The organism is Veillonella parvula (assembly GCF_040094895.1).
GTDB lineage: Bacteria > Bacillota > Negativicutes > Veillonellales > Veillonellaceae > Veillonella > Veillonella parvula_L.
In genome coordinates this window covers 1-56,089 of the sequence record NZ_JBBNGV010000005.1, presented here as the reverse complement: position 1 = coordinate 56,089, position 56,089 = coordinate 1, and the positions used below count along the sequence as shown (strand labels likewise).

Genomic DNA, 56,089 nt, shown 5'->3' with positions numbered 1-56,089 from the left:
TGTCAGTAAAGAAGATGGTGAACATAGAGCCTACTCGTTGCACAACAACAGGCACATTGTATTGTGCCGCCAATCTTTCAAGGCCTTCGCAAAGGGCAATCGTCGTATCTTCTACTTGTTTAAACACCGTTGGATCCCGTTGCAGAATGGAAAGTGTTGCCAAACCAGAAGTAACAGCAATAGGGTTACCACTCAATGTACCAGCTTGGTAAATAGGACCAGCTGGAGCAATTTGGTTCATAATCTCACGAGAGCCACCGAATACAGCAAGTGGCATGCCGCCACCAACGATTTTACCAAGGCATGTAAGGTCCGGTTTGATATTGTAACGTTTTTGAGCCCCACCGCTGCTAGCACGGAAGCCACACATGACTTCGTCAAAAATCAGTATAGCACCGTGAGCCTTAGTTACTTCACGCAAGGTTTCGAGGAAACCTGGTTCTGGAGGCACACAACCCATGTTACCAGCTACAGGTTCAACGATGATTGCCGCAATAGTATCGCCCATATCGTCGAATAATTTACGAACCGCATCAGAGTCATTGTATGGCAATGTTATGGTATTTTCTGCTACGCCTTGTGGAACCCCAGGGCTATCTGGTACACCAAAGGTAGCAAGGCCAGAGCCAGCTTTTACCAAGAGAGCATCGCTATGACCATGGTAACAGCCTACAAATTTCACGATGCGATCACGACCAGTATAGCCACGAGCAACGCGCAAGGCACTCATGGTAGCCTCTGTACCAGAGTTTACGAGGCGGATAACCTCCATGGATGGCATGAAGGCTTGTATCTTTTTAGCCAATTCTGTTTCTAGTAATGTAGGCGCACCATAGCTAGTACCGCGAGGAATAGCCTCTTGTAGGCTCGCGATAACCTCTGGGTTCGCATGGCCCAAGATCATAGGGCCCCAGCTCAATACATAGTCGATGTATTCGTTATTATCGATGTCATAAATACGGCTACCACTGGCACTGCTAATAAACGGAGGGTTGGATCCTACGCTGCGATAGGAACGAACAGGACTATTTACGCCGCCAGGCATATAACGTTTAGCCTCGTTAAAGGCCTTTTCAGATTTACCGAGTTGGAACATAGTTCCTCCTTATTGTTGTAACCATTTAGCAATATCTAAGGCATGGTACGTAATGATGATTTTAGCACCAGCGCGCTTCATGGAAAGCATTGTTTCCATAACGAGGCGTTCTTCGTCGATAAGACCAGCCGCTGCAGCGGATTTAACCATCGCATATTCGCCAGATACATTGTATACCGCAACCGGCAATTCATAGCGGTCACGCGTTTCACGAACGATGTCCAAGTAGGACAAGGCCGGTTTAATCATGATAATATCCGCACCTTCAGCGATATCAAGTTCGATTTCTCTGAAAGCTTCCAATCGATTGGCTGGATCCATTTGATAAGATTTACGGTCACCAAATTTTGGCGCAGAATTAACAGCACCGCGGAACGGACCATAGTAAGCAGATGCGTATTTTGCCGCATAGCTCATGATGGATACATTGGTATAGCCTGCCGCATCAAGGGCTTCACGAATGGCACCTACACGGCCGTCCATCATGTCGGATGGAGCCACCATATGTGCACCTGCTTCCGCTTGGCTTACCGCAACTTTACAAAGTAATGGTAATGTTTCGTCGTTCAAGATTTCATGGTCATCAATCATGCCACAATGCCCTGTTGTAGTATATTGACACAAGCATACATCAGCTACAACCAATAGGTTTGGTACAGCTGTACGGATGGCTTTGATGGCTTGTTGTACTGGTTGGGACATATCCCACGCAGAGGAACCTTGCTCATCCTTGTATGTAGGAATACCGAAGATTTCTACGCCAAGAATACCAAGATTATATACCTCTTGGGCTACTTTCACAGCCTCATCAACAGACAAGTGATATTGACCTGGCAATGTGTCGATTTCCTTTTTGATACCTTCACCAGGCACGATAAATAATGGATAAATCAAATCAGTTACGTCGAGTGTCGTTTCGCGTACCAAATCTCGCATTTCTGGATTGATACGCAAGCGGCGAGGACGGTATGTTAAATCGTACATGTAATCCTCCTAAATGTCTTTTACAATAGCGTTTACTAAGCCATCAGTTGTATATACATCACTAATGATAGCCGGTTTAAGACCTGCACTCATAGCCGTAGCAGCCGTAATTGGACCGATGCAAGCCACTTTAGTATTGCCTAATAGCTCTAGTGCATTGTCGCCCAATAATTGGATTGTATTTGTTACAGTGGAAGAACTTGTAAAGGTAATATAATCTACTGTGCCTTCTGTTAACGCTGTTACTAATGCTTCTTGTTGAGATGTATCTTGTGTTGTTTCGTATAAACGCAAAATATCTACATCCATATTGCGATGACGCAAGCAGCGTGGAATCACATCGCGTGCTACCTTTGGTTGAATCAATAATACGGAATCCCCTGCATTGAGTTCTTCTTCAAGAGCCTCTACAGCAGATTCTGCCTTGTAATCTACAGGAATGATATCTGGTACGATGCCATATTTATGGAGTTCACGAGCCGTAGCACAGCCGATAGCCGCTACTTTAGAATTGCCTAAAGCACGTGTATCTTTGCCTTCTTTATATAGAGCATCGAAGAAGTAGCGAACCCCTTCACCAGATGTGAATACGATGCATTGGTATTGTTTTGTATTATTGATGATACGTTTATCTTCCTCAAACAATTCCAATGGAGATGTTTTAATTGCTGCTGCTTCCACTACATTAGCGCCTTGAGCCGCTAATTTTTCGCGGAATGCACTTGCTTGGGAGCGAGCGCGTGTGACCACAACAGTTTTGCCAAATAAAGGTTTATTATCGAACCATTGTAATTTTTCACGAAGGTTGACTACATCACCTACTACGATGATAGCTGGTGCTTTCAATTTAGCCTTTGCTACATCTTCAACGACATGTTCAAGGGTGGAAACCAATACCTCTTGTACTGTTTTTGTTCCCCACCGAACAAGTGCTACAGGTGTAGAGGCTGCTCGCCCATGAGCCATCAACTTTTCTGCAATGACAGGCAAGTTGCCAACGCCCATTACAAAGCAAAGTGTATCTACCGCCGTAGCAAGGCCTTCCCAATGAATGCCAGATACTGCTTTTGTAGGATCCTCATGACCTGTTACAACCGCAAAGGATGTAGCCATAGCGCGTTGTGTTACAGGAATACCCGCATAAGCAGGCGCTGCGATAGGAGATGTTACGCCTGGCACGAATTCAAATGGTACACCGGCTTCACCAAGAGCCATCGCTTCTTCACCGCCACGACCAAATACGAGCGGATCCCCGCCTTTTAAACGCGCTACAATTTTGCCTTCTTTACCCTTTTGTACTAAAAGCTCATTGATTTCCCATTGATGCATTGTGTGATCTTTACATTGCTTACCAGCATAAATCAATTCAGCATCTGGACGTGCCCATTCTAACAGATGAGCATCTGCTAAATAATCATATACAATTACATCTGCCTTTTCGATGCATTCACGACCTTTTACAGTGATAAGTTTAACATCGCCAGGGCCCGCACCAATTAGATATACCATACCTGTCATTTTATAATTCCTTCCTCTATGAGAGCATCCACAATGCGTTTGCCCCCTTCTTCGTATAAAGCTTTTGCAAGGTTTTTTCCAAGGATTTCTCCCTTTTTAGCAGGGCCAGAGATTTCCCCTTCGTACACAGTTTTTCCATCGAGGGATGCAATCATGGCTTTCAAGGTTAATTGCCCTTTATTGATAGTACCATGCACGCCCATTGGCACTTGGCAACCACCGTTTAGTTGACGCAAGAAACTGCGTTCCCCTTCAACGGCATAGCGCGTTGCTTCATCGTTGATAGGAGCCAACATATCAAGCATCTCCGCATCGTCGGCGCGACACTCAATAGCGAGCGCCCCTTGTCCAACGGCAGGAATCATTTCATCAGCCTTGAAGACTTGTGTAATTTGGTCTTCTAAACCCAATCGTTTAAGCCCTGCTTGAGCCAAGATAACACCATCTAGCTTTTCCGTTTCAATCTTGCTCAAACGAGTCTGTACATTACCGCGAATAACCTCTACCTTAAGATCAGGACGAGCATGCAATAACTGCGCTTGACGGCGCAAGCTACTGGTACCAACGCGAGCCCCTTGTGGCAATTTGTCTAATGTTTTATACACGGGACTCACCAGTGCATCATAAGGTACTTCACGAGCGGAAATAGCACCAAGAGTAAGTCCTTCTGGCAACTCTGTAGGCATGTCCTTTAAGCTATGTACGGCGATATCGATATTGCCTTTATGCATAGCCTCTTCTAATTCAGCGGTAAATAAACCTTTACCACCAACTTGAGCTAGTGGTTTCTCTAGGATACGGTCACCCTTTGTATTAAAGTGAACTAGCTCTACCGTAATATTTGGGTACAGACGTTGTAATTCTGCACTAATATGTTCAGCCTGCCATAGGGCAAGGGCACTTTTTCGCGTGCCGATTCGAATATGATCTCTCATGGCATTAGCCTTCTTTCTCAAGATTAAACATATCTTTGAATAAGTCCCAGTACAAGCCTTCTTCCTCTGTACCAGCAATTTCGTTGAAGTGAATCATCGGTTCACGCAACATTTTGCGAATAATCATGCGACTCATCGAGTCCATAACACGGCGCTCTTTATCGGAAATATCTGGCAATTTAGCTAATGCGCGATGTAACTCACGACGGCGAATCCGCTCTGCCTTTTCTGTGAGCAATGCCATCATAGGACGCACTGTTAAATAGCTCAATTTATCCAACAACTCTTCAATAGCATCATGAATAATAGGTTCTGCCCGACGAGCTTCCTCTTCGCGCTGCGCCTTATTTTCTTCTACTACACTTTCAAGAGAATCAATATTAAATAGGTAAATACCGTCCAAGTCTGCCACCGCAGGATCGATATCGCGAGGCACCGCTATATCGATCATAACGATAGGTTCACCTTTACGAAGAGTCGTAATTTTCTTGGCTTCTCGTTCCGTAATAATATAATGTGGCGCCCCTGTAGATGTGATAAGAATATCCGCATCTTTAGCATAGTCTACAAAGTTATCGAGCTTAACAGCTTTACCATTAAAGCGTTCCGCTAACATTTCAGCCTTAGCAAAGGTTCTATTAGATACGAAAATCGTTTTTACACCCTTCGCTTGTAAATGTGTAGCCGTTAGCTCACTCATGGTGCCAGCGCCTAAAATAAGAACAGTCGCTTCAGATAATGGCTTATCTAAGCTATCCTCTGCAAGATTGACCGCCGTATAACTAACAGATACAGGCGTATTAGCAATGCCCGTATTGGTGCGCACCTTTTTACCAACGCTAATAGCACGTTGGAATAAAATATTAAATATTGTGCCCGTACAGCCTGCGCTATAAGCCTGAATATAGGCTCCTTTTAATTGGCTCAAGATTTGACCTTCCCCCAACACAAGGGAATCAAGGCTAGCAGACACACGGAATAGATGTTCAATACAATCTCGCTCTTCGTAGAAGAAGAATGCATCTGCATCGATATGATCTGCTCCTTTTAAATCTTTTAACACTGCCAACATGTAATCCTTCGGGAATTCTACACCTTCTAAAGCAGCATAAATTTCCGTTCTATTACAGGTGGATAATATAACGCATTCTGAGATACAGTCAAATTCATAGAGGCGGTTTAGTGCGGCAACTACCTCGTCTTTATCAAACGAGAAACGTTCACGCACCTCTACAGCGGCACTTCTATGATTTAGACCTAATACCACTAATTGCATGGTTAAGTTTCTCCTCTATAATCATCCACTCTCCCTTGAGAATGGCTTCAAATGTTTCTACCGTCAGATTGTCTCGCCAAAATTTCTGTCGAGCCTCTGGCGTAGGAAGCAGTAACTTTACTTCTTCTCTAAATATTTTAAGTCTAGGCATAGCCTTTTGCAACTGACCATAACGATTCATCATATCTTGTCGTACGAGACGATTAATACGAGGGCCTACATTGTTAGCGCTAATAGCAATATGAAGATCGCCAAGCTCAAGGGATGACGGCACAGTAAAGATGCACGCGCTCGGGTCATCACTGCGGTTGGTCCACACGCGATGCTTTTTACCAAGTGCATACAACGAATCGTTCAATTTATGATTATCTGTGCAGATAAAGAGCAAACTGCTCGTTATGATGAATTGTTCATCATCACTGGTGAAAGCACGGTCCCACCATGTGATGCGCTTGTCCTTTGCCCATTGACTAATCATATCTGTTACAACAGGAGCGATAACGACAATGTTACAAGGCTCATCAATAAAGAGCCGCATCCGTCGTTCTGCTACTTCTCCGCCGCCTACGAATAGGATTATATCTTCAGTTGTAGGTTGAAATGTTATGGATACCATGGCTGTCCTACTATATATAAAAAAATCGGCTTGATGGTCAAGCCGATTTTCAACTGCCTACATAAATCGTTTCAGGTATACGCCGATACGCCCTTTACGAGAGGTACCTGTAATAGCTTCTACCTTCATTCGGCCACGACCACGCATGGATATGACATCCCCTTCTTTAACTTCTTGGGATGCCCCCTTAGCTGGTTGCCAGTTTACTTGTAATAAGCCCGCATTGATAGCACTCACTAGTTTAGTACGCGATACACTAAATCCAGAGCTCGCTACCGCATCTAAGCGCAAAGAAGCAACTGTAGTGCGGACTTCTTTAATTTTTTCTTCTTTTGGTGCAATATCCGATAACTCAATAGCCTCTACAGATACGGAAACCATAGCAATTTTCGTAAAGTTTTGAATTACGAAATCAGCCACGCTTTCATCCACCATAATCTGAGCGCCCCCTTGTTGGACGATAACGTCCCCAAATTTGGAGCGATCAATGCCTAGGCCCATTAAGGAGCCAAGCACATCGCGATGAGTGAGCAATCGGAACCGAGGGTCCCAATTCACCTTAAGGGCGCGAATGCCCATGTCCACAGTACCGTTAAAGTCGCTGTCTACGAAAGCGATACGAATGCGTTCCGCCCCTTCATAGCCACCATCAGTTTTAACTGTTAACTGTGGGTAATTAGCCTTGATAGCATCTGCAATAACAAGGCCTGCAGGGCTCGTAAAGTCCGCCACACGATAGGGACGACCTTTTACAACCTGCTCAGCCAAATCTAGCATGCGACGAGCTTCCTCGCCACTGCCACTGGCCTCGAAATATCGTATTAATTTACTAGTATCTGCCAAAATTATTTCCCCAACTCATTCGACCGAGCAAGACATGCTACTACGCCATCTTGGAGAGCACTGCGAAGTCCACCTTTTTCCATAGCACCAATACCCGCAATGGTAGTGCCACCAGGGCTTGTCACTTGATCTCGTAGTACCGCTGGATGATTGCCACTTTCAAGAGCCATCTTACCAGCGCCGTACATTGTTTGAGCCGCCGCCTTTATCGCCAATTGACGTGGTAAACCAATGCGAACGCCCGCATCAGCTAAAGCATCAAGGATGACAAACATATAGCCAGGGCCCGCACCGGATAACGCCCCTAAGCGATCTAAATCGGCTTCACTCACTACTGCTACCTCGCCTACAGCCGCAAACAAGGCTTGTACAGCACGACCTAGGTCCGTATTCACATCATCCCCGGCGAGTGCCGTCATGCCAGCACCGATAGAAGCCGGTGTATTTGGCATAGCTCTAAACCAGTTAGCTTGTGGAATCGCCGCGTCAAGAGTATCTAAGGTTATACCAGCGGCAACGGAAATCATAACAGTCCCATAAGGCACTTCTTTCAACGACTCTAATACAGATGGTAACACTTGTGGTTTTACAGCCAATAGAATAGTGTTGTACTCGTTTACATTAGGCAATGTAGTAAAACCTACTACACCAAGCTCCTCTGTAAGAGCCTTACATTGTTCTTCGCGACGCACTAGAATGTGTGTATCACATGCTTTCAAAATACCATGCTGTAATGCACCGCGCAATAGAGCGCCCCCCATTGAGCCAACGCCTATACATAGGGTTTTACCTAACATAGTTATCACCACCATTTATAGAGAGATTATTTATTTTCCCAAGAGTATTCGTTTTGCTCAGTTGTGTTGCTTTCATTGTCATTATAATCAATGGAAATATTTACAGGTACACACATGAAAATGTCTTTACCTACTTTTTCCAATTTGCCATCCAATGCATAGGTCGCACCAGATACGAAATCTACAATACGAGCTGCTTCATGAGGGTCTGTATTTTCAAAATTAATCAATACAGGACGCATGTCGCGCAATTGATGTGTAATATTTTCAGAGTCTTCAAATACTTTTGGTTCAATTACAACTACTTTCATAGCTGTTGGACGTTGTGTCATCGTAGATTGGCCTCCTACCTTGCGTGGATGAAATTCAGATGCGCCGGACACGGGAGCCGCTGTTGCTACTGGGGTAGGTTCAGCTTCGTATTCCTCTTCATCTTCGTATTCGTAATCATCATATTCATAGTCATCATCAGTTCTGCCTAAGAATAAGTTTTTTGCTTTGTCTAAATAATCTCCCAATGCCATTTGGATTTCCTCCTAATACAATTAACGCTTCCGATTATCAGGTAACCCGAACCTTAATAATATACATGTTCCCCAAAAATTGCTGTGCCTACACGAACGATGTTAGCCCCTTCTTCCAAAGCGACCTCAAAGTCATGAGTCATCCCCATAGATAAATATTGAATCTGCCCTTCTTCAAAGTAGCGTTTCATATCCTCAAACAAGGCATTCGCTACGCGAAAGATTGGACGAGCTTCCTGTGGATCATCGAAAAATGGCGCCATACACATCAAGCCCCTTACGCGTACATGAGGCAATGTTTTTGCATAATCTCGTATTTCTGGAAACTCTTCGATGGTCATTCCCGTTTTAGAAGCTTCGCGGGCCACATTGACTTGCAGTAATACATCTTGTATTTTATCGTGCTTTGCAGCAACCTTTTCGATTTCATCTAATAATTTACGGCTATCCACAGAATGAATTAAATCAAACATAGGAACCGCTTGGCGCACCTTATTGACCTGTAAATGACCAATCAAATGCCATGTTAATTGTGGCCCCTTATAGGTTAGCTGTTTTTCTTTGGCCTCTTGTACTCGATTTTCTCCTACATGAGTGACACCGAGCCGTGCGACCTCTTCCACAGCCGACACAGGGTGGTTCTTTGTAACCGCCACTAATAATGCTGTATCTACGCGACCAACACGCGCCATAGCATCGGCCATGCGCTGCTGTATAGCGTGTAGGGATTCTTCAATCACGTGAATGCCCCCTTCAATCTATATATCATAATCATCAAATATATTTGTATAGACTATTTTATTATATAGTATTTAAGGTCAAATGTACATGATTTAAGGCTTATCCCTTCCACAAATCCAAGCATGTATATATATATAAAATATCATACTTTATTATGATTCCTGTGAAAGCCGAATTTTATCGGTCTTGTAACATCGCAAATAAGGCCATGCGACCTGTTAGGCCTGCCTCTCGACGATAGGAATAACAGTCTACTTCACTTACACTATCGGTACCACCAATCGTGATATGCTCTGAAGGAACTCCATTTACAACGAGATCCTCACCAATAAAGTTCCATAAATTGATATAAGCCTTATCTAATTTATCACCAGGATAATTGACAACATCAGATGCATCTCTGTCTGTCATATCTCTCCATGCTAATTCAAAGCGTTTACCTAGTTCTATATCTACTTCAAAGGACTCTGGGCCAATACTAGGCCCAAGATATATATAGCAATCTTTGAACTCGGTCCCATAAGCCTCTTTCATGGCCTCAATAGTAAGTACTGGTAAGCGGCCAATGGCACCACGCCAACCTGCATGCGCCGTAGCAATCGCATGATGTTTAGCATCGTAAATACCTACGCCAACGCAGTCTGCTGTGAACAGAAATAATGGCACATGCGGTAGATTTGTAAATACCGCATCACAATCATCGATGGCCGTATCTTCTCCAAAAGCACCTGCCCCAACAAGGTCTTCTGTGATTTCTACAGCCTTTAAACCATGGACTTGATTGCCACAAGAAATACGATTTGGTTCAACACCTAAATATTTCGCAACAATAGCTCGATTTTCTCGTACGCTTTGAGCTTCATCCCCTACATGAAACGCTAGGTTTAATGATTCATAAGGAACTTTAGATACACCACCATGACGATAGGTATCGCCCATAACAATGGGAAATCGATCAACCCAGCTTGGCGCCTCATAAGACCATGTTCCATGAGGGCCTTTCACATCTATACGTTTTACAGATTGATTCATCTGTTCCTCCTATTTACAAACGCCACAGCGTTTACAACCTGCTGCACATGGAGGGGTATATGCTTCATCGATAGATCGTTTCCATTCCATTTCAAGATAGCCCTCCTGCATGCCCATATCTAAATGGCTCCATGGCAAGAATTCATCAAAACTGCGTTCACGATAATTCATATTATCCATATCCAGGCCAGCAGCCTTCATTTCGGACTTAAAAGATTTACTGCCCTGATCGGCTGCACATGCTGCAATGACAGCGCCTAAGCGACGATCTCCACGAGCGAGAACTCCTTGAATGTACGCCTCTTTAGGAGACTCTACGAGAACCTCAATACGGCGATTCTTTTGCAATGCTTTCTTTATATATTGTAACTTTTTCTCCACCGCTTTTTGATTATCCATGGCCATCCATTGGAACGGTGTAAAAGGCTTCGGAATAAAGGGATTGATACTGAGCGTCAAACGACCTTTACAGCCAACTTTATCCATATGAGCCTGCGTCCTTTCCGCAAGACCTACAATAGCCTCAATATCTTCATCGGTTTCCGTTGGCAGCCCAATCATTATATATAAGCGCATGTGCTGAATACCTGACTTTGCAGATAAGGTAGCTGCATTTTGTAAATGCTCTTCACTGATACCCTTGTTAATGACGCGACGCAACCGTTCACTACCCGTTTCTGGGGCAATGGTAATCGTCTTTTGTCCACTATCCGCTAGTCCATCCACCACGGCTTGTGTTAACGAGTCAGCACGCAAGGATGCACAAGAGTAACGCATATCTTTAGAGCGAATATAATTAACTAGCTCATCTACCTCGGGATAATCCGAAATAGCAGCACCCATGAGTCCCACCTTTTTGCCTAGCTTTTCTGCGCGCTCTACGCCTTCTTTCAAAATGTCCAAAGGACGTACACGCGGTACGCGGAAGCAATATCCAGCCATACAGAAGCGACAGTGCCGACCACAACCACGGGCTACTTCGATGATATACATAGCACCAAATTCAGTATAGTTCGTAGCTACTACCGTTTCACCACCGCTAGTGAGCATTTCAAAGTGACGTTTGATCGTTTTAGGCACGCCCTCAGCAATATCATAGCCTTTAAATTCACCATCTTCATTGTAAATCGGCACATACAGGGATGGTACGTAAACACCCGATACATCCGCTAATTGACGTAAAATAGCGTGACGATCCAAGCCTTCCATTTTTCCATCTCGAATGATATCTAGTACGCGACTGACGATACCTTCCCCTTCACCGATGATAAAAGCATCGATAAAGTCGGCAAAAGGCTCAGGGTTAAAGGTCGCACAAGGGCCCCCTGCAATAACGATAGGGTCAAATTCGGTACGGTCTTTTCCCATGATAGGTACACGGCCATGGCGCAACATCAAAGGAATATGGAAATAATCCATTTCGAAGGTGACATCAAAAGCAACTACATCAAATTGATGCATAGGCCGTTGTGTTTCAACGCTCATAAGCGGAGTCTTAGTCTTATCGTAAGCTTCTAATTCCTTTTTCTCAGGCAAGAAGATTCGTTCGCAGACGCTATCATTTCGTAAATTGATTTCCTCATAAATGATATGAAGTCCAAGATTACTCATGCCCACAAAGTATGTATTCGGATAAACGATAGCTACTTTTTGCCCTGCATGAGGATTTACTGTTACCCGACTGTCTTCATCTTTATATAATTCTTGTAATCGATCAATTAAATCTTTACGATTCACTAATTTCCTTTCTATATAAGCCCACTACGAATAGTGGGCTTAATAACACTTTACATATCATTTGTACATCTATAAAATTACATAATACTAATTTCGCCTATAATAAAAAACCAATAGATATTACAATTTAGATTTCAATTTATCCTTAGTATGAGCGGTCTTACTTTTAAGAGTGCTTACAATTTGTGGGCGATGTTTTCTTTCATAAGGATATACAACAACTTTTTCATCTTTATATTCTGCAATATATATGTCCTTAACAGAGTATCCTTGAGCTTGGATTTCTTGTTCAAGCCAATCTCTATCTTTTTCAATTACATCGAGGGTAAACTGATTAATTTGACCATCATCGATAAGGTCAAATCGAATATTATCTTCACCGAATTGAACCACGTTGAGCTGACCGTTTTGCTCCAATACGGCACGCTTAACATCCGTAACATATTGAACACCGGCAGCACGAAGTTTTAATTTAAGTTCAGCCGCTTGTATACCATAACGCATACATTCTTCTGTTAGAATATGACCTTTTTCGATTACTATAACTGGATGACCATCAAGAATTGCTTTAAAAATACGAAGATTCCCTTTTAAAAACTTAAGAGTCATTACGAGGATAGTCCATAAAATAAGAACTAACATAAACTGTAAAATGCCAATTTGATCATTGTAAATAATGGCACCGATAATACCACCAAGTACGTAGTTTTGCAATTGGTCTAAAGCAGAGGTTGGGGCTAAATTGCCCTTACCCATTAAATTGATTTGTAGAATAATCGCCAAGAGACCGATGGCGAGTTTTGCAAAGACCATCCCATAGACGGCCATAGCTTCTGTCATATGTGGTCCTCCTTATTGTAATGCATCCTCTTTATCGTGAATTCGATCTATAGGGCTTACCTTATAAACACGTGTAATCGTATAGGTTGAAAATTCTGGATTAAATTGAACCTCATAGTAAGCGTCACTTACTTTTAAAATCATACCATTACGAATCTTTAAGGAGTTAACCGCCAATTGGTCACTCGGTACGGAACGATCTGAACTAAAAGAATGTAAAAATTGAGCCATACGAGAGGAGTCCTCAGAATAGGTTTTCATTCGATTATACTCTTGGTATTCAAGCCCTAAGAAGAACACTACGATTAAAGACAATATAATCATCAAGTCACGATAGCGACTAGTAAAACCATTTCGCAATACTTGTACTCCCAAAATGAGCAATGCTAATAGAACAGCTACAATTATAATAAAGCCCCAAGTTTGACCTATTACAGCCTGACTTTCAACATAGGCTAATGTGTAAAAATCCATGCCACACTCCTTTCAAATATTACTTTTTATTATACCATATTTGATTCCAATATTTTCGATGTAATCGTCAAGATGGCCCAAAATAATGTAAGAAAAGATAAAAAATAGCGACCCCTTACGGGGTCGCTTTTAATAAGCATATAATCTCACAAAAGATTACCTAAGTAATACTCTTATTTTAACCAGCTCATCAAGTTGCGAAGTTCTGCGCCAACTGGTTCAATTGGATGATTAGCAGCTGCTTCGCGATGTTCTTTAAGGAATTTTTGACCATTTTTGGAATCTGCTAAGAATTCATCAGCAAATTTACCAGATTGAATATCCGCCAAGATTTGTTCCATAGCTTTTTTAGTATCTGCAGTGATTACGCGAGGACCTGCATGGTAATCGCCGTATTCAGCAGTGTTGGAAATGGAGTCGCGCATTTTTTGGAAGCCACCTTCGTAGATAAGGTCTACGATCAATTTCATTTCATGCAAGCATTCAAAGTAAGCGTTTACAGGTTCATAACCAGCTTCTGTTAATACTTCGAAACCAGTTTTGATCAATTCAGTAACACCGCCGCACAATACAGCTTGTTCACCGAAGAGGTCAGTTTCAGTTTCAGATTTGAAGTTAGTTTCCAAGATACCGGAACGGCCACCACCGATACCAGAAGCCCATGCTAATGCAACTTCTTCAGTATCACCAGATGGATCTTTTTCTACAGCGTATAAGCAAGGAACGCCAGAACCTTCTTGGTATGTACGACGTACTAAATGACCAGGGCCTTTAGGAGCTACCATGAATACGTTGATGTCTTCACGAGGTACGATTTTACCAAAGTGAATGTTGAAGCCGTGAGCAAATGCCAAGTATGCACCTTGTTTTAAGTTAGGAGCGATATCTTGTGCATATACGTCTGCTTGTAATTCGTCTGGAATCAATACCATAACGATATCAGCGCCTTTAACTGCTTCTGCAGTTTCTTTAACTGTAAGGCCTGCTTCTTCAGCAGCTTTCCAGCTAGAAGAACCACCACGAAGACCAATTGTTACATCCATACCATTTTCTTTCAAGTTCAATGCATGCGCATGACCTTGGGAGCCGTAACCTAAAACTGTAATTTTTTTGCCTTCCAATTTGCTCAAATTACAATCTGCATCATAATAAACTGTAGTACCTAAAATTTTACCTGCCATATTAGACAACCTCCAAACATATTCAATAGAATATAGATTATATATACTGTACACAATCTAACAAATTTTTGCAAGATGTGGCGTACATTAATTTAGTATCAGCAAGCCAAGTTTTAAGCCTCTGATAAAAAAAATTGATAACTACCGAACCATCACCCATGGACGATCATCTTTCCATACAACTTGTACGGAAAGTCCAAAGACATCAGATAAAATATCATCAGTTAGTACCTTGTGTTTAGGACCTGCATGAATCATCTTGCCCTCTCGCAAGATAGCTACATGAGTAATAAACGGTAGTATCTCTTCAATTTGATGTGACACATAGATAATCGGTGTCTGCTGCTCAGCTACCAAAGTAGATACGATGCGTAAAAACTGCTCCCTCGCTGGTAAGTCCAAACCAGAGCAAGGCTCATCCAAAATCAATAATTCTGGATTTGCCATAATAGACCTCGCTAACAATACCCGGCGCTGTTCGCCAGCAGATAAGGTTCGAAAACGATGACCTTCCAAATAGTCTAGTCCAAATTCAGATAATAATTGCATACCTCGTTGACGCACCTCAGGTGCTACCTCTTGGTATATACCAATGCTACTAAATGCACCAGAAATAACAATATCTTCAACGACTTGTTTATCCAAGGTTGACTGAAATTGTCCAAGCACAGAGCTAACAAATCCTAGTCTAGCCTTGATTTTGGGCCACGCATATTTACCAAATTCCTTACCAAACACACGCAAAGTACCCGTTGTGGGAATTTGATAAGCAGGTATCATGCTGAGTAGCGTTGATTTACCAGCCCCATTAAGCCCTAATAAGGCCCAATGTTCACCGTCCTCTATATGCCAATTTACATTATCTAAAATAGATCTACCATCACGGCGAAAGCAGACATTTTCATAATGGAGTAATTCACGCCCCACGTTATCAACTCCTACATTTTTTCTCCGCGGCTCATAGCGGTGATACCTGTTTTAGCAATTTCAAGAATACCATAAGTTTCCATAATTTGAATGAAGCCACGTAATTTTTCTACACTACCAATGACTTCAATGATCATAGATGTAGGAGAAATATCTAACACATTACCACGATATACATCGGCAATCTGTACTATTTGTGATCTTGTGGAAGCAGATGCTTTTACCTTGATAAGCATTAACTCACGGCATACCACATCATGATCTTCAAACACTTTAACCTTAACAACATCGATAAGCTTGTAGATTTGTTTTTGCACTTGATCGAGAATTCGGTCATCGGCCTCTACAGTAATAGTAATACGTGCATAACCTGGCTGATTTGTAATGCCAGATGTCATTTTTGTAACGTTAAAGCCACGACGGTTAAAGAGTGCCAAAATACGTGTACCAATACCTGGTGCATTTTTTGCAATGATTAAGACTTGATGTTCTTTCGCCATTATAGCACCCCTTTCTTACCCATCATACCGCTTATCGTGCCGCCTGCTGGAATCATTGGTAATACATTATCCTCTCGTTCAACGCGACAATCCAAGACAATGCTTTCATCCGATGTAATGTATGATTTAAATTCTTTGTTGAAAGTTTCAACATTATCTAGACGCGCTGCTTTCAAGTCAAATGCATCTGCGAGTTTCACGAAGTTCGGACTCACTTCCAAATCTACATAGGAGTAGCGTCTATCATTGAAGATTTCTTGCCATTGACGAACCATACCAAGATAGCCGTTGTTAATAATAATAATCTTGATTGGCAAATTATATTGGCGAACCATCATGAGCTCTTCACAAGTCATTTGGAACCCACCATCACCGACAACAAGGATAACTTGCTTCTTAGGCGCCCCTACTTGAGCCCCAATAGCCGCCGGCAAACCATACCCCATGGTACCCGCACCGCCAGAGGTAACGATAGTATGAGGTTTTTTATGAGTTAAGAATTGAGCCGCCCACATTTGATGTTGACCGACGTCACTTACGATTATGGCATCTTCCTTGGCAATCTTATTAAGCTCAGATAACACATATTGTGCATGCAATACATCATTTTTAGACTCAGGGATTACCATAGGGTATTCCGCTTGCCATTCTCGGATTTGCTCAAGCCACGCTTCATGAGTTGTAGGTTCTACAAGAGCATTAAGCTCCGTTAATACCTGTTTTAAATCCCCTACGATAGGCACATTGATTGTAACATTCTTATCAATTTCAGCTGGGTCGATATCAATATGGATGATTTTAGCTTTTTTACAGAAGAAATCTGGATGGCCTGTGATGCGGTCATGGAAACGAATCCCTGCAGCAATCACGAGATCTGCCTCATCTGTACTATTATTAGCTGCAACAGAACCGTGCATACCAACCATACCAAGAGCCAATTCGTGATCTCCTGGGAAACCACCAAGACCAACTAATGTATTCGTCACCGGAATTTGAGCCTTTTCAGCTAATTCTTTAAGCTCATCCATAGCACCAGACTTTAATACGCCTGCCCCAGCAATGATAAGTGGACGCTTTGCATTTTTGATGAGAGTAGCTGCTTTTTTGATTTGACCTTGATGACCTTTATAGGTTGGATCATAGCCTTCAAGATGAATAGGTACTTCGTACAATTTGTTGTATTCCGCCATGGATATTTTCTCGGTTTGAATATCCTTCGGAATATCGATAAGTACAGGGCCTGGGCGACCTGTGCCAGCAATAAAGTACGCCTCTTTAATGATGCGAGGCAAATCATGAATATCTTGAACAAGATAGTTATGCTTGGTTATAGGCATCGTAATACCTTGGATATCCGCCTCTTGAAAAGAGTCCTTACCGATAAAGGGCCGGCCAACCTGACCTGTAATGGCCACCATAGGTACGGAATCCATGTACGCAGTCATAATACCTGTTACAAGATTCGTTGCACCAGGACCAGACGTAGCAAGACATACACCTACGCGACCAGATACGCGAGCATAACCATCTGCTGCATGTGCAGCACCTTGTTCATGACGAACAAAGTAATGTTTAATTTCAGGGAAGCTATATATTTCATCATAAATTGGAATTACCGCGCCACCTGGATAGCCGAACATATCGGTTACACCAAGGCGATGCAATGTTTCAAGGACAATGCGTGCCCCATTGATTGTTTCTGCGCTCATAGGAACCCTTTCACCCAGCTATTCAGACAATATCTCGCTGGAATTTAAACGTTTAATAATGTAGCCATTATGTTTGAAAGTATCAATAATGTGTTGGATGTGCTCTTCACCATTTGTTTCTACCGTTACTTGCAATTCCACTTCATGGAAACGGTCAAGGTTTTTGAACTGATTATGGTCAAGTTTAATAACATTTGCATCTGCATCGGCTAACATTTGAGATACAGCCACTAACTGGCCTGGTTTATCAGGAAGGTTAACGGAGAAAGTAAAGATACGACCACGTACGACAAGACCTTTATTAATCATAGAGGAAATGGTAAGTACGTCGATATTACCTCCACTGACAATGGCTACAACCTTTTTACCTGTGCAGTTCAATTTTCTAAGACCTGCCAATGGTAAAATACCGGAATTTTCTGCTACTAATTTATGTTTTTCAACAAGCAACAGGAATGCTTCCATCAATTCGTAGTCTGAAACAGTAATAATGTCATCTACATATTGCTTGATATATTCTAATGTAGTTTCCCCAATTTGGCGTACTGCCGTACCATCTGCAATCGTCGCTACTTCATCGAGTGGTACCGGATGATCAGCCTTTAATGCAGCGATTGCACTTGCGGCACCTTCAGGCTCTACACCGATAATCTTAACGCGCGGATTTTTTAACTTTGCCGCTGCCGCAATACCAGATACGATACCACCGCCCCCAACAGGAACAAGCAATACATCTGCATCAGGAAGTTCATCGAGAACCTCGAGAGCAATTGTCCCTTGCCCTTCGATGACATCTTCATCATCGAAGGGATGGACGAACACATAACCATGTTCTTGTTGGAGTTCCATCGCTTTTTGGCAAGCTTCATCATAGATTTCACCATGTAATACGACATCTGCGCCGTACTGTTTTGTTGCATTAACCTTTATAAGAGGCGTGTGTTTCGGCATAACAATAGTCGCTTTAATGCCAAGGCGTTTCGCAGCAAGGGCCACGCCTTGTGCATGATTACCAGCAGACGCAGCGATAACACCGCGCGCCTTTTCCTCTTCTGTCAGCTTTGCAATTTTATTATAAGCTCCACGAACCTTAAAAGAGCCTGTTATTTGCAAGTTTTCTGGCTTGATATATACATCATTTTCGCACTCGTCAGAAAACACATCGCTGTGAAGCAATTTCGTTTTCACCGTGATTGTGCTTAATCGCTCTCGAGCCTCCATAAAATCATATAATTTGTGCATGTACACTATCTCCTCTAGTTAGTATTAAATGAAAGTCTAGTATTAGTCTTCAAATACTTCGATAGCACCTTGTGCAGCAGAGGATACGTGAAGAGCGTATTTTTTAAGATATCCAGTTACATTGGATTTGAACGGTTTCAATGCAGCTTTACGACGAGTGATTTCATCATCAGATACAGCTAGTTCCAATTTACCGTTTGGAATATCGATGTTGATAATATCACCATTTTCAACGATAGCAATGGTACCGCCGGCAGCTGCTTCTGGAGATACATGTCCGATGGATGCACCACGAGTAGCACCGGAGAAGCGTCCATCTGTCAACAATGCTACATCTTTATCTAGACCCATACCGGCAATCATAGATGTTGGAGTCAACATTTCACGCATACCAGGACCGCCTTTAGGGCCTTCGTAACGGATAACTACAACATCACCTTTCACGATTTTACCGCCTGTAATAGCTTCAACCGCTTCTTCTTCACTGTTGAATACCTTTGCTGGACCAGAGTGAACAAGCATATCTGCATCTACGGCACCGGCTTTTACAACGGAACCATCTACAGCAAGGTTACCTTTAAGAACCGCGATACCACCAGTTTCATGTACTGGATTATCCCATGGGTGAATAACATCTTCATCCACAACATGAGCTGCCGCTGCAATTTCACCTTGTGTTTTAAGAGCAACAGTTTTGCAATCTGTATGAAGGCGACCATTTTCTGCTAAACGTTTCAACACGGCAGATACACCACCTGCAGCGTACAAGTCTTCAATGAAGTATACGCCAGATGGAGATAATTTAGATAATTGAGGTGTATTTTGAGCGATGCGATCAAAATCGTCTAAGGATAATGGTACACCTGCTTCGTGAGCAATAGCCGGTAAATGAAGCGCCGTATTAGAGGAACCGCCCAAAGCCATATCAAGAGCTACCGCATTTTCAAAGGCTTCACGAGTCATAATATCTTTAGGGCGAAGGTTTGCTTTTAATATCTCTACCGCTTGCATACCAGCTAACTTAGCTAAACGCAAACGTTCAGAATATACCGCTGGGATTGTACCATTGCCAGGAAGGCCCATACCGAGAGCTTCTGTTAAGCAGTTCATTGTATTTGCCGTATACATACCAGAGCAAGAACCACATGTAGGACATGCCGTATTTTCGATATCAGCTAACTCAGCATCATCCATTTCACCAGTTTGATGTTTGCCTACGGCTTCGAATACGTCGGACAAACCAATTTTTTTACCTTTATGTACACCAGCGAGCATGGCCCCACCAGATACGAATACAGATGGGATATTAAGGCGAGCAGCTGCAATCAACATGCCTGGCACTACCTTATCGCAATTTGGAATGAATACCATCGCATCGAATGGTGTAGCCATAGCAGTAGCTTCGATAGAATCTGCAATGATATTACGTGTAACTAAGGAGTATTTCATGCCGATATGGTTCATTGCCAAACCATCGCAAATACCGATAGTATTGAACTCGATTGGCACACCACCTGCGTTGCGAATACCGTCTTTTACGGCTTGTACAATATTTTTCAGGCCTACGTGACCAGGGATGATTTCATTGAAAGAGTTGGCAATACCGATGACTGGTCTACCCATTTCTTCATCAACAAAACCCAGAGCTTTTAATAAAGATCTGTGTGGTGCACGTGCTACGCCTGTTTTCAAATTGTCACTTCTACAACTCATGTTAATCTCCTCACTTTTGAAAGCATCCACTTGGACAGCTTTCACGACGCATAAAAAAAGACGATTCCAATGAATCGTCTTAAAAGTTTACAAATGATATTCCTTTTGTTTACAGAATTCCTATATACATAAATAATCCTATGTACCCCTTGGAAAATATACACATAAGAAACAAACCATATAGTCAAATCTTATTGATTGTATATTAAACCATTCGCGGAACTTCTAAGACAAAAACGTGTTAAGTTGTTGTTCATAATTCGAATGTCATTAATAATCACGACTAGCGCAATAATCAATAAGCTAATGACTAAACCTAACATGTTTCCTCCTAAAATATTCTGTAATAATAATCACGGAATAATAATAACACGTTATATTATCCCGCGCAAGATAATTCACAATAAATTCTATAGATTCATCATAGTTTTTTTATGAAGTTCACCATACCCAAAAACTATAGCAAACCTAGTAAGGTATAAAAAATATAGATATAACAAGAAAAATCCCTCACCGTAGTGAGGGATTGAATATATTATAAAATACCAAAGAGCCATATGCCAAAAGTGCCGCCCCAGAAATGAATGAGGAAGCTCACCACGGAAATGGCAAGACCTACGCGCCACCATGTACCTTGTGGCACATAGCCAGCACCGAAGAAGATTGGTGTTACACCTGAACTATAATGAGTCAATGTACAGCCAGGACTGTTCATCAAACCAAAGAGCAATATCGTAAACGGAATAGGAGCCCCCATCGCCACTAAAATGGCTGCAAAGGCGGAGAATAAAGCTGTAATACGCGCCGTACCACTGGCAAAGAAATACTGAGAGTACACAAAGGTAGCGGAAATGATAAAGGATGCCCAGAACCAGTCAAAGCCAGCTAAATGTTGACTTACAAAGTCTGCAAACACAGCTACTACACCGAGTTTACCAAGCAGCCCAGCCATGCCCACAAGCGTACCCATCCAGATAAGGATATCCCAACCGGTACGTTCACCCAAAATATCCTCCCAAGTAAGAGAGCCAGTCACAACACACGCCAGAACCCCCATCATCGCTACTACTGTAGGATGAAGCTTAGTCCAAATTGCTGTAGCCCAAAGCAAGATGCAAAGTACAAAGATAATAGCAACAGAAATTTCAGCCTTCGTAATAGGTCCAAGAGCATCTAGTTCTTTTTGAGCCATTACAGCAGCCTCTGGTGTTTCCTTGATTTCTGGTGGATAGATTTTATAGATAAACCAAGGCATCAAAATCATACAAATCACACCAGGAATGACACCTGCTTGGAACCATTCCCACCAAGATATATCATAGCCAAACAGTTTAGCACCTAAAGACGTAATAAGCAAATTACCGCTACATGCGGTCAAGAAGATCGTCACAGTAATAGTGTTAATAGTATGTGCCGTCGTCATCAAGTACGCCCCAATGCGGCGGGCCGTATTACCATAAGGTTCAGAACCAAAAGCTAAGGAAATATTTTGTACAATGGGGAATACAATACCACCTCCACGCGCCGTATTAGATGGTGTAGCTGGAGAAATAATCAAGTCCGTACAAGCCAACGCATAGGCAAGCTTTAATGAGCTTGTGCCAAAAGAGCGAATCAAGGTGTACGCAATACGCTTACCAAGGCCAGAATTAATAATACCTCGTGAAAAGAATACGGCCGCTACGATAAGCCACACATTCGCCTCTGCATAGCCACCTAGAGCCTGTACCATAGTGATGGAATTAGTGGCTACGGCTACAACAATACCAAAGAGGGCCATAATACCCGTTGGCCAGGGACGTAAGATAAAGCCCACAATAGTAGCCGTAAAGATAGCTAATAAATGCCAACCTTCAGGCTTGATTGCCTCTGTATGAGGTAAAAACCAAATAACGAGGCCCACTAAAACGGTAAGGGCCGCTCGTGTAAAAGTATTCATAGAACCTCCATCAGGCTTAACAACTTTCCAAGAATTCTTTGATTTTAGGATTTGCTCGTAACATTTCCATCTCTTCAGGGGATAATAATTTTACCTTATCTCGATCTTGATTTACCAAGCAAAGAAAACCAATATAATCGCCCTTATTAGCACGGAACTGATGAATTGTTTTGCCTGGAATTTCGATAAAATCACCAGTTTCTACATCGTGGATTTCATCGCCCAATAAGACTTGCCCCTTGCCGCGAAATATCATAACCATATGCGTATGATCGTGATACTCCAAGGTAGAATATCCCCCTGGCAAACATTCAAAATAGCGGAATTGACACGGAATATCATAAGCACCATCATATAATACTTGACGTGTTACATCTTTAAAAGGACTACCATCTTGTTTATATACCAAGGTTTCAATACCATCCCACTTAAAATTTTTAGCATCAAACTTACGTATCATCGTATTACCTCTTTAAACAAAAAAGGGCTGCATCGAAACAAGGTTTCAATACAGCTCCATCGGTTCGATTATTTGAAGAGACGTTTCAAAGTGCCTAGTAATCCATGACTATGTTTTTGTACACCGTCTGCAACGCCTGTCACTTCAAAGCCAGTTCGTTCAATGGCTTTTGTAATAACTTCTACAGATGCTTTTGTTGGATCAAAAGAAACGGTAGCTGTCTTTTCTGGCAAATCTACTTCTGCACTTAATACGCCAGGCAAACCTAGAGATGCACCTTCAACTGTTTCTTTACAGTTGTTGCACATCATCCCCGGTACAGTAAATACCTTTGTTACAACGCCATTATCTTCGCCACAACCACAATCTTTGCACATAGTGTTACCTCCTATTAATCCTTAGCTTCTTTATGTTTATCGTCGTTCTTAGCCCCTGCTGTCACATCGATAGTAGTCGCTTTCTTAACGGCTTCTTTCGTTTCATCAACAGCCTTTTTAGGCCCCGAAATAGCATCTTTAAACTCATTGATGCCTTTACCAATAGCTTTACCGACTTCAGGCAATTTACCAGGTCCGAAGATAACTAGAGCAATCACTAATATAACTATTAATTCAGGTGTTCCTATAGACCCCATATGTATCTCCTTTATTTTTACTACTACTTATACTCTTTAGTGTACATCATCATAGGCTGCCTTGTCCACATACCAGGTCATAGCTTCTTGTGAAAGCACTGCTCCAGGCAATACACGACCAATGCGTTTTTCCCAAGGTAAATCCTCGTAATCTTCGCGTTGATACAATACCTTTGTCAAAGCAGTTCGCTTACTTTCACCAGTTACGGTAAACCAAACCGCATCAGATTTTGCTAGGAACGAAAAGGTCATAGAAATACGTTCCCATACCTTTCCATCCTCAACGGCTACCACGTCTTGATCTGTGACACGCAATGCATGAGAACCTGCAAATAGGCCGGCTGTATGACCATCTTCACCAAGATCGAGCAATGCCAAATCTAGTCCACTTTTTTTACAAGCCTTGAGAACATTCTTAACCTCTTTCTCGTATTCCGCTGCCGCTTCTATTACAGTTTTAGAATCTGTATTGATTGGCAAGAAATGAGCCGCCCCTTTCGCCTTACACAACAAGTAAGGTTTCACGCGATTGAAGTAATTATCCTCATGAGATTGCGGCAAGAATCGCTCATCAGTCCATACAAAGAATATGCGTTCCCAATTAAGGCGTTCAATATATTCTGGGGAATTAAGCAATTCTAATAAACCATTAATAACAGTCCCGCCTGTAATACCAACAACACACGTTTCAGTGCGATTGATTTCCTCGTTAGTGAAAGCAATAAAATCCTCTGCTAATGCTTTAACTACATCGCTAGGGCTGTCATAACATTTAATTGTATCTTGAGCCATGTAATAATGACCTCCTAAAACTATTTCAATAGTTCTATTATATACACTTTTTCTGTGTAATGAAAGCAAAACCGATGCAACTCAATAGTTGGAGCCACATCGGTTCTAATTATATTTGTATTTTCTTATGAATTACAGGAAATTCCATTCCATATATCCATAAATCAATATTATTGTTGACCAAATTTAGGACGGCGACGCTCTGTGAAAGCACGTACACCTTCTTTGAAGTCCTCGGAAAGGCCTAATTTACATTGGTTTTCTACTTCAAACTTCTTGTACTCTTCCCAACCTGCTAAGAAGCTATTCCACATCATTTCCTTCATAACGCGGTAAGATTGTGCAGGCCCTTTTGCCAACTTCTCAACAAGGCGTCTTGTAGCAGTCTCTAAATCTTCTAATTCACAAACCTTATACACAAAGCCAAGGTCCTTACCCTTTTCAGCAGATACGGCTTCACCGGTCATAACAATATGCATAGCACGGTTCATACCAATAGAGCGAGCCAATAAGAATAAACCACCAGCATCAGGAGCAAGACCTACATTTACGAAGGCTTGAATAAAGCGTACATTATTAGCCGCCACAACAAAATCTGCCGCTAAAGCCATATTGAAGGCAGCACCTGCCGCAGCCCCTTGAAGGCTCATGATAACAGGTTTTGGTAACTTCTTCATAGCCATAGAAATCTCAGCTACTAGCTCAACGATTTCAAATAAAGACTCAGTATCCCCTTCGTTTACAGCGCGCTCCATCTCTGTTAAATCGCCACCCGCAGAGAACACCTTCCCCTCTGCATTGATAAGCAACGCACGAACACTTTCATCATTATGAGCTTTATCTAAGACCTCAAGGATCTCCTTGCACATCTCGATATTAAAACCATTGGCTACGGTTGGACGATTAAAGGTCAACGTACCAATACCGTTGTCCACTACGTACTGAATTGTATTATAAATCATATGATTTCTCCTATATAAAAATCTATTTTCGAAAAAATTCGATTATTATATATCTATTATAGGAGAATTAAATATAGATGTAAATGAAAGAATGAAAATTAAGCTGACTTGAGTATTAAAAATTATCTAATAATGCAAAAACACCTGCAGACATTGTCTGCAGGTGTAATATCCTGTATTCCAAATATTAACGTTTGGAGAATTGGCTTGCTTTGCGGGCTTTTTTAAGACCGTATTTTTTACGTTCTTTCATACGTGGGTCACGAGTCAAGAAGCCAGCTTTTTTCAAAGATTGACGAAGTTCGCCATCTACGTCCAATAACGCACGGGAGATACCGTGACGAATTGCACCAGCTTGACCAGAAGGACCACCACCAGCTACAGTTGCGATAACATCGTATTGTTCAACTGTGTTAGTCAAGTTCAAAGGTTGTTTTACGATCAATTCCAAAGTTTGGCGACCGAAATAATCATTAAGTTCACGTTTGTTAACAGTGATTTTACCTGTGCCCGGTACCAGACGAACTCTAGCAACGGAAGATTTTCTACGACCAGTGCCGTAATATTGTGCTACTGCCATTATATATTCCTCCCTCTAGATTATCGTACGGAAATTTCTAACACTTCTGGTTTTTGAGCTGCATGTGGATGCTCAGGACCAGCGTATACATTTAATTTACGGTATTGTTGTGCACCCAATTTATTTTTTGGAAGCATACCACGAACTGCCATCTCAACAACACGTTCAGGTTGTTTTTCAAGCATCATGGACAATTTAGTGAAACGGGAACCACCTGGGTAACCAGAGTGACGGAAGTATTCCTTTTGTTCCAATTTTTTACCAGTTACGCGAATTTTTTCTGCGTTTACAACAATCACATGGTCACCAGTATCTACGTGTGGTGTGAAAGTTGGTTTATTTTTGCCCCGAAGAACTTTTGCAACTTCGGCAGCAAGGCGTCCTAAAGTTTTACCTTCAGCGTCAACAACATACCATTTCCGTTCGATTGTGTTCGGATTGGCCATATATGTAGTTTTCATGCTGCATATCCTCCTAATAACGTCATAATTCTACCAAAATCAGCTTGTCCTTTGCTTCCGGGGCTAATGGAAACACGACTAAAGCTTACTCAAAATAGTATACAGATTTTGGTTGTCTATGTCAATTGTTTTTTGCACTGTCATAGCCCTTTGACACTAATATTCATAAAGAAAAAACCACCCAATTCTGAGTGGTTTTCCCAAAAGCGCCAAATTATTTGGAGTACAATTCGACGATAAGTGTTTCGTTAACTTCGATAGGAAGTTCTTCACGTTGAGGAAGACGAGTGAAAGTAGCTTTGAAGCCGTCCAAGTCTTTTTCAATGTAAGGAAGTTCGAAAGAACGAAGTTCTTGGAAATTAGTTTTGAACATTTCGTTGTCACGAGATGCTTCGCGTAATTCGATTACATCGCCTGGTTTGCAGGAGAAGGAAGGAATGTCTACACGACGACCGTTTACCAAGATGTGGCCATGGTTTACCATTTGACGAGCTTGACGAATGGAGTTACCGAAGCCGATGCGATATACAAGGTTATCAAGGCGTTGTTCCAAAAGGATCAACATGTTTTGACCTGTAACACCTTGCATTTTTTTCGCTTTATCATAATAGCGTACGAACTGGCGTTCTAGCAAGTTGTAGTAAGCTTTAACTTTTTGTTTTTCTAATAATTGTGTGCCATACTCAGACATTTTCTTCTGACGTTGGTCTTTTTTGACGCGATTCAAGGCTTTTGCGTGACCGAATACGTTCACACCAAAGCGACGACAAAGTTTGAATCGAGCCTCTCTTCTCGTTGCCATGTGATTATCACCTCATAAGATTAAAATAAACTTGTACCTACACATAATGGTACCCAAGTATAATATCATTTTCATCTACTTATGTCAATTATCGATACTTGTGAAAGTTATTGAAATAAGTGCATAATCACATTTTTTGATTACACTTTTTTACGATAATACTACTCTCTATATCGATTGTGCATGTTTCATCATATTTTATAGATTTAGATGAAAAATCAATTATAGTATGCTACAATATGAATAAGTAAGGTAATAGGTATCATTGGATTCTTATAACTAAATTGGGGGAATAGCATGAAAGAGTTACCTACAATGCAAGAGCTACAAAGTTTTATTACCTATAATAAAACAGGAAGCTTTACATTAGCAGCACAATCTATGAATATTACACAATCAGCTTTCAGCGCTCAAATGAAAAAATTAGAGCGTTTAGTTGGTGTAAAATTAATCTCCCGTTCTACAAGAGGTAGCCGTTTAACACCAGAAGGTGAGTTATTTCTACCAGAAGCAGAACAAGTTCTCGACACATTGGAACGAGCGATCCAATCCATTCGTTTGGCCAGCAAGGTTGAACGACCAATTCTAAACATTGGCGTATTACGTAGTCTCGGGGATATCCGTCTAAATGGTTACGTATCCCACTTCTTCCAAAACCATCCTGAATTCTCTGTCAGTATTTACGACATGGAGGAAGAAGAATTGATGCTCGACTTGCGCGAAAATCGCATCGACATTGCATTACTCTATTTGCCAAACAATAAGGATATGTCTGCATACGAATCCACTGCACTTAGAGAAGATGAGTTTGTATACTATGCGCCAAACTTAGTGAACGGTATGGAAACGGCTAGTTTGAAAGCTATCCAGCAGCAACCATTGCTCATGTATCCTCCTAAATACTTTATGTACCGCACATTAAAAAACTATGTTGGAAACGGTCAGCAAAACCTACATATCCGCGGTAGTCGCCTATCCAATCCATATACAATGATTGACTATTGTCAAAAGAATAAATCTGGCTGCATTGTAGCACGTCAAATTTTAAGTTCCTTAAATATCAATGATGGCTTTGTACCTTTAGAAAAACCATTCAAACTTCAAGTGTGTTTCGCATTTAAGAAGAACAATTCTAAAACAGAAACCATGCATACCTTCATGGATTATGTACAAAGCGAATCACCACCACGTTTATAAAAAATAACAAAACCCCGTATACTTTTTTAGGTGTACGGGGTTTTGTTATATTTACAACACGACTCAATTCCATCACTGCTAAAATCTATATTTAAGTAAATTTTCTCTTTCATTCTAAACAGTTAATAGTCTAAGGGTATAAAATAATTGCTCTCTTCTAACTCAGGTTGTAAAATAGAGAATAGATTTCAATTAATACTGCAAGAATACAGTGAGGTTACTATGCTCTTATCTATTCTCTTCTTTATATTGGCAGGACTTGCGGAAATCGGTGGTGGCTATCTCGTATGGCTTTATATGCGCGATGACAAAGGACCGATTTACCTGATCGCAGGTGCATTTATATTATTTTTATACGGTATTATCCCTACCTTTCAACCAGAAGCTAGTTTTGGTAAAGTTTACGCCGCCTATGGCGGTGTATTCATTGCCCTCTCTATTCTCTGGGGATGGCTTGTGGACGGCTTGCGACCAGACATGTATGATATCATCGGTGGTATCGTATGTCTTGTAGGTGTATATATCATCATGTACGCACCGCGATAATTTTACATACTAAAAAACGGCTATCCGAAGATAACCGTTTGCTTTGGTGGACGATGACAGGATCGAACTGCCGACATCCTGCTTGTAAGGCAGGCGCTCTCCCAGCTGAGCTAATCGTCCATGTGGTGACCCGTCCGGGAATCGAACCCGGGATACCGCCGTGAAAGGGCGGTGTCTTAACCGCTTGACCAACGGGCCAATAAAAATGGCTCCTCGAGTAGGACTCGAACCTACGACCGATCGGTTAACAGCCGATTGCTCTACCGACTGAGCTATCGAGGAATGTTTATGGAGCGGGAAACGAGATTCGAACTCGCGACCCCCGCCTTGGCAAGGCGGTGCTCTACCGCTGAGCTATTCCCGCAAATGGTGGACGATGACAGGATCGAACTGCCGACATCCTGCTTGTAAGGCAGGCGCTCTCCCAGCTGAGCTAATCGTCCATATATGGTGACCCGTCCGGGAATCGAACCCGGGATACCGCCGTGAAAGGGCGGTGTCTTAACCGCTTGACCAACGGGCCAGAAATGGTGACTCACCCGCGACTCGAACGCGGGACACCCTGATTAAAAGTCAGGTGCTCTGCCAACTGAGCTAGTGAGTCAAATGGCTCCTCGAGTAGGACTCGAACCTACGACCGATCGGTTAACAGCCGATTGCTCTACCGACTGAGCTATCGAGGAATGTATGGAGCGGGAAACGAGATTCGAACTCGCGACCCCCGCCTTGGCAAGGCGGTGCTCTACCGCTGAGCTATTCCCGCATACAGAACCGATAATTACTATAACATAATTATCAATCTGTCGTCAAGGATGAATTAAGTCCGTCCTGACTGCCATATAATAATATCAATTTACACATATAGTGTCAATGGTTTTTCCATAAAATGCTAGTAAATATTGGTTTAAAGACCATCGCCCACATAAGAAAAAGGGAGATGGTACAATCCCCTTTAAAACGGGTTATTCTTTATTCTTTTGTCTACCTTTACCAGCCCCATCTTCGGCTGCACTCACCTCCGCTTCAACGAAGGTTTTCATGTCATTTAGCATATACATAGATGCATTGATAACAGATAGGCCCATGGTAGAGCCTACGGCTTCATCGATTAGCAGTTTATAGTCTAAATAAGGCTTTACCCCTAAGAAGCGACATTGTTCCTTATGTATAGGTTCATCATAGGCAGCCGACGGGAACACATAGTCCTTAACTAGCGGTTCAATGGTAACCGCCGCTAAAACAGCTGCACCAGTTACTATATTATCAAAGACTACAGCCATGCGATGGCTAGCAGCTCCTAAGATAAAGGCCGTTAAAAATGCAATATCTAAACCACCCGCTACGTGAAGCAAGTGCAATACCGCATCACGGCGCTCACTTTCACTAATAGCAGACCAATCATCAACAGCAATCTTGAATGGATCTACAAAGAAATGAATATGAGCAGCACGTTCATCCACTGTAGGCCCCCATTCATTGTGTACGAGAATATCATTGTAGGCACAGCCTGTAATAGTAGCTGTCGTTACGAGAGAATCTAAAAAGGCTCTCTCCCCTATGTTACCAATCGCCACCACTTGTAGTCCATCTGCATGTAATTTATCTGCATAGGTAAAACCTAGCTCAAGAGCACGGTCTAATTCATCTCGAGAAATAACAGGTTCTACACCAAAGAAATGGGACCCCTTCCGAATCACCTGTTGCTCAATATTTGCTAAATCAGAAGTGTCTTGTTCTAGACCTACATTCACCACATGTACAACAGCATTTAATTTAGCTGCAGCCCCTTGTGTAGCTGTTGTTCCCTCATTAAAGCGTTTTATGGCAGCATAACTTTCACTACCATGTTGATCATTTTGCGGTCCATCTACCAAGTGATCAGCTGCCACAACGAGCACACCTTGACGCAAATGATTTGGTTTAGGGTCTCTTAAAATTCCTGCAAAACGCTCCGCTATAGTTTCTAACGTAGCCAGGCTATAGATAGGCTTTGTCAAATTATCAATACGGAATCGACATGTTTCCATTGCTTGTGTATCTAACGGCTCAACTTTGAAAGTTCTCATTTATTACCTCCTGTAATGGCCATATACATATGCACCGCAAGATCTAGCATCCCCATTTGTATGGATCCACCAGAAGCCTCACCTAAACAAAGGCCTAAATCTACATAGGCTTCAAGGCCTAAATTTTCTAAGGAAGATTTGGCCGCTTTTTCAGCAGATAAATGTGAAGCCATCACATAATCCATCGCTTTTGGAGCCAATGTTTTAGCCACCAATGCACAAGCCGATGTATTAAATCCATCGATAATAACTAACCCATGATTTGCTGCAGCGCCTAAAATAACACCAACAATACAAGCAAATTCAAAACCGCCTACAGACGATAAAATACCAAGAGCATCATCCTTACTAATATCCTTATATTTTTCTAGCACATCATGAACGATCCGCTGTTTTAGTTTGAGGCGTTCATCGGAAATATTCGTTCCTCGTCCCGTCGCCTCTTCCGCTGTAAGTCCTGCAAACTTAGCGGTCATAAGGGCACTAGCTGTCGTATTCGATATGCCCATTTCACCTACCAAAAATACGTTGAAGCCTTCATCGATTTTTTCTTTTGCTAGACGAATCCCTGTTTCGATGCCCTCCACGGCTTGTTCGCGCGTCATAGCCGGCTCTTCTACAAAGTTTTTTGTACCCATCCCCAGTTTATGACTTCGAAGACCTGGAACCCAACTCATATCCGCATCAATCCCCATGTCGATAACTTCCATTTGGGCCCCACAATAATTAGCTAGGGAGTTAGCACCCGCCCCTTTGGGGATTAGATAATTTTGTGTCATCCCAACAGTTGTTTCCTTGGGATACGCACTGACACCCATATCAGCTACGCCATGATCCGCAGAAGCAATAATCATGCATGGTTTTGGCACGGTTACCTGCTCTTGATTCGTAGCCGCCCCGTATTGAGCCACAACATCTACAAGACGACCATATAGTTCCACCGGCGATTCTGCATTCCAGCTATTAAATATATGTTGTTCAATCTTTAAGCTGCGACCTGTAATAGCGCCACAAGTTTCTTGTAACAAACTCATAAAAGCTCCCTTAACATAATATATTTACATACTCATATCGATATATAGTATACACGATTCTAGCTATATGTCATGTTTTTTCAGTTACATTACTCTCTTATAGGATACAAAACTACGCAAATTTAATTATCCTTGATTTGACCAGTTAAATACGGTAACTTTCCTCGAATCTCGCGACTTCGTTCAAGATAGATTTCTAATTCTTGACCGTCATCCTCTTGTAAAAGTATCTCTTTTACACGTTGAATTTCTGCTTCAACTTGTGTAAGACCTTCGATGACATTACGACGATTTCCATAGATAATTTCACGCCACATAGATGGTAACCCACCTGCAATACGGGTACAATCACGGAACCCACCAGCAGATAATTTCATGCGTAATTCGCCCAATTCACCACCGCCAGAAACTTGTGTCACAATGGACGCCAACAAATGAGGCATATGACTAACCATCGCAAGATATGCATCATGGGCATAGATATCGACAAATTCAATACGAGACCCTAAGGCACGACCCATGTCAGCTAATTCTTGAGCTACTTCTTCACTATATACATCAGATGCCTTATCTTCTAACACGATCCAGCCCATACCTTTGAATAGGTTTTTATGAGATACTTCATACCCACCCTTTTCGGATCCTGCCATAGGATGGACAGATACGAAAACGGTCCCCTTAGGAATCGATTCATAAACGGCTCGTACAAAATTTTCCTTCGCACTAGATACATCGGTTACGACTTGTCCCGGTCTAAATAGATGAGCCGTTTCAGTAAAAAGTCGTGCATTTGTATCAGGCGGCAAGGAGAATACAACGATATCAGAATGTTTAATCAATGGTTCAACTTCTGTCCATGCAGCTTTTACTACTCCATCTTGAATAGACGCATCACAGACCTCTTGGCGACGTGCATAACCTACTACCTCATAATCGGTATATGCCTTTAAGGCCTTTGCCAAGGATCCACCTAATAGGCCTAAGCCAATAATGCCTACTGTCTTGCTCATATAAACCTACTTTCAAGTAAAACTAGCAATGTCTATTCTCCAATATAATGCTAGTTATATTACATTATTATTTAGCTAATTGTAAATCAAAATTAGGGAGAATGAAATTAAGCTTCGATAAGATGCTTGTTTCTCCATTTGCCGCTATACCAACGATATACAAACAATACACCTCGCAAGATTTCATCAGCGGCCATGGCAATCCATATACCAACAAGGCCCCAGCCCCAGTAAATACCAAATAGATACGATAATGGCACGGCGCATAACCACATGCCAAAGATTCCCACTAGCATAGGCGTACGAATATCACCAGCAGCCTGTAAACAACCAACCATAACGATATTTACTGCACGTCCTAACTCAAGGAAGATCTCAACCAGTAATACATTATGTGCTAACTCTAAGATTTCCGGATCTGAAGTAAACACAGATACAACAAAATCACTAGTCACATAGAAGAATGTAGCAAGACCTACGCTAATAGCAATCGCTAAATACATGGACCTCCATACACGACTAGTAACCTCCTCTTGGCGTTTAGCGCCCATTAGGAAGCCTACAATAACTTGTGAAGCATTGGATAGCGCTATGGTGTATACATAACAAAGCATGGCGATAACAGATACATACACCTTTGTATTGATTACCGCGAGTCCCAAAATATTGACCATTTTCATAATCGTCGTTTGAGATAATTGATAGCTCAATGTTTCTCCACCAGAAGGAACACTAATATGCAATAAAGATTTAACCGTATGCCACGGAAATGGTTTTAAGAATGAAAAGCTAATTTTTAAGTCCAATAATTTCTTAAAAGTATAACCAATAATCACGAGGCCTACTACCTTAGATAGCCACGTAGAAATAGAAACACCTAATACCCCAAGACTTGGTATTGGTCCATGTCCAAAGATTAATACATAGTTTGTTAGAATATGAATGATATTCATCACAAGAGCAATGTACATGGTAACGCGTGTTAATGAGTGACCTCTAAATACGGCTACTAACGCATAATACATCGCTTGTATCGGTAGCCCTGCAGCAACGATAGTAGTATATATCGACGTATCACTCATCGTTTCTGGTGGTATACCTAGCCATGTAAAGATCCATTCATGGCAAGTAATAAAGAATACTGCCGCTATAGATGAAAAGAGAAAATTCATCACTAAGCTGACCGTACATACCTCTGATAGCTTGGACTGGTTTCTCGCTCCTAAATATTGGGCAATCAAAATCGTCGTAGCTGTACTCATGACGATGATGAGCATAATAAAGATATTTAAAATCTGATTGGCATTAGCTACCGCTGCTACCGCTTGAGGCGAGTAGTGACTCATCATCAATTGGTCTATATTACCTACTAGCATCTGTAGGAACACTTCAATAAATATAGGCCAACTCAAAGTCCAGATAGATAGACTAATCCCCTTTTCGTATGCTTTCATAAAAACCTCTGCAATGAATACGATACGATTGCAATGAATATCATACAATGTCCTTATTATATCACGTTATATAACCACATGGGACAAATCGCAGAAAGCAATATACTAAATAGTTTTTCATAAAATAGTACATACAAAAAACGTGCCACCCAAAGGTGACACGTTTATTATGTAGACAAGCAAGTATCTATAGTGTTCTGCTAATAATTATTTGAAGCCATTACAAAGGCTGTCGAATAATGCTTGGTCAGGTTTTACAACATCTTCAGTCAATGGACGAGGATGTGGTCCGCCATTTGCTGCTGCCATTGCTTTTTCAAAGGAAGGTTTAGATGTATTTTGATAGATAAGGCCTGTAACCAAACCATCAGTATCACCCAAAGTTTTAAGCGCTGTTGCACGATCTGTTGGGTCATAACCTTCAGGCAATGCTACTAAATGTTCTTTGAACCAATCATAACTATTGCGTTTATTATATGTAACACATGGGCTAAATACATTGATGAAGGAGAAGCCCTCATGATCCATAGCTTGTTGAATCAAATCAACGAGCTCTTTACGATTCACCATATAGCTTTGTGCTACAAATGTAGCACCTGCAGCAATCGCAGTTTCACAAACGGACAATGGAGACTCAAACGCACCATGAGGAGTTGTTTTTGTAACAAAACCGATGTCAGAACGAGGGGATGCTTGACCTTTAGTCAAACCATATACATGGTTATCCATTACTACGTATGTCATGTTTACATTACGTTTAAAAGCATGAATGGTGTGACCCATACCGATAGCAAACGCATCACCGTCACCGGAAAATGCAATAACTTCTAGGTCTTGGTTAGCAAGCTTAACGCCTTGCGCATAAGGAAGCGCACGGCCATGAGTTGTATGCGCACCATAAGCGTAGAAATAGCCACCGATACGGCTAGAACAACCAATACCGGAAATTACGGCTAATTTTTCTGGTGGAATATTTTTCGCTACTACGGCATCAGTAATCGCCGCTTGAACCCCATAATGGCCACAGCCTGGACACCAGTTAGGACGAATATCATTTCTATAATCTTTAGCTGTTGTCATATTATAGGACCTCCTTAATCGCATTTTTCACATAACTTTTTGTGAATGGATTACCATCGTATTTCAAGCAGCTAGAAATCTTATGTTTCTTATGCATGTTGATTTTAAATAAGTTAGCCAATTGACCAGTTTTATTGTGTTCTACAATAACTACTTTTTTCGCCGCATCAAAGAACGGTTGTAATTGCTTTGCTGGGAATGGTTTAATTAAGCGCAATTGTAAATGGTTAACTTTAACACCTTCTTGATCGAATTCAGCAACAGCTTCTTCGATAGCACCACGACTAGAAGCCATACCTACAACGAGTACATCCGCTTCATCGTATTTAGCATTGTTCAAGAATGGTTCATAATTGTCAGCTACAGTTTCCAATTTACGGAAGCGTTTATCAGTTTGCGCTACGTGCATTGTAGGCGCTTCTGCTGGTTTACCTTCTTCATTATGCTCTAAACCTGTGGAAAGGAATAGACCATTTTTCATACCTGGAATTGTACGAGGGGAAATGCCATCTTCAGTCAATTCAAAGCGTTTGAAATAGTTAGGTTGTACCAATTCAGGAAGCTCAGCTTCTTTCATCATTTTACCTCGATTAATAGGTACGCGGTTCAAATCGAAAGAAGGAACGGATTGTTTATTCAAACCTTGTTGTAAGTCAGGCATAAAGATAACTGGACATTGGTACATTTCTGCCAAGTTGAAAGCTTTTTGAATTTCATAGAAGCATTCTTCGATAGATGTTGGAGAAATTACGATACCAGAGTAGTCGCCGTGTGCATTGTAGCAAGCCGCATCAATATCGGATTGTTCAACTTTTGTAGCCATACCAGTGGATGGGCCAGAACGTTGAACGTCGATAACAACCATTGGCAATTCAGCCATGGAAGCCATAGACAAGGATTCTGCCATCAAGGAAAGGCCTGGACCAGAAGTACATGTAAAGCCACGAACACCTGCGTATACACCACCCATAGCTGTCATACATGCTGCGATTTCGTCTTCTGTTTGAACAACAGTTGAGCCCAACTTATCCATAGTTTTAATCATGTATTCCATAACTTCGGATGCGGGCGTAATAGGATATGATGCCATGAAACGGGAGCCCGCAGCAATAGCACCAAGAGCACATGCTTCGTTACCTAATAAGAACATTTGATCTTTCTTACCAGGCGCTGGCAATGTATCGATTTCAACATCGCCTAATTTTTCCATTACAAGACTATGACCATCATCGAAAGCAGCCAAGTTTTTATCTATAATCTCTTGGGATTTCTTTGCAAATTTCTCATTAATAGCATCTTTAAACATCTTAGTATCAAAGCCAAGAAGCGCTACGGACATCCCAAGTGCTACGATATTACGCATCAACAAGGAGCCTTGTTTCATTGCTGTTTCAGAGATAGGCAAAGATAAACAATTAATCTTTGTACCTTCAAATTTAGAAAAGTCTGGATTAACTTTACTATCACAGATGATATATCCACCATCGCGTACTTCGGAACCGTGCATATCAACGGTTTCTTGATCAAGGGAAAGCAAGAAGTCTACCCCTTCACCAATGGACATAATTTGTTCCAATGCTACGCGCAATGCGAATGTAGTATGACCACCTTTGATGCGAGATGCAAATAAACGTTGGCTATACAAAGAGTAGCCTTCTTTAGCAAGGATTGTGGCCATGATTTCACCGCAACTCTCGATACCTTCACCTTGTTGGCCGCCCATTTTCCAGATAAAATCTTTACGTTTTTGCAAGAGATTCACCCTCCTTAGGATAAAAATTACACTGCTGACAAGAGTCTACCTTACTATGTTAATGTTTTATAGTACGAACCTGTCTTATATCGTCATTGTATCATGTATATTTTAGGTTTACAATGTATCATTTCACATAATAATAGGTATAAATTAAGGTATTATAACTAAAAATTATAAGAAAAAAAGGATACTACTTTTGAAGTAGTATCCTTTTAGTATTTATACTCAACGTTTTATACTTTCACATCAAAAAAAGAGTCTATATAAAATTATATAGAATATTTATTCTCGAATCATCTAAAATATTTATTCCGTAATACCTCTTGTTGTCGCTCTTCAGTGAAGAATATTTCTTCTAAACATAAGCCTTGAGCAGGTGCAGTTTTCCCTATAGCACGCCGATCTTTAGCAGCTAAATATCCTTTAATATCCTCAACCTTGCGACGACCAAGACCTATATCTACAAGTAAGCCTGCAATATTACGGACCATATGATATAAAAAGCCATCACCGATCACAGAAATCGTCACCTGTGAACCTCGGGACTCAACACGAATTCCCATGATTGTCTTTACAGGATTCGCAGGAGTTGAGTTCGTTCCCTTTAAGGTTGTAAAGTCATGCGTACCTACTAGTTCATTACCTGCAGCCTGCATACGAACAATGTTTAAAGGCTTTTTCACATGCCAATGATATCGCTGCGTCAAAGGATCTGCAATGAGCTGATTATGAATCGTATATACATACTCTTTACCGTATATATTCCACCGTGGCTTCCAATCTAGCGGAATTTCTATCGCTTCTATAACGACTATATCCTTAGAAATATGAGCTATCATAGCACGAGGAATATTTTCTACTGGTATAGTCCCCGACGTTTGAAATGTACAAACTTGAAATTTAGCATGCACCCCCGCATCAGTACGAGAGGCACCATAAATTTGAATGGGTTCATTACAAATACGTGATAAACCATATTCCAAACAACCTTGTACCGTTAACCCCTTATCATTAGGTTGCTTTTGATAACCTGCTAAATCTGTACCATCATAAGCCACTATGATCCGTATATTTCTCATAGGCCAAGCCACCATAATGCAATGAGTATAATCGTAATCAAGACAACAGCACCGACGCCGATATAATCGACATAGGTAACTTGTAATTCTTTCATACGTGTACGATTGACGCCACCTCTATAACAACGCGCTTCCATAGCGATAGCTAATTCATCAGCCCGTCGAAACGCACTAATAAATAATGGCACTAAAAGTGGCACCATATTTTTAGCCCGTTGAATGATAGAGCCTGTCACAAAGTCTGCACCACGAGCAGATTGTGCTTTCATAATACGATCCGTCTCGTCCAATAAGGTAGGGATGAAACGCAGCGCAATAGTCATCATCATGGCGAGCTCATGAGCAGGAACACCAATGCGACGGAACGGATTGAGCAAGTGCTCGATGCCATCAGTTAAGCGAATTGGTGATGTGGTATAGGTCAACAAAGAAGAAAACAAGATTAAGAAGATTAAGCGTGCCGCCATTTGAAGGCCCATTGCCACGCCATGGTCGGTAATATTAATAATCCCCCATTGAAAAATTGGATTCCCAGGCGTCGTAAAAATATGAATACCCATGGTAAATACGATGATAATCCAAAGCGGTTTAATAGCAGACCACATCAGGCGTAATGGCAAACGCGATAATAGCATTGCAAAGATGGTGAAACCACCTACTATGCCATAGGCTAGTGGAGAATTTGCCAAGAAGATAGCCACTACGAAGATGGTAGTAGCAATAATCTTTGCTCGCGGGTCCATGCGATGCAAGAAGGAATTCCCTGGGAAGTATTGACCAATAGTAATGTTATTTAACATGGCTACCTCCCTCTAGAATTGCTTGTACCGCATCATCTACAGACAGTACGCGATTAGATACATCAAAGCCTTGTTCACGCAAATATTCCATGGTAACAGATACTGGTGGAACATCTACACCCACAGCTTGTAACTCATCACGATGATTATTAAAGATGTCCATCGGCTCACCATCGAGAACGACACGCCCTTTATCGAGTACTACGAGACGGGAAGCCATGCGAGAAATATCTTCCATATTGTGAGATACAAGAATTACAGTTATTCCCTTTTCTTTATGAAGTCGAATGATTTCTTCAAAAATTTCTTCCCGTCCAAATGGATCAAGACCAGCAGATGGTTCATCAAGCACAAGGAAATCTGGGTTCATAGCCACTACACCAGCAATAGCAACGCGGCGCATTTGACCACCAGATAAATGAAATGGAGAACGTTCTGCATATGTATCGTAATCGAGTCCTACGAACTTCATCGCATCTCGCACACGCTCGTCTACGTCATCAGCACTAAGCCCTAAATTTTTAGGACCAAAGGCGATATCCTGAGCAATGGTTTCTTCAAACAATTGATGCTCTGGGTATTGGAATACCATACCAACCTTATGGCGCATTTTTTTAGCTTCCTCTGTGGAAGCGCTAATATCTACACCATTGACCGTAACGGTACCAGTTGTAGGATGTAATAGACCATTTAGATGCTGTACAAAGGTAGATTTACCGGAACCAGTATGACCGATAACACCTAAAAACTCCCCATTTTCAATGGTAAGAGATACGCCACGAAGTGCAGTCTTTTCAAAAGGAGTACCCATGCCGTAAGTATATGTAATATTATCTAATACGATCGCCATTAGTGGGTTTCCTCCCCTCTTGAAGCATCTGTTGAGTGTATAGCGGATAATTGCTTGCCTAACTTTGAGCCTTTAAGGCCCTCTGCTAACTCTTCATTATTAATGATGCTCTTACCAACTTCATACCCTTTAGCATTCAGTTTAAAAGCAATTTCTGATGCCACCGGTACATCGAGGCCCAGACCTTTTAAGGTATCTACATGGCTAAAGATTTCACGAGGCGTACCATCATGTAATTTCACACCATTTTTCATAACCACAACGCGGTCTGCCGTAACAGCTTCCTCCATGAAGTGTGTAATATATACAATGGTAATACCTTCTTCTTTATTGAGCTTATGAACTGTTTCAAGAACCTCACGACGACCTTTGGGGTCGAGCATAGCTGTTGGTTCATCAAGAACAATGCAATCAGGCTTCATCGCTAATACACCTGCGATAGCAATACGTTGTTTTTGTCCACCCGATAATAAATGGGGCCCATGTTCTCTATATTCAGTCATATTAACAGCGGCTAACGCTGCATCGACACGTTGTCTAATTTCTGCACTAGGAATACCTAAGTTTTCTGGACCAAAGGCAACGTCCTCTTCTACGACGGCCGCTACGATTTGGTTATCAGGATTTTGAAATACCATCCCCACATGTTGGCGAATCTCCCAAATATGCGCTTCATCTCGCGTATCAAAACCACACACGTTGATATATCCTTCGCTAGGTTGTAATAGCACATTAAAATGCTTGGCAAGCGTACTTTTACCACTGCCATTAGTACCAATGATACAAACAAATTCGCCGTGCTTAATGGATAGACTCACATCGTCTAAGGCACGTACATCATTGCCGTTTTCATCAGTATAAATATGACTCATATGATTGACCTCAATCATAATGTCTTGTTCATTCATGGATAACCTCATATCTTTCTAGTCAATTTCGTTTCTATGAAAGTAGAACCATTTGCATCATCTATCATACTCATACTGTGCATGATTCCCTTATTTCAATTTATCCTATTGATAGAACTGGAATTTAATAATGTCTTAGATATTATGCAAAAAGTTGACAATACATATTCATTATTTACGATAACTGCTAACATATTACGATATTATACTAGTCGATTGTACCATAAAATTGACAATAAAAAAACGGTGCTGCAACGTAAGTTACAACACCGTATGAGTTTGATTAAACTAACTCGATAATAGCCAAAGGTGCAGCGTCACCTTTGCGGAGACCAGTTTTGATTACACGAGTGTAACCACCTTGGCGGTCTGCATATTTTGGAGCAATTGTATCAAACAATTTTTTTACTACACTTTCATCCATGAGGTATGCAAGAACTTGGCGACGTGCATGAAGATCACCACGTTTAGCCAAAGTTACCATTTGATCAGCTAAAGAACGAAGTTCTTTCGCTTTAGCTTCAGTCGTTTCAATACGCTCATATTGGAAGAAAGATGTTAACATGCTACGGAACAACGCTTTACGAGCGGAGCTGTCGCGGCCTAATTTTCTGTACATTCGTCTTCCTCCTTATTCGCCTTTTTGTTTAAGTTGAAAACCACCTGGGTGATTATTGAGTTTTTCCTCAATTTCATCGATAGATTTTTTACCTAAGTTGCGAACTTTTCCTAAGTCATCAATGGTTTTGTCTAGCAGGTCTGCAATTGTATTAATGCCAGCACGTTTCAAGCAGTTATACGCACGAACAGAGAGTTCCAACTCGTCGATGGAAATCTTTGCTGGGCCGTCATCTACAGCTGGTTCTTCATTATCGGAACCTACTGGATCTATAACGATACCGCCTTCACCAGTGTTTACATCTACAACATCTGCAGAATGCGCTAATTTAGTGAAGTTCCCTAAATAACCAATCATAATGGCAGCAGATTTTGCCACTGCATCAGCAGCAGTAATGGAGCCATCAGTCCAAACTTCTAATGTAAGCTTGTCGAAGTCCATTTCATTGCCTACACGAACATCACTCACTTCGTATTTAGCACGAAGAATTGGAGAGAAGATGGAATCGATTGGAATACAACCAATAACATCAGTATCTTTTTTATTCTTCGTTGAAGGAACATAGCCTTTACCTCGTTCGATTACTACGTCCATTACGAGATGAGCTGTCTCATCCATTGTCGCAATCACGAGTTCAGGATTCAATACTTCTACCTCTGGCGGGAATTGTTCAGCTAAATCAGTAGCTGTCAATATTCCATCCTTTTGGAAGTCGAAATGAACTTCCAAAGGTAATTGTGCTTCTTCTTCAACTTTGATGCACAATTGCTTTAAGTTAAGGATGATATCCGTAACATCTTCGCGAATACCAGGAATAGTAGAGAATTCATGAAGAACTCCATCAATTTTGATAGAGGTGATAGCTGCCCCATCCAAGGATGAAAGCAAAATTCTGCGTAAGCTATTACCGAGAGTGATCCCATAACCACGATCTAATGGTTCACATACGAACTTACCATAACGACCGCCATCGGCGATGTCCACTTTCTCGATTTTAAGTTTCTTTTCTTCGCTCATCAGGAACATCCTCCTATATAACACACGTTCATAGTTAATTATAGCACCGTATCATATCGGTCACTATAAATTATACACGACGGCGTTTTGGAGGGCGACAACCATTGTGAGGAATTGGAGTTACGTCTTTAATGGAAGTAACTTCAAGACCTGCAGCTTGTAAAGCACGGATTGCAGCTTCACGGCCGGATCCAGGACCTTTTACGAATACTTCAACAGTGCGAAGACCATGTTCCATTGCAGCTTTAGCAGCTTGTTCAGCAGCCATTTGAGCAGCAAATGGAGTGGATTTACGAGAACCACGGAAGCCCAAGCCACCAGCGGAAGCCCAAGACAACGCATTACCGTTTGTATCTGTCAAAGTTACGATAGTGTTATTGAATGTAGAACGAATATGAGCCGCACCGGATTCAATATGTTTCTTTTCTTTTCTTTTAGTTCTAACAACTTTTTTAGCCACGCTTTATCCCTCCTTTATCTTATTTCTTTTTACCAGCAATTGCTTTTCTAGGACCTTTGCGAGTACGTGCATTCGTTTTAGTACGTTGACCACGAAGTGGTAAACCCATACGATGACGTTTGCCTCGATAGGAGTTGATTTCAATTAAGCGTTTAATGTTAAGAGCTTCTTCACGACGAAGGTCACCTTCTACTTTGTAATCAGCATCTAACAATTCACGGATTTTCGCTACTTCATCTTCAGAAAGATCGCGAACGCGTGTGTCAGGATTGATGCCAGTTTTAGCAATAATTTCAGATGCTAAAGTTGGACCAATACCATAAATATAAGTTAAACCAATTTCCACTCGTTTATCACGAGGTAAATCTACACCGGCGATACGTGCCATCTAATCATCCACCTCCTATCAGATTATCCTTGTTTTTGTTTATGTTTTGGATTTTCGCAAATAACCATTACACGGCCTTTGCGTTTAATGATTTTACATTTTTCGCATATCTTTTTAACTGATGGTTGAACCTTCATTAGTACCTCCTTTGTGGACCCTATGCTTATTTAAAGCGATAGGTGATGCGACCACGATTTAAGTCATACGGTGTCAGTTCCATAGTAACTTTATCACCAGGAAGAATACGGATAAAATTCATACGCATTTTACCTGACACATGAGCCAATACGATATGACCATTTTCCAATTCAACTTGGAACATGGCATTCGGTAATGCCTCAACGACCGTACCTTCCACCTCAATAACGTCTTCTTTTGACATATCTTTTCCTCCGGTTACCTGTTTATTTAATTAACCGCGGTTCTTCCCGCATAGTTAATATTTCAGGGCCGTTTTCTGTAACAACCACTGTATGTTCGAAATGAGCAGCAGGTTTACCATCTACTGTAACTGCTGTCCAGTCATCCCCTAATACACGAACACGATGTGTCCCTAGAGTTATCATCGGTTCAATACACAATACCATACCTGGTTTCATAAGAGGTCCTTGATCAGGACTACCATAGTTTGGTATTTGCGGATCTTCATGCATTTCGCGGCCTAAACCATGACCTACGAAGTCGCGTACGACACCGTAACCATGTTTCTCACAATACGTTTGAACAGCGTGACCGATAGCACCAATACGGTTACCGACTTTCACTTGTTCAATTCCCTTGAACAGACTTTCCTCTGTAACTTTTAACAATTTCATCACATCGGGTTTGACGTGACCGATAGGAATCGTCACAGCCGAATCGCCGTGATATCCATCAATAGATGATACGAGATCAATACTGAGGACATCGCCGTTTTTAAGCTTACGCTTAGCGCTCGGAATACCATGAACGACTTCTTCGTTAATAGAAGCACAGATTGTAGCGGGGAATCCATAGTACCCTTTACAACTTGGTATACCACCGTGGCTGCGAATATATTCTTCGGCAATTGTATCTAACTCAAGCGTCGTGATGCCAGGTTTAGCCTTTTTTACTAACAAGGACAACGTGTCTGCTGTAAGCTTACTTGCCTTGCGGATACATTCAATCTCATGGGGCGATTTTAAAATAATCATAGATTATTTCTCCAACGCCTTAATGATGTCAGCAAATACTGCGTCTACATCTTGTAAACCATTAATTTCTTGATACAATCCGCTATTGCGATAGTAATCAATTAATGGTTTAGTAGATTCTTCGTACACAGCTAGACGTTTCTGTACTGTTTCAGGGTTATCATCAGCACGATTTTCTAGAACAGCTCGTTCGCTAATACGTTTAACCAATTCCTCGGAAGGAACGTTTAAGTTAAGTACAGCGTCCAAAGAAATTCCTAACTCTTTAAGGATTGCATCCAAGGATACAGCTTGCGCTGTAGTTCTTGGAAATCCATCAAGAATAAATCCAGATTTGCAGTCATCTTTCACCAAGCGATCACGTACGATACCAACAGTTACACTGTCTGGTACCAATTGACCAGCATCGATGTATTTCTTAGCCTCAACTCCAAGAGGTGTTTCGTTCTTAATCGCAGCGCGGAACATATCACCTGTTGAAATTTGGGGAATACCGTATTTTTCAATAAGTCGAGCTGCCTGAGTGCCTTTACCAGCACCAGGAGGTCCCATTAATAAAATATACATATCGTTTCCCTCCTATTTCACAAAGCCTTTATAGTGGCGTGTTACCATGAGCGACTCAATTTGTTGCATTGTATCAAGTGCTACACCTACAACGATAAGAAGAGCCGTACCACCAAAGTATACGCCTTGGACGCCGGTTATACTACCGAGGAAATTCGGTATAATAGCAACGACAGCTAAGAATACAGCGCCAGCCAAAGTGATCTTGGTCATCACGTTATCCACATAATCAGCAGTTGGTTTACCCGCACGAATACCTGGGATAAAACCACCGTATTTTTTCATATTATCTGCCATATCTGTAATGTTGATAGAGATTGCAGTATAGAAATACGTAAAGATAAAGATCAATATCGCATACAATGCCGTTTGTAACGGCGTCCCCCATGTAAATAAATCAGCAACTTTATGAACAAATTCATTGTCAATAAATTGTGCAATTGTTACAGGGAACATCAACACAGATGACGCAAAGATAATTGGGATTACACCTGCCTGATTGACTTTCAACGGCAAGAATGTAGAGTGACCACCGTACATTTTACGCCCTACTACGCGTTTTGCGTATTGGATAGGAATGCGACGTTGGCCTTGTGTAACTGCCACTACGACAGCGATCATCGCAAGTGCAATTACAGCAAATAAGAATGCTTGGAACATGTTAATGGTTCCGTTTTGGATATATTGATAAATAGTTTCGAGACCATCTGGCAATCGAGCTACGATACCAGCAAAGATGATCAAAGAAATACCATTACCTATACCATATGCTGTGATTTGCTCACCAATCCACATCAACAAACATGTGCCTGCTGTGAGGATGATGGCCACAACGAATACGCTAAGGAAATCATTATTTACCAAAGCGTTATTTGCTCTAAGAGCAAATGCCATACCAGCGGCTTGTACAAAGCCAAGGACTACGGTGCCATAACGAGTTACCTTCGCTATTTTCTTACGCCCGTCTTCACCATCTTTACTCCATGCTTCAAACTGAGGAACTACAGACTGAAGCAGTTGCATGATGATGGAAGCATTAATGTAAGGGGTAATACTCATCGCAAAGATAGAGAACTTACTTAGCGCACCACCAGCAAACAAGTCTAATAGACCAAATAGGTTACCGGATGTAAACAAGGATTCGATAACAGATGCATCTACACCTGGTACTGGGATGTGAATGCCGGCTCTAAACACAGCAAACATCATCAATGTGTACAAGATCTTGTTACGTAACTCAGTAATCTTAAAGATGTTCGAGAGGCTATCTAGCACCCTAGATCACCTCAACTTTTCCGCCTGCTGCTGTGATTTTTTCTTCAGCAGCTTTAGTGAAGCCATTAGCGATAACAGTCAAGTTTTTAGTTTCCAATGTACCGTTACCTAAAATACGAATACCATCGCGTACATTTTTCAAAATGCCAGCTTCAATAAGAGCTACTGGATCAACTGTTGCACCATCTTCAAAGCGATTTAATTGTGCTACGTTAACTTCAGCATATTGTTTAGCAAAAACGCTGTTGTTGAAACCGCGTTTTGGTAAACGACGATAAAGAGGCATTTGGCCGCCTTCAAAACCGGAGCGAACGCCACCGCCAGAACGGGAGTTTTGACCTTTTTGACCACGACCAGATGTTTTACCCAAGCCAGAACCTAAACCACGGCCTACACGAGTACGAGTTTTTTTAGAACCAGCTGCTGGTTGTAATTCATGAAGTTTCATTCAGTGCACCTCCTTATCAGTATTAAACTTCTTCAACTTTTACTAAATGTCTAACTTTATGAAGCATACCTTCGATTTGAGGTGTTACTTCTTTTACGACTTGAGAATTAGTTTTTTTCAAGCCCAAAGCTTTAACTGTCGCGCGTTGATCTTCAGGACGACCGATTAAGCTTCTTGTTAATGTTACTTTAACTTGTGCCATTTCTTGTCTCCTTATTACGCGTTATAGATTTCTTCAACGGTTTTACCACGAAGCTCAGCAACTTCGCTAGCGCGTTTCAAATCTTTCAAACCTTCGATTGTAGCGCGAACCATATTGTTAGGGTTAGAAGAGCCCAAAGATTTAGTCAAGATGTTACGAACACCTACTAATTCCAATACGGCACGAACAGGGCCACCAGCGATAACGCCAGTACCTTCAGCAGCTGGTTTCAAGAATACGCGGCCTGCACCGAATACGCCTGTTACGCTGTGAGGGATTGTACCATTTTTAATAGCTACGTTTACAATATTTTTCTTAGCATCATCGATACCTTTGCGAATTGCTTCTGGTACTTCCGCTGCTTTACCTAAGCCAACGCCTACATAACCGTTGCCATCACCAACAACTACAAGAGCGCTGAAGGAAAAACGACGACCGCCTTTAACTACTTTGGCTACGCGGTTGATGAATACTACTCTTTCTTTAAGATCAAGACTGGTGTAGTCAATTCTCGCCATGTCTATAGTTCCTCCTTCTTAGAATTTTAAGCCTGCTTCACGAGCACCTTCTGCAAGGGCTGCTACGCGGCCGTGGTAAATGTAACCACCACGGTCAAACACTACAGTGTCAATGCCTTTAGCGATAGCTTTTTTAGCAACTGCTTCACCAACAGCTTTAGCAGCAGCTACGTTACCACCATAGGATAAGTTCAAATCTTTATCTAAAGAGCTAGCAGCAACCAAAGTTGTACCTGCTACGTCATCGATTACTTGTGCGTAAATGTTGCTCAAAGAACGGTAAACGTTCAAACGTGGGCAAGTTGCCGTACCAGAGATGTGACGGCGAATACGAAGATGACGTTTTGCTCGAGCGATATTTCTACTAGATTTACGAGGCAAGATATTCACTCCTTTCATTCATATAGATGATATTACTATTTACCTTTTGCACCAGCTTTACCAGCTTTGCGACGAACAACTTCGCCTTCATAGCGGATACCCTTACCTTTGTAAGGTTCAGGTTTTCTCCATTTACGGATATCAGCTGCTACTGCACCTACAACTTCTTTGTCTGCACCAGACACAACGATTTTGTTAGGAGCTGGAACGTCGATTGTAATACCAGCTGGAGCTTCCATTTCTACTGGATGAGAGAAGCCAAGTGTAAGAGCTAATTTATTGCCTTGTTTAGCCGCTCTGTAACCAACACCGTTGATTTCAAGAGTTTTTGTAAATCCTTCAGATACCCCTGTTACCATATTAGCAACAAGAGCGCGAGTCAAACCGTGAAGGGAACGATGGTTTTTATCGTCGGAAGGACGAGTTACTGTGATTGTGTTACCTTCTACAGTGATATTCATATCTGGATGCAAATCGCGAGATAATTCACCTTTAGGGCCTTTTACGTTCATATGATGGTTATCATATGTAACAGTAACGCCTGCAGGGATCTCGATAGGCATTCTACCGATACGTGACATTATTTCTACCTCCTATTGCTACTATTACCAAACGTATGCGATTACTTCGCCACCAAGACCTTCTTTACGAGCTTGTTTGTCGCTCATAACGCCTTTGGACGTAGAAATAACTGCGATACCCAAACCACCAAGTACACGAGGAAGTTCTTCCTTTTTCGCGTAAACACGTAAACCTGGTTTGGAAATACGTTTAATTCCTGTAATAACTTTCTCGTTATTGGAACCATATTTCAAAGTTACTTTTAAAGTGTTTTCTTCTTTTTCAACGTTCTTTACAAAGCCTTCTTGTAAAAGGATGTCAAGAACGGCTGCTTTCATTCTAGATGCAGGAATGTTTACCGTTTCATGAAGTGCAGCGTTTGCATTACGGATGCGCGTAAGCATATCCGCGATAGGATCGGTCATTACCATAATCTAAAAACCTCCTCTCGTCTAATATTACCAGCTGGCTTTTTTAACACCAGGAATTTGTCCTTTGTACGCCAATTCACGGAACGCAATACGGCTGATACCGAATTTACGCATATAGCCGTGAGGACGACCAGTTAAGTTGCAACGGTTGTGCAAGCGTGTTGGGGATGCATTTGCTGGTAATTTGGATAAGCCTTCATAATCACCTGCTGCTTTTAACGCTTCACGTTTAGCTGCATATTTTTCAACGATTTTAGCGCGTTTCTTTTCGCGTTCAATCATAGATTTTTTAGCCATCTATATGTTCCTCCTATTATTTTTCAAAAGGCATACCGAATTGAGTCAACAATTCACGAGCTTCTTCATCTGTCTTAGCACTTGTTACGATAATGATGTCCATACCAGTAACACGTTCTACCTGATCATATTCGATTTCAGGGAAGATGAGCTGTTCTTTAAGACCCAAAGCGTAGTTACCACGGCCATCGAATGCAGTAGCGCTGATACCGCGGAAGTCACGTACACGAGGTAATGCCGCATTGATCAATCTATCAAGGAATTCATACATGCGTTCGCCACGAAGAGTAACTTTTGTACCCAACGCCATGCCTTCACGAACTTTGAAGTTCGCAATGGATTTTTTAGCTTTTGTGATGACAGGTTTTTGACCAGCAATGATAGTCAAGTCATTAACTGCTGCTTCCAATGCTTTTGCATTGCCTACTGCATCACCTACGCCGATGTTGATAACGATTTTTTCCAATTTAGGAATTTCCATTACATTGCCGTATTGGAATTTTTCTTGCATACTCTTTTTGATTTCAGAGTTGTATTGTTCAAACAAACGAGACATTTATGTAGCTCCTCCTTTCCTGATTATTTAAGTACTGTACCGGATTTAACAGTAGCGCGAACGAATTTACCGTCCTTGCCTTCTACCTTTTTGATACGAGTAGCTGTTTTAGTTTCTGGGTCGACAACCATTACGTTAGAAACATGAATGCCAGCTTCTTTAGTAACGATGCCGCCTTGTGGGTTAGCTTGGGAAGGTTTTGTGTGACGTTTTACAGTGTTAACGCCTTCAACAAATACGCGTTCTTTTTTAGGTTCAGTTGCGATAACTGTACCTTGCTTACCTTTATCTTTACCGGAGATAACAACAACTGTATCGCCTTTTTTGATTTGTAGCTTAGCCATATGCTGCGTTCCTCCTTCTTATAATACTTCTGGAGCCAAAGAAACGATTTTCATGAAGTCTTTTTCACGAAGTTCTCTAGCTACAGGTCCAAAGATACGAGTACCACGAGGGGTCTTGTCATCTTTAATAACTACTGCTGCGTTTTCATCGAAACGAATATAGGAACCGTCTTGACGGCGGATACCTTTTTTAGAACGAACAATAACAGCTTTAACTACGTCGCCTTTCTTGACAACGCCACCGGGTGATGCATCTTTTACAGAAGCAACGATTACGTCACCGATATTGCCGAATTTGCGATAAGAACCGCCCATGACTTGGATGCACATAATACGTTTAGCACCAGTGTTGTCGGCAACATTCAAAATTGTTTGTTGCTGGATCATCGTCTATTCCTCCTTACATCACTCTTATTTTTGTCTTTCAAGAATTTCAACAACTCTCCAACATTTATCTTTAGAAAGTGGACGAGTTTCTACAATTTTAACTGTATCGCCAATTTGACACTCATTATTTTCATCATGAGCTTTGAAGCGTTTTGTGCTAACCATTGGCTTGTTATATAATGCGTGAGGTACTTTACGTTCAACAGCAACAACAACAGTTTTGTCCATTTTGTCGCTAACAACTTTACCTACGCGGACTTTACGTACGTTTCTTTCTTCTGCCACGATTTTAAGCCTCCTTTTCAAACTTTAACAAATCTGTTATTATGCGTTTTCAGATTTAAGTTCAACTTCACGTTGTACAGTTTTAATACGAGCGATTGTCTTCTTAACTTCACGAATGCGCATAGGATTTTCTAATTGACCTGTTGCAAGCTGAAAACGGAGGTTAAATAACTCTTCCTTAAGACCGGAAACTTTTTGTTCCATTTCGGCAGCGCTCATATTGCGAATGTCATTAACCTTCATTTACGTCACCACCCAATTCTTTACCCTTAACAACAAATTTGCATTTGATTGGAAGTTTATGGCTTGCAAGACGCATAGCTTCACGAGCTGTAGCTTCTGGCACACCGTCCATTTCAAACATTACACGACCTGGTTTAACCACTGCTACCCAGTATTCAGGAGAACCTTTACCGGAACCCATACGAGTACCAGCTGGTTTAGCTGTGATTGGTTTGTCAGGGAAAATTTTAATCCATACTTTACCACCACGTTTGATATAACGAGTCATAGCAATACGGGCAGCTTCGATTTGACGGTTAGTGATCCAAGATGGTTCGCATGCTACCAAGCCGAACTCACCATGAGACACTGTATTACCGCGCATAGCACGACCTTTCATACGGCCGCGGAATTGCTTACGATGTTTTACGCGCTTTGGAATAAGCATTACTTGCCACCTTCTTCCTTCTTAGCAGGTTGTTTTGCTTCTGGCAAAACTTCACCTTTGTAAATCCATACTTTAATGCCGATACAACCATATGTTGTATGAGCTTCAGCAGTACCGTAGTCGATGTCTGCACGAAGTGTATGCAAAGGAATAGAACCTTCACGATAGGATTCGCTACGAGCGATTTCAGCACCGCCAAGACGACCGCTTACCATGATTTTAATACCTTTTGCACCTAAGCGCATTGTACGACCTACAGCTTGTTTCATTGCACGGCGGAAGCCGATACGACGTTCCAATTGGCCCGCAATGTTTTCAGCAACTAATGTTGCATCCATGTCTGCTTGTTTAATTTCTGCAATGTTAACGTCCACTTGTTTATCAGTGAAACGAGTCATTGCTTTTTTGATATCTTCGATACCAGCACCACCACGACCGATAACCATACCTGGTTTCGCAGTGTGGATAGTCAATTTAATACGTTTATTTGTACGCTCGATTTCAATGCGGGAAATACCAGCAATGAAAAGGGTTTCTTTCAAGAAGTTACGAATTTTTACGTCTTCATGAAGATTAGCAGCGAAATCTTTATCTGCATACCATTTTGCGTCCCAATCTTTTACGATACCGACACGCAAACCGTGTGGATTAACTTTTTGACCCACTCTGTTTCCCTCCTTCTTAAGCTCTTTCTTTAACTACTACTGTTACGTGGCTAGTACGTTTCAAAATTTTGAAAGCTTGACCACGGGAACGAGGATGAATGCGTTTTAATGTAGGGCCTTGATCAACGAAGATCTCGGATACGTAAAGATTGTCAACATTCATATCGAAATTATGTTCAGCGTTTGCGATTGCAGAACGCATAACTTTTTCTACTACATCAGCGCCAACTTTCGGAGTGAACTTCAAGATGGCAAATGCTTCGCCGATGTTTTTACCGCGCACTAAATCTGCAACGATACGGATTTTACGAGGCGCGATTCGGATATGTCTAGCGATTGCTTTTGCTTCCATGTATTATTTCCTCCTATTTTTTGCCTGTAGATTTTTCGTCCTTACCATGACCTCTATAAGTACGTGTAGGAGCGAACTCACCTAATTTATGACCTACCATATCTTCTGTAATGAATACAGGTACATGTTTGCGACCATCATGCACAGCAATTGTGTGGCCTACAAAACTTGGGATAATAGTAGAGGCACGGGACCAGGTTTTTACAACTTTCTTTTCGTTAGTTTCGTTTAAAGCTTCAACTTTCTTAAGCAAATGATCTGCTACGAAAGGGCCTTTTTTAATAGATCTGGACACTATTTTATCTCCTTTCCTTTATCCTATTTTGTACGACGTTTAATAATTAAGCTGTTAGAAGCTTTTTTCTTGTCGCGAGTTTTAACACCATGTGCTGGTTTGCCCCAAGGTGTAACAGGATGTTTACGACCAACAGGAGATTTACCTTCACCACCACCATGTGGATGGTCACAAGGGTTCATTACAACACCACGGTTGCCAGGGCGAACACCCATCCAACGATGACGACCAGCTTTACCAATTACAAGGTTGCTGTGGTCAGCGTTACCAACAACACCAATTGTTGCACGGCACTCTTGACGAACACGACGCATTTCACCAGATGGTAAACGAAGAATAGCGTAGCCATTATCTTTACCCATCAATTGAGCAGATGTACCAGCGGAACGAACGATTTGACCACCTTTACCGATTTTCAATTCGATATTGTGGATTTGTGTACCGTCTGGAATATTAGCCAATGGTAAGCAGTTACCAGGTTTAATATCGGACTCAGGACCGGAGAATACAACGTCACCAACTTTTAGACCGTTAGGAGCTAAAATGTAGCGTTTTTCACCATCAGCGTAGTTAAGCAAAGCGATACGAGAAGAACGGTTAGGATCATACTCAATTGTTGCTACTTTAGCTGGAATATTATCTTTAGTACGTTTGAAGTCAATAATACGGTATTGACGTTTGTGACCGCCACCTTGGTGACGAACTGTCATTTTACCAGTATTGTTACGACCACCTTTTTGAGAAATCTTAGCGAGCAAGGATTTTTCTGGTTTGCTTGCTGTGATTTCGTCGAAGGCGGATACTGTCATAAACCGGCGACCAGCGGAGTACGGTTTAAATGATTTAATTGCCATTAGTGGGCCTCCTTACAACTAGACTCTTAGACACCTTCAAAGAATTCAATGGATTCGCCAGCTTTTAAGGTTACGATAGCTTTTTTATAATCGCTACGTTTACCTTGTGTACGACCCATGCGTTTAGTCTTACCTAAAACACGAATAGTAGCTACTTTTTCTACTTTTACATTGAAGATTTTTTCAACTGCTTGACGGATTTGCACTTTATTTGCAGTCAAAGGCACACGGAAAGTGTATTTGCCTTCTTCCATAAGCATAGTGGATTTTTCGGTAATAACCGGGCGGATTAGTACATCATGTAATTGCATTATCCGAGCACCTCCTCGATTTTTGCGACAGCGCCTTTAGTAATGAAGAGCTTATCGTAATGAAGAAGATCGAAAATGTTCATACCTTCGCAAGCCAAAGCTTTAACACCTTGGATATTACGAGCGGAACGTTCAACATTTACATCACCTTCAGTGATGAACAATACTTTTGCATCACCAACGTTGAAGCTGTTAATAATGTTCAACACTTCTTTTGTTTTAGGAGCTGCTAATGTTATTTCTTCCAAAACGTATAATTCGCTATTATTCACTTTATCGCTAAGAGCAGATTTAACTGCTAAACGTCTAGCCTTACGAGGCATAGCTTTGTAATAGCTGCGAGGTTGTGGACCAAATGTAGTACCACCACCGATCCAGATTGGGGAACGGCTGGAGCCTGCACGAGCACGGCCAGTACCTTTTTGTTTCCAAGGTTTGCGGCCACCGCCACGAACCATACCTCTAGTTTTTGTTGCATGTGTGCCGAGACGTTCGTTAGACAATTGACGAACTACGGCTTGATGCATTACGGCTTCGTTAACTTCAACGCCGAATACTGCATCGTTTAACTGTATTTCACCGACTTTAACGCCGGATTGATTATATGTTGCTACTGTAGGCATTACATAATCCTCCTTTCGACAAATGATTATTTAACAGGTTTAACCGTGTTGCGAACCATAACCAAGCTACCTTTAGCGCCTGGGATACCACCTTTAACCAATAAAAGGTTACGTTCAGCATCAACTTTCACAACGGATAAGCGTTGTACGGTAACTCTGTAACCACCCATTTGTCCAGGGAGTTTTTTACCTTTGTATACCTTACCGCCGCCACCGGAGATCATAGGACCGATGGAACCAGGTTCACGGTGAGATTTAGAACCATGAGTTTCAGGACCACGGGAGAAGTTATGGCGTTTAATTGTGCCAGCAAAACCCTTACCTTTACCTGTACCCACTACGTCCACCAATTCACCTTCTGCGAAGATATCAGCTGCCAGAGTTTGGCCTACTGTGTAGTCAGCTGCATTAGCTACGCGAACTTCGCGAAGATATTTCACTGGAGCTACGCCAGCTTTGTCGAACTGACCTTTTACAGGTTTTGTTAAATGTTTTTCTTTAATGGAACCGTAACCAATTTGTACTGCTTCGTAGCCGTCTGTTTCTACAGTCTTTACGCGCACTACAACGCTTGGGGTAGTTTCCACTACTGTTACAGGAACTAATTGGCCTTCAGCTGTGAAGACTTGTGTCATTCCTAATTTTTTACCCAAAATAGCTTTAGACATTATCGCACCTCCTTATAGTTTTATTTCAATAGATACACCAGCTGGTAAATCTAAACGAGTGATAGCATCTACTGTTTTCGAATTTGGTTCAAGAATATCGATTAAGCGTTTATGTGTACGCATTTCGAATTGTTCACGAGAATCTTTGTTTACGTGTACAGAACGAAGAATTGTGAAGATATTCTTTTCTGTTGGCAATGGAATCGGACCAGATACCATAGCGCCATTTCTTTTTGCAGTGTCTACGATCTTAGCAGCGCTTTGATCGAGAGCTTTGTGGTCGTATGCCTTAAGGCGAATACGGATTTTTTGCTGTTTAGCCATTATTAATAATTCCTCCTGTCGTCCATTTCATGAATGGGCTGCTCCATAGAAATTCTCCTCCGCAGAGGCAACCTTCTACTTCATAGTTTAAAAACACAACACGAGAGCGGCATTATCTGCCGCTCTGAGTGCTGCATGTATTGTGCTCAACGCATTCTACGATGAGCATAAAAGGTTAAATTAACCTTCGATTTCTGTTACTACGCCAGCGCCTACTGTATGGCCACCTTCGCGGATCGCGAAGCGAAGACCTTCTTCGATAGCGATTGGAGTAATCAATTCGATTTCCATTGTTACGTTATCGCCAGGCATACACATTTC

At 41.6% G+C, this 56,089-nt stretch carries 72 protein-coding genes and 9 tRNA genes (1 of these 81 cut by a window edge); 2 read left to right on the top strand and 79 right to left on the bottom strand.

The window, feature by feature from the left end; all coding sequences use genetic code 11:
• The 29 genes from hemL to rpsD form a co-directional block, all read right to left on the bottom strand.
• Positions 1-1,096: the 5' portion of a glutamate-1-semialdehyde 2,1-aminomutase gene (gene hemL / locus AAAT26_RS08835; RefSeq protein WP_349209104.1), read on the bottom strand. The gene continues 209 nt to the left of window position 1, outside the view; the window shows 1,096 of its 1,305 coding nt (coding positions 1-1,096); it begins with the start codon at positions 1,094-1,096; its stop codon lies beyond the left edge, outside the window.
• Between the two features lie 9 nt (positions 1,097-1,105).
• Positions 1,106-2,080 (bottom strand): porphobilinogen synthase, encoded by a 975-nt coding sequence (gene hemB, locus AAAT26_RS08830; RefSeq protein ID WP_118091568.1) that lies wholly within the window; start codon positions 2,078-2,080, stop codon positions 1,106-1,108.
• Between the two features lie 9 nt (positions 2,081-2,089).
• Entirely contained in the window at positions 2,090-3,598 is a 1,509-nt protein-coding gene (gene cobA, locus AAAT26_RS08825) for a uroporphyrinogen-III C-methyltransferase (RefSeq protein WP_278451812.1), read from the bottom strand.
• A complete protein-coding gene (gene hemC, locus AAAT26_RS08820) occupies positions 3,595-4,533 on the bottom strand; it encodes a hydroxymethylbilane synthase (RefSeq protein ID WP_287501711.1) in 939 nt (312 codons plus the stop codon). The genes cobA and hemC overlap by 4 nt, the downstream gene beginning before the upstream one ends.
• Positions 4,534-4,537: 4 nt before the next feature.
• Positions 4,538-5,809, bottom strand: a complete 1,272-nt coding sequence (hemA, locus tag AAAT26_RS08815) for a glutamyl-tRNA reductase (protein WP_349209103.1) — start codon at positions 5,807-5,809, stop codon at positions 4,538-4,540.
• Positions 5,778-6,425 carry a precorrin-2 dehydrogenase/sirohydrochlorin ferrochelatase family protein gene (locus tag AAAT26_RS08810; protein ID WP_349209102.1) on the bottom strand — a complete coding sequence of 216 codons (648 nt, stop codon included), beginning with the start codon at positions 6,423-6,425 and terminating at the stop codon, positions 5,778-5,780. Before AAAT26_RS08810 ends, hemA begins: the two co-directional genes overlap by 32 nt.
• A 57-nt stretch (positions 6,426-6,482) precedes the next feature.
• Entirely contained in the window at positions 6,483-7,268 is a 786-nt protein-coding gene (locus AAAT26_RS08805) for a YlmH family RNA-binding protein (RefSeq protein ID WP_004695229.1), read from the bottom strand.
• A 2-nt stretch (positions 7,269-7,270) separates the two neighbouring features.
• A complete protein-coding gene (gene proC / locus AAAT26_RS08800) occupies positions 7,271-8,065 on the bottom strand; it encodes a pyrroline-5-carboxylate reductase (RefSeq protein WP_303766541.1) in 795 nt (264 codons plus the stop codon).
• Between the two features lie 26 nt (positions 8,066-8,091).
• Positions 8,092-8,589, bottom strand: coding sequence for a cell division protein SepF (locus AAAT26_RS08795; RefSeq protein ID WP_004695224.1), 498 nt, complete (start codon positions 8,587-8,589; stop codon positions 8,092-8,094).
• Between the two features lie 53 nt (positions 8,590-8,642).
• Entirely contained in the window at positions 8,643-9,329 is a 687-nt protein-coding gene (locus tag AAAT26_RS08790) for a YggS family pyridoxal phosphate-dependent enzyme (RefSeq protein WP_349209101.1), read from the bottom strand.
• Between the two features lie 178 nt (positions 9,330-9,507).
• A complete protein-coding gene (locus AAAT26_RS08785; RefSeq protein ID WP_316604159.1) occupies positions 9,508-10,362 on the bottom strand; it encodes a purine nucleoside phosphorylase YfiH/LACC1 family protein in 855 nt (284 codons plus the stop codon).
• A 9-nt stretch (positions 10,363-10,371) separates the two neighbouring features.
• A complete protein-coding gene (locus AAAT26_RS08780) occupies positions 10,372-12,099 on the bottom strand; it encodes a TIGR03960 family B12-binding radical SAM protein (protein ID WP_349209100.1) in 1,728 nt (575 codons plus the stop codon).
• Positions 12,100-12,219: 120 nt separating this feature from the next.
• Complete coding sequence (locus AAAT26_RS08775; protein WP_021148486.1) at positions 12,220-12,939, bottom strand: DUF421 domain-containing protein; 720 nt, start codon at positions 12,937-12,939, stop codon at positions 12,220-12,222.
• A gap of 12 nt (positions 12,940-12,951) precedes the next feature.
• Positions 12,952-13,413 carry a DUF3290 family protein gene (locus tag AAAT26_RS08770; RefSeq protein ID WP_008602566.1) on the bottom strand — a complete coding sequence of 154 codons (462 nt, stop codon included), beginning with the start codon at positions 13,411-13,413 and terminating at the stop codon, positions 12,952-12,954.
• A gap of 173 nt (positions 13,414-13,586) precedes the next feature.
• On the bottom strand, positions 13,587-14,594 hold the full coding sequence (ilvC, locus tag AAAT26_RS08765; RefSeq protein WP_349209099.1) for a ketol-acid reductoisomerase: 1,008 nt from the start codon (positions 14,592-14,594) through the stop codon (positions 13,587-13,589).
• A 141-nt stretch (positions 14,595-14,735) separates the two neighbouring features.
• Positions 14,736-15,521 (bottom strand): ABC transporter ATP-binding protein, encoded by a 786-nt coding sequence (locus tag AAAT26_RS08760; RefSeq protein WP_008602563.1) that lies wholly within the window; start codon positions 15,519-15,521, stop codon positions 14,736-14,738.
• 11 nt (positions 15,522-15,532) lie between these two features.
• Positions 15,533-16,021, bottom strand: coding sequence for an acetolactate synthase small subunit (ilvN, locus tag AAAT26_RS08755; protein ID WP_004695208.1), 489 nt, complete (start codon positions 16,019-16,021; stop codon positions 15,533-15,535).
• On the bottom strand, positions 16,021-17,730 hold the full coding sequence (ilvB, locus tag AAAT26_RS08750) for a biosynthetic-type acetolactate synthase large subunit (protein ID WP_039965267.1): 1,710 nt from the start codon (positions 17,728-17,730) through the stop codon (positions 16,021-16,023). The genes ilvN and ilvB overlap by 1 nt, the downstream gene beginning before the upstream one ends.
• Before the next feature lie 18 nt (positions 17,731-17,748).
• A complete protein-coding gene (gene ilvA / locus AAAT26_RS08745; RefSeq protein WP_227037385.1) occupies positions 17,749-18,972 on the bottom strand; it encodes a threonine ammonia-lyase in 1,224 nt (407 codons plus the stop codon).
• A 42-nt stretch (positions 18,973-19,014) separates the two neighbouring features.
• Positions 19,015-20,685 (bottom strand): dihydroxy-acid dehydratase, encoded by a 1,671-nt coding sequence (gene ilvD, locus AAAT26_RS08740; protein WP_008602556.1) that lies wholly within the window; start codon positions 20,683-20,685, stop codon positions 19,015-19,017.
• 535 nt (positions 20,686-21,220) lie between these two features.
• Positions 21,221-22,624, bottom strand: a complete 1,404-nt coding sequence (locus AAAT26_RS08735) for a DASS family sodium-coupled anion symporter (protein ID WP_349209098.1) — start codon at positions 22,622-22,624, stop codon at positions 21,221-21,223.
• A 16-nt stretch (positions 22,625-22,640) separates the two neighbouring features.
• A complete protein-coding gene (locus AAAT26_RS08730) occupies positions 22,641-23,084 on the bottom strand; it encodes a cupin domain-containing protein (protein WP_008602552.1) in 444 nt (147 codons plus the stop codon).
• A gap of 68 nt (positions 23,085-23,152) precedes the next feature.
• The gene (locus tag AAAT26_RS08725; RefSeq protein ID WP_105087006.1) at positions 23,153-23,461 is read right to left on the bottom strand and encodes a heavy-metal-associated domain-containing protein; all 309 of its coding nucleotides are present in this window, start codon (positions 23,459-23,461) and stop codon (positions 23,153-23,155) included.
• A gap of 14 nt (positions 23,462-23,475) precedes the next feature.
• A complete protein-coding gene (locus tag AAAT26_RS08720; protein ID WP_008602548.1) occupies positions 23,476-23,718 on the bottom strand; it encodes a Sec-independent protein translocase subunit TatA/TatB in 243 nt (80 codons plus the stop codon).
• Positions 23,719-23,754: 36 nt separating this feature from the next.
• Positions 23,755-24,510, bottom strand: coding sequence for a 6-phosphogluconolactonase (pgl, locus tag AAAT26_RS08715; RefSeq protein ID WP_008602546.1), 756 nt, complete (start codon positions 24,508-24,510; stop codon positions 23,755-23,757).
• 170 nt (positions 24,511-24,680) lie between these two features.
• Entirely contained in the window at positions 24,681-25,472 is a 792-nt protein-coding gene (gene fabM / locus AAAT26_RS08710) for a trans-2-decenoyl-ACP isomerase (protein WP_008602545.1), read from the bottom strand.
• A 187-nt stretch (positions 25,473-25,659) separates the two neighbouring features.
• Positions 25,660-26,052: a 30S ribosomal protein S9 gene (gene rpsI, locus AAAT26_RS08705; RefSeq protein ID WP_004695188.1), complete on the bottom strand. Its 393-nt coding sequence runs from the start codon at positions 26,050-26,052 to the stop codon at positions 25,660-25,662.
• Between the two features lie 20 nt (positions 26,053-26,072).
• Positions 26,073-26,513 carry a 50S ribosomal protein L13 gene (gene rplM, locus AAAT26_RS08700; protein ID WP_004695186.1) on the bottom strand — a complete coding sequence of 147 codons (441 nt, stop codon included), beginning with the start codon at positions 26,511-26,513 and terminating at the stop codon, positions 26,073-26,075.
• A 214-nt stretch (positions 26,514-26,727) separates the two neighbouring features.
• Positions 26,728-27,315, bottom strand: a complete 588-nt coding sequence (rpsD, locus tag AAAT26_RS08695; RefSeq protein ID WP_008602541.1) for a 30S ribosomal protein S4 — start codon at positions 27,313-27,315, stop codon at positions 26,728-26,730.
• 297 nt (positions 27,316-27,612) lie between these two features.
• Between rpsD and AAAT26_RS08690 the strand changes: the two genes are divergently transcribed.
• Both AAAT26_RS08690 and AAAT26_RS08685 read left to right on the top strand, forming a co-directional pair.
• Positions 27,613-28,512 (top strand): LysR family transcriptional regulator, encoded by a 900-nt coding sequence (locus AAAT26_RS08690; protein WP_004695178.1) that lies wholly within the window; start codon positions 27,613-27,615, stop codon positions 28,510-28,512.
• A 222-nt stretch (positions 28,513-28,734) separates the two neighbouring features.
• Positions 28,735-29,058, top strand: coding sequence for a YnfA family protein (locus tag AAAT26_RS08685; protein ID WP_008602538.1), 324 nt, complete (start codon positions 28,735-28,737; stop codon positions 29,056-29,058).
• A 44-nt stretch (positions 29,059-29,102) separates the two neighbouring features.
• Here AAAT26_RS08685 and AAAT26_RS08680 read toward each other — a convergent pair.
• The 50 genes from AAAT26_RS08680 to AAAT26_RS08435 all read right to left on the bottom strand — a co-directional run.
• A tRNA-Val gene (locus tag AAAT26_RS08680) sits at positions 29,103-29,178 on the bottom strand.
• A gap of 3 nt (positions 29,179-29,181) precedes the next feature.
• Positions 29,182-29,256 (bottom strand) — tRNA-Glu (locus AAAT26_RS08675).
• Positions 29,257-29,264: 8 nt separating this feature from the next.
• Positions 29,265-29,340: transfer RNA gene (locus AAAT26_RS08670), tRNA-Asn, on the bottom strand.
• 7 nt (positions 29,341-29,347) lie between these two features.
• Positions 29,348-29,422: transfer RNA gene (locus AAAT26_RS08665), tRNA-Gly, on the bottom strand.
• Positions 29,423-29,425: 3 nt separating this feature from the next.
• A tRNA-Val gene (locus tag AAAT26_RS08660) sits at positions 29,426-29,501 on the bottom strand.
• A gap of 5 nt (positions 29,502-29,506) precedes the next feature.
• Positions 29,507-29,581 (bottom strand) — tRNA-Glu (locus AAAT26_RS08655).
• A 5-nt stretch (positions 29,582-29,586) separates the two neighbouring features.
• A tRNA-Lys gene (locus tag AAAT26_RS08650) sits at positions 29,587-29,662 on the bottom strand.
• 3 nt (positions 29,663-29,665) lie between these two features.
• Positions 29,666-29,741, bottom strand: a tRNA-Asn gene (locus tag AAAT26_RS08645).
• 5 nt (positions 29,742-29,746) lie between these two features.
• A tRNA-Gly gene (locus tag AAAT26_RS08640) sits at positions 29,747-29,821 on the bottom strand.
• A gap of 199 nt (positions 29,822-30,020) precedes the next feature.
• Entirely contained in the window at positions 30,021-31,124 is a 1,104-nt protein-coding gene (locus AAAT26_RS08635) for a nicotinate-nucleotide--dimethylbenzimidazole phosphoribosyltransferase (RefSeq protein WP_349209097.1), read from the bottom strand.
• The gene (cobT, locus tag AAAT26_RS08630; protein WP_316102176.1) at positions 31,121-32,158 is read right to left on the bottom strand and encodes a nicotinate-nucleotide--dimethylbenzimidazole phosphoribosyltransferase; all 1,038 of its coding nucleotides are present in this window, start codon (positions 32,156-32,158) and stop codon (positions 31,121-31,123) included. The genes AAAT26_RS08635 and cobT overlap by 4 nt, the downstream gene beginning before the upstream one ends.
• Before the next feature lie 122 nt (positions 32,159-32,280).
• Positions 32,281-33,168, bottom strand: coding sequence for a prephenate dehydrogenase (locus AAAT26_RS08625; RefSeq protein WP_349209096.1), 888 nt, complete (start codon positions 33,166-33,168; stop codon positions 32,281-32,283).
• A gap of 107 nt (positions 33,169-33,275) precedes the next feature.
• Positions 33,276-34,622, bottom strand: a complete 1,347-nt coding sequence (locus tag AAAT26_RS08620; protein ID WP_349209095.1) for an MATE family efflux transporter — start codon at positions 34,620-34,622, stop codon at positions 33,276-33,278.
• 207 nt (positions 34,623-34,829) lie between these two features.
• Positions 34,830-35,702, bottom strand: coding sequence for a 2-oxoacid:ferredoxin oxidoreductase subunit beta (locus AAAT26_RS08615; RefSeq protein WP_004695167.1), 873 nt, complete (start codon positions 35,700-35,702; stop codon positions 34,830-34,832).
• 1 nt (position 35,703) lies between these two features.
• A complete protein-coding gene (locus AAAT26_RS08610) occupies positions 35,704-37,455 on the bottom strand; it encodes a 2-oxoacid:acceptor oxidoreductase subunit alpha (protein ID WP_287531455.1) in 1,752 nt (583 codons plus the stop codon).
• A gap of 296 nt (positions 37,456-37,751) precedes the next feature.
• Positions 37,752-38,537, bottom strand: a complete 786-nt coding sequence (truA, locus tag AAAT26_RS08605) for a tRNA pseudouridine(38-40) synthase TruA (protein WP_349209094.1) — start codon at positions 38,535-38,537, stop codon at positions 37,752-37,754.
• Entirely contained in the window at positions 38,534-39,337 is an 804-nt protein-coding gene (locus tag AAAT26_RS08600) for an energy-coupling factor transporter transmembrane component T family protein (protein WP_004695161.1), read from the bottom strand. The genes truA and AAAT26_RS08600 overlap by 4 nt, the downstream gene beginning before the upstream one ends.
• Positions 39,327-40,187 carry an energy-coupling factor transporter ATPase gene (locus tag AAAT26_RS08595; protein WP_024062823.1) on the bottom strand — a complete coding sequence of 287 codons (861 nt, stop codon included), beginning with the start codon at positions 40,185-40,187 and terminating at the stop codon, positions 39,327-39,329. Before AAAT26_RS08595 ends, AAAT26_RS08600 begins: the two co-directional genes overlap by 11 nt.
• Positions 40,187-41,095, bottom strand: coding sequence for an energy-coupling factor transporter ATPase (locus AAAT26_RS08590; RefSeq protein WP_349209093.1), 909 nt, complete (start codon positions 41,093-41,095; stop codon positions 40,187-40,189). The genes AAAT26_RS08595 and AAAT26_RS08590 overlap by 1 nt, the downstream gene beginning before the upstream one ends.
• A gap of 283 nt (positions 41,096-41,378) precedes the next feature.
• Positions 41,379-41,714 (bottom strand): 50S ribosomal protein L17, encoded by a 336-nt coding sequence (rplQ, locus tag AAAT26_RS08585; RefSeq protein WP_004695155.1) that lies wholly within the window; start codon positions 41,712-41,714, stop codon positions 41,379-41,381.
• Between the two features lie 12 nt (positions 41,715-41,726).
• Positions 41,727-42,731 (bottom strand): DNA-directed RNA polymerase subunit alpha, encoded by a 1,005-nt coding sequence (locus AAAT26_RS08580; RefSeq protein ID WP_008602523.1) that lies wholly within the window; start codon positions 42,729-42,731, stop codon positions 41,727-41,729.
• Positions 42,732-42,801: 70 nt separating this feature from the next.
• On the bottom strand, positions 42,802-43,191 hold the full coding sequence (gene rpsK, locus AAAT26_RS08575; protein ID WP_004695151.1) for a 30S ribosomal protein S11: 390 nt from the start codon (positions 43,189-43,191) through the stop codon (positions 42,802-42,804).
• A 19-nt stretch (positions 43,192-43,210) separates the two neighbouring features.
• On the bottom strand, positions 43,211-43,579 hold the full coding sequence (gene rpsM / locus AAAT26_RS08570) for a 30S ribosomal protein S13 (RefSeq protein ID WP_004695149.1): 369 nt from the start codon (positions 43,577-43,579) through the stop codon (positions 43,211-43,213).
• Between the two features lie 23 nt (positions 43,580-43,602).
• Positions 43,603-43,716, bottom strand: a complete 114-nt coding sequence (gene rpmJ, locus AAAT26_RS08565; RefSeq protein WP_004695148.1) for a 50S ribosomal protein L36 — start codon at positions 43,714-43,716, stop codon at positions 43,603-43,605.
• Between the two features lie 26 nt (positions 43,717-43,742).
• The gene (gene infA, locus AAAT26_RS08560) at positions 43,743-43,961 is read right to left on the bottom strand and encodes a translation initiation factor IF-1 (RefSeq protein ID WP_004695147.1); all 219 of its coding nucleotides are present in this window, start codon (positions 43,959-43,961) and stop codon (positions 43,743-43,745) included.
• Between the two features lie 22 nt (positions 43,962-43,983).
• Entirely contained in the window at positions 43,984-44,754 is a 771-nt protein-coding gene (map, locus tag AAAT26_RS08555) for a type I methionyl aminopeptidase (RefSeq protein ID WP_004695146.1), read from the bottom strand.
• 3 nt (positions 44,755-44,757) lie between these two features.
• On the bottom strand, positions 44,758-45,321 hold the full coding sequence (locus AAAT26_RS08550; RefSeq protein ID WP_004695145.1) for an adenylate kinase: 564 nt from the start codon (positions 45,319-45,321) through the stop codon (positions 44,758-44,760).
• Positions 45,322-45,333: 12 nt separating this feature from the next.
• Positions 45,334-46,596 carry a preprotein translocase subunit SecY gene (gene secY, locus AAAT26_RS08545; protein ID WP_012864761.1) on the bottom strand — a complete coding sequence of 421 codons (1,263 nt, stop codon included), beginning with the start codon at positions 46,594-46,596 and terminating at the stop codon, positions 45,334-45,336.
• 1 nt (position 46,597) lies between these two features.
• A complete protein-coding gene (rplO, locus tag AAAT26_RS08540; RefSeq protein WP_004695141.1) occupies positions 46,598-47,044 on the bottom strand; it encodes a 50S ribosomal protein L15 in 447 nt (148 codons plus the stop codon).
• A 22-nt stretch (positions 47,045-47,066) separates the two neighbouring features.
• Complete coding sequence (rpmD, locus tag AAAT26_RS08535; protein ID WP_004695138.1) at positions 47,067-47,246, bottom strand: 50S ribosomal protein L30; 180 nt, start codon at positions 47,244-47,246, stop codon at positions 47,067-47,069.
• A 14-nt stretch (positions 47,247-47,260) separates the two neighbouring features.
• Complete coding sequence (gene rpsE / locus AAAT26_RS08530) at positions 47,261-47,764, bottom strand: 30S ribosomal protein S5 (RefSeq protein ID WP_004695136.1); 504 nt, start codon at positions 47,762-47,764, stop codon at positions 47,261-47,263.
• Positions 47,765-47,782: 18 nt separating this feature from the next.
• Entirely contained in the window at positions 47,783-48,163 is a 381-nt protein-coding gene (rplR, locus tag AAAT26_RS08525) for a 50S ribosomal protein L18 (protein ID WP_005385510.1), read from the bottom strand.
• Between the two features lie 17 nt (positions 48,164-48,180).
• A complete protein-coding gene (rplF, locus tag AAAT26_RS08520; protein ID WP_004695131.1) occupies positions 48,181-48,726 on the bottom strand; it encodes a 50S ribosomal protein L6 in 546 nt (181 codons plus the stop codon).
• Between the two features lie 24 nt (positions 48,727-48,750).
• Positions 48,751-49,137 (bottom strand): 30S ribosomal protein S8, encoded by a 387-nt coding sequence (rpsH, locus tag AAAT26_RS08515; RefSeq protein WP_004695128.1) that lies wholly within the window; start codon positions 49,135-49,137, stop codon positions 48,751-48,753.
• 27 nt (positions 49,138-49,164) lie between these two features.
• Positions 49,165-49,434: a 30S ribosomal protein S14 gene (gene rpsN / locus AAAT26_RS08510; protein ID WP_004695122.1), complete on the bottom strand. Its 270-nt coding sequence runs from the start codon at positions 49,432-49,434 to the stop codon at positions 49,165-49,167.
• A gap of 16 nt (positions 49,435-49,450) precedes the next feature.
• Positions 49,451-49,990, bottom strand: coding sequence for a 50S ribosomal protein L5 (gene rplE / locus AAAT26_RS08505; protein ID WP_004695119.1), 540 nt, complete (start codon positions 49,988-49,990; stop codon positions 49,451-49,453).
• A gap of 23 nt (positions 49,991-50,013) precedes the next feature.
• Entirely contained in the window at positions 50,014-50,334 is a 321-nt protein-coding gene (gene rplX / locus AAAT26_RS08500; RefSeq protein WP_004695118.1) for a 50S ribosomal protein L24, read from the bottom strand.
• A gap of 18 nt (positions 50,335-50,352) precedes the next feature.
• Positions 50,353-50,721 carry a 50S ribosomal protein L14 gene (rplN, locus tag AAAT26_RS08495; protein WP_004695117.1) on the bottom strand — a complete coding sequence of 123 codons (369 nt, stop codon included), beginning with the start codon at positions 50,719-50,721 and terminating at the stop codon, positions 50,353-50,355.
• Positions 50,722-50,745: 24 nt separating this feature from the next.
• Complete coding sequence (gene rpsQ / locus AAAT26_RS08490) at positions 50,746-51,006, bottom strand: 30S ribosomal protein S17 (protein WP_004695116.1); 261 nt, start codon at positions 51,004-51,006, stop codon at positions 50,746-50,748.
• Positions 51,007-51,045: 39 nt separating this feature from the next.
• Positions 51,046-51,249: a 50S ribosomal protein L29 gene (rpmC, locus tag AAAT26_RS08485; protein WP_004695115.1), complete on the bottom strand. Its 204-nt coding sequence runs from the start codon at positions 51,247-51,249 to the stop codon at positions 51,046-51,048.
• Complete coding sequence (gene rplP / locus AAAT26_RS08480) at positions 51,239-51,676, bottom strand: 50S ribosomal protein L16 (RefSeq protein ID WP_004695114.1); 438 nt, start codon at positions 51,674-51,676, stop codon at positions 51,239-51,241. Before rplP ends, rpmC begins: the two co-directional genes overlap by 11 nt.
• Positions 51,676-52,341 carry a 30S ribosomal protein S3 gene (rpsC, locus tag AAAT26_RS08475; RefSeq protein WP_009351281.1) on the bottom strand — a complete coding sequence of 222 codons (666 nt, stop codon included), beginning with the start codon at positions 52,339-52,341 and terminating at the stop codon, positions 51,676-51,678. Before rpsC ends, rplP begins: the two co-directional genes overlap by 1 nt.
• Before the next feature lie 16 nt (positions 52,342-52,357).
• Positions 52,358-52,693, bottom strand: coding sequence for a 50S ribosomal protein L22 (gene rplV, locus AAAT26_RS08470; protein WP_004695112.1), 336 nt, complete (start codon positions 52,691-52,693; stop codon positions 52,358-52,360).
• Positions 52,694-52,706: 13 nt separating this feature from the next.
• Positions 52,707-52,988 carry a 30S ribosomal protein S19 gene (gene rpsS, locus AAAT26_RS08465; RefSeq protein WP_004695110.1) on the bottom strand — a complete coding sequence of 94 codons (282 nt, stop codon included), beginning with the start codon at positions 52,986-52,988 and terminating at the stop codon, positions 52,707-52,709.
• A gap of 23 nt (positions 52,989-53,011) precedes the next feature.
• The gene (gene rplB, locus AAAT26_RS08460; RefSeq protein ID WP_004695109.1) at positions 53,012-53,842 is read right to left on the bottom strand and encodes a 50S ribosomal protein L2; all 831 of its coding nucleotides are present in this window, start codon (positions 53,840-53,842) and stop codon (positions 53,012-53,014) included.
• Between the two features lie 26 nt (positions 53,843-53,868).
• Complete coding sequence (rplW, locus tag AAAT26_RS08455; protein WP_004695108.1) at positions 53,869-54,153, bottom strand: 50S ribosomal protein L23; 285 nt, start codon at positions 54,151-54,153, stop codon at positions 53,869-53,871.
• Complete coding sequence (gene rplD, locus AAAT26_RS08450) at positions 54,153-54,776, bottom strand: 50S ribosomal protein L4 (protein WP_004695105.1); 624 nt, start codon at positions 54,774-54,776, stop codon at positions 54,153-54,155. Before rplD ends, rplW begins: the two co-directional genes overlap by 1 nt.
• Before the next feature lie 26 nt (positions 54,777-54,802).
• On the bottom strand, positions 54,803-55,444 hold the full coding sequence (gene rplC, locus AAAT26_RS08445; RefSeq protein ID WP_004695102.1) for a 50S ribosomal protein L3: 642 nt from the start codon (positions 55,442-55,444) through the stop codon (positions 54,803-54,805).
• A 12-nt stretch (positions 55,445-55,456) separates the two neighbouring features.
• Entirely contained in the window at positions 55,457-55,768 is a 312-nt protein-coding gene (gene rpsJ, locus AAAT26_RS08440; protein WP_004695100.1) for a 30S ribosomal protein S10, read from the bottom strand.
• A gap of 180 nt (positions 55,769-55,948) precedes the next feature.
• Positions 55,949-56,089 (bottom strand): EF-Tu C-terminal domain-related protein (locus tag AAAT26_RS08435; protein ID WP_462952886.1); only part of this gene is annotated, 141 nt, incomplete at its 5' end.

What these genes read in the sequence shown, in the direction of transcription:
- hemB (WP_118091568.1), bottom strand. Translation starts at nt 2,080, where the DNA reads ATGTACGATTTAACATACCGTCCTCGCCGCTTGCGTATCAATCCAGAA.
- cobA (WP_278451812.1), bottom strand. Translation starts at nt 3,598, where the DNA reads ATGACAGGTATGGTATATCTAATTGGTGCGGGCCCTGGCGATGTTAAA.
- hemC (WP_287501711.1), bottom strand. Translation starts at nt 4,533, where the DNA reads ATGAGAGATCATATTCGAATCGGCACGCGAAAAAGTGCCCTTGCCCTA.
- hemA (WP_349209103.1), bottom strand. Translation starts at nt 5,809, where the DNA reads ATGCAATTAGTGGTATTAGGTCTAAATCATAGAAGTGCCGCTGTAGAG.
- AAAT26_RS08810 (WP_349209102.1), bottom strand. Translation starts at nt 6,425, where the DNA reads ATGGTATCCATAACATTTCAACCTACAACTGAAGATATAATCCTATTC.
- proC (WP_303766541.1), bottom strand. Translation starts at nt 8,065, where the DNA reads ATGTTAGGTAAAACCCTATGTATAGGCGTTGGCTCAATGGGGGGCGCT.
- AAAT26_RS08795 (WP_004695224.1), bottom strand. Translation starts at nt 8,589, where the DNA reads ATGGCATTGGGAGATTATTTAGACAAAGCAAAAAACTTATTCTTAGGC.
- AAAT26_RS08785 (WP_316604159.1), bottom strand. Translation starts at nt 10,362, where the DNA reads ATGAATCAATCTGTAAAACGTATAGATGTGAAAGGCCCTCATGGAACA.
- AAAT26_RS08775 (WP_021148486.1), bottom strand. Translation starts at nt 12,939, where the DNA reads ATGACAGAAGCTATGGCCGTCTATGGGATGGTCTTTGCAAAACTCGCC.
- AAAT26_RS08770 (WP_008602566.1), bottom strand. Translation starts at nt 13,413, where the DNA reads ATGGATTTTTACACATTAGCCTATGTTGAAAGTCAGGCTGTAATAGGT.
- ilvC (WP_349209099.1), bottom strand. Translation starts at nt 14,594, where the DNA reads ATGGCAGGTAAAATTTTAGGTACTACAGTTTATTATGATGCAGATTGT.
- ilvN (WP_004695208.1), bottom strand. Translation starts at nt 16,021, where the DNA reads ATGGCGAAAGAACATCAAGTCTTAATCATTGCAAAAAATGCACCAGGT.
- ilvB (WP_039965267.1), bottom strand. Translation starts at nt 17,730, where the DNA reads ATGAGCGCAGAAACAATCAATGGGGCACGCATTGTCCTTGAAACATTG.
- ilvA (WP_227037385.1), bottom strand. Translation starts at nt 18,972, where the DNA reads ATGCACAAATTATATGATTTTATGGAGGCTCGAGAGCGATTAAGCACA.
- ilvD (WP_008602556.1), bottom strand. Translation starts at nt 20,685, where the DNA reads ATGAGTTGTAGAAGTGACAATTTGAAAACAGGCGTAGCACGTGCACCA.
- AAAT26_RS08735 (WP_349209098.1), bottom strand. Translation starts at nt 22,624, where the DNA reads ATGAATACTTTTACACGAGCGGCCCTTACCGTTTTAGTGGGCCTCGTT.
- AAAT26_RS08730 (WP_008602552.1), bottom strand. Translation starts at nt 23,084, where the DNA reads ATGATACGTAAGTTTGATGCTAAAAATTTTAAGTGGGATGGTATTGAA.
- AAAT26_RS08725 (WP_105087006.1), bottom strand. Translation starts at nt 23,461, where the DNA reads ATGTGCAAAGATTGTGGTTGTGGCGAAGATAATGGCGTTGTAACAAAG.
- AAAT26_RS08720 (WP_008602548.1), bottom strand. Translation starts at nt 23,718, where the DNA reads ATGGGGTCTATAGGAACACCTGAATTAATAGTTATATTAGTGATTGCT.
- pgl (WP_008602546.1), bottom strand. Translation starts at nt 24,510, where the DNA reads ATGGCTCAAGATACAATTAAATGTTATGACAGCCCTAGCGATGTAGTT.
- fabM (WP_008602545.1), bottom strand. Translation starts at nt 25,472, where the DNA reads ATGATTTATAATACAATTCAGTACGTAGTGGACAACGGTATTGGTACG.
- rpsI (WP_004695188.1), bottom strand. Translation starts at nt 26,052, where the DNA reads ATGGCAGTAGCACAATATTACGGCACTGGTCGTAGAAAATCTTCCGTT.
- rplM (WP_004695186.1), bottom strand. Translation starts at nt 26,513, where the DNA reads ATGAAAACTACATATATGGCCAATCCGAACACAATCGAACGGAAATGG.
- rpsD (WP_008602541.1), bottom strand. Translation starts at nt 27,315, where the DNA reads ATGGCAACGAGAAGAGAGGCTCGATTCAAACTTTGTCGTCGCTTTGGT.
- AAAT26_RS08690 (WP_004695178.1), top strand. Translation starts at nt 27,613, where the DNA reads ATGAAAGAGTTACCTACAATGCAAGAGCTACAAAGTTTTATTACCTAT.
- AAAT26_RS08685 (WP_008602538.1), top strand. Translation starts at nt 28,735, where the DNA reads ATGCTCTTATCTATTCTCTTCTTTATATTGGCAGGACTTGCGGAAATC.
- AAAT26_RS08635 (WP_349209097.1), bottom strand. Translation starts at nt 31,124, where the DNA reads ATGAGAACTTTCAAAGTTGAGCCGTTAGATACACAAGCAATGGAAACA.
- cobT (WP_316102176.1), bottom strand. Translation starts at nt 32,158, where the DNA reads ATGAGTTTGTTACAAGAAACTTGTGGCGCTATTACAGGTCGCAGCTTA.
- AAAT26_RS08625 (WP_349209096.1), bottom strand. Translation starts at nt 33,168, where the DNA reads ATGAGCAAGACAGTAGGCATTATTGGCTTAGGCCTATTAGGTGGATCC.
- AAAT26_RS08620 (WP_349209095.1), bottom strand. Translation starts at nt 34,622, where the DNA reads ATGAAAGCATACGAAAAGGGGATTAGTCTATCTATCTGGACTTTGAGT.
- AAAT26_RS08615 (WP_004695167.1), bottom strand. Translation starts at nt 35,702, where the DNA reads ATGACAACAGCTAAAGATTATAGAAATGATATTCGTCCTAACTGGTGT.
- truA (WP_349209094.1), bottom strand. Translation starts at nt 38,537, where the DNA reads ATGAGAAATATACGGATCATAGTGGCTTATGATGGTACAGATTTAGCA.
- AAAT26_RS08600 (WP_004695161.1), bottom strand. Translation starts at nt 39,337, where the DNA reads ATGTTAAATAACATTACTATTGGTCAATACTTCCCAGGGAATTCCTTC.
- AAAT26_RS08595 (WP_024062823.1), bottom strand. Translation starts at nt 40,187, where the DNA reads ATGGCGATCGTATTAGATAATATTACATATACTTACGGCATGGGTACT.
- AAAT26_RS08590 (WP_349209093.1), bottom strand. Translation starts at nt 41,095, where the DNA reads ATGAATGAACAAGACATTATGATTGAGGTCAATCATATGAGTCATATT.
- rplQ (WP_004695155.1), bottom strand. Translation starts at nt 41,714, where the DNA reads ATGTACAGAAAATTAGGCCGCGACAGCTCCGCTCGTAAAGCGTTGTTC.
- AAAT26_RS08580 (WP_008602523.1), bottom strand. Translation starts at nt 42,731, where the DNA reads ATGAGCGAAGAAAAGAAACTTAAAATCGAGAAAGTGGACATCGCCGAT.
- rpsM (WP_004695149.1), bottom strand. Translation starts at nt 43,579, where the DNA reads ATGGCACGTATCGCCGGTGTAGATTTACCTCGTGATAAACGAGTGGAA.
- rpmJ (WP_004695148.1), bottom strand. Translation starts at nt 43,716, where the DNA reads ATGAAGGTTCAACCATCAGTTAAAAAGATATGCGAAAAATGTAAAATC.
- infA (WP_004695147.1), bottom strand. Translation starts at nt 43,961, where the DNA reads ATGTCAAAAGAAGACGTTATTGAGGTGGAAGGTACGGTCGTTGAGGCA.
- map (WP_004695146.1), bottom strand. Translation starts at nt 44,754, where the DNA reads ATGATTATTTTAAAATCGCCCCATGAGATTGAATGTATCCGCAAGGCA.
- AAAT26_RS08550 (WP_004695145.1), bottom strand. Translation starts at nt 45,321, where the DNA reads ATGTATATTTTATTAATGGGACCTCCTGGTGCTGGTAAAGGCACTCAG.
- rplO (WP_004695141.1), bottom strand. Translation starts at nt 47,044, where the DNA reads ATGAAACTTCATGAATTACAACCAGCAGCTGGTTCTAAAAAAACTCGT.
- rpmD (WP_004695138.1), bottom strand. Translation starts at nt 47,246, where the DNA reads ATGGCACAAGTTAAAGTAACATTAACAAGAAGCTTAATCGGTCGTCCT.
- rpsE (WP_004695136.1), bottom strand. Translation starts at nt 47,764, where the DNA reads ATGGCGAGAATTGACTACACCAGTCTTGATCTTAAAGAAAGAGTAGTA.
- rplR (WP_005385510.1), bottom strand. Translation starts at nt 48,163, where the DNA reads ATGAAAGGAGTGAATATCTTGCCTCGTAAATCTAGTAGAAATATCGCT.
- rplF (WP_004695131.1), bottom strand. Translation starts at nt 48,726, where the DNA reads ATGTCACGTATCGGTAGAATGCCTATCGAGATCCCTGCAGGCGTTACT.
- rpsH (WP_004695128.1), bottom strand. Translation starts at nt 49,137, where the DNA reads ATGGTAATGACCGATCCTATCGCGGATATGCTTACGCGCATCCGTAAT.
- rpsN (WP_004695122.1), bottom strand. Translation starts at nt 49,434, where the DNA reads ATGGCTAAAAAATCTATGATTGAACGCGAAAAGAAACGCGCTAAAATC.
- rplE (WP_004695119.1), bottom strand. Translation starts at nt 49,990, where the DNA reads ATGTCTCGTTTGTTTGAACAATACAACTCTGAAATCAAAAAGAGTATG.
- rplX (WP_004695118.1), bottom strand. Translation starts at nt 50,334, where the DNA reads ATGGCTAAGCTACAAATCAAAAAAGGCGATACAGTTGTTGTTATCTCC.
- rplN (WP_004695117.1), bottom strand. Translation starts at nt 50,721, where the DNA reads ATGATCCAGCAACAAACAATTTTGAATGTTGCCGACAACACTGGTGCT.
- rpmC (WP_004695115.1), bottom strand. Translation starts at nt 51,249, where the DNA reads ATGAAGGTTAATGACATTCGCAATATGAGCGCTGCCGAAATGGAACAA.
- rplP (WP_004695114.1), bottom strand. Translation starts at nt 51,676, where the DNA reads ATGCTTATTCCAAAGCGCGTAAAACATCGTAAGCAATTCCGCGGCCGT.
- rplV (WP_004695112.1), bottom strand. Translation starts at nt 52,693, where the DNA reads ATGGAAGCAAAAGCAATCGCTAGACATATCCGAATCGCGCCTCGTAAA.
- rplB (WP_004695109.1), bottom strand. Translation starts at nt 53,842, where the DNA reads ATGGCAATTAAATCATTTAAACCGTACTCCGCTGGTCGCCGGTTTATG.
- rplW (WP_004695108.1), bottom strand. Translation starts at nt 54,153, where the DNA reads ATGCAATTACATGATGTACTAATCCGCCCGGTTATTACCGAAAAATCC.
- rplD (WP_004695105.1), bottom strand. Translation starts at nt 54,776, where the DNA reads ATGCCTACAGTAGCAACATATAATCAATCCGGCGTTAAAGTCGGTGAA.
- rplC (WP_004695102.1), bottom strand. Translation starts at nt 55,444, where the DNA reads ATGTCTAAAGCTATTTTGGGTAAAAAATTAGGAATGACACAAGTCTTC.
- rpsJ (WP_004695100.1), bottom strand. Translation starts at nt 55,768, where the DNA reads ATGGCTAAACAGCAAAAAATCCGTATTCGCCTTAAGGCATACGACCAC.